Annotated in this window: 53 protein-coding genes (2 of these 53 running past the window's edge); 44 read left to right on the top strand and 9 right to left on the bottom strand. The window is 46.3% G+C overall.

The genetic code is table 11. The annotated features are described in order from the left end of the window. On the bottom strand, positions 1 to 4 hold the beginning of the coding sequence (locus tag KJS52_RS21040; protein ID WP_213519228.1) for a hypothetical protein. The gene continues 140 nt to the left of window position 1, outside the view; 4 of the gene's 144 nt are visible here — the first part of the coding sequence; its start codon is at positions 2 to 4; the stop codon falls past the left edge of the window. 210 nt (positions 5 to 214) lie between these two features. On the opposite strand from KJS52_RS21040, the gene KJS52_RS21045 reads away from it, so the two are divergent. The 3 genes from KJS52_RS21045 to rlmD all read left to right on the top strand — a co-directional run bounded on the left by KJS52_RS21045 (position 215) and on the right by rlmD (position 3,742). Beyond that, complete coding sequence (locus KJS52_RS21045; RefSeq protein WP_213519230.1) at positions 215 to 670, top strand: MarR family winged helix-turn-helix transcriptional regulator; 456 nt, start codon at positions 215 to 217, stop codon at positions 668 to 670. A 78-nt stretch (positions 671 to 748) separates the two neighbouring features. After that, complete coding sequence (locus KJS52_RS21050) at positions 749 to 2,029, top strand: MFS transporter (protein ID WP_213519232.1); 1,281 nt, start codon at positions 749 to 751, stop codon at positions 2,027 to 2,029. 93 nt (positions 2,030 to 2,122) lie between these two features. Continuing rightward, complete coding sequence (gene rlmD / locus KJS52_RS21055) at positions 2,123 to 3,742, top strand: 23S rRNA (uracil(1939)-C(5))-methyltransferase RlmD (RefSeq protein WP_213519234.1); 1,620 nt, start codon at positions 2,123 to 2,125, stop codon at positions 3,740 to 3,742. A 434-nt stretch (positions 3,743 to 4,176) separates the two neighbouring features. Here rlmD and KJS52_RS21060 read toward each other — a convergent pair whose 3' ends face one another. Next, the gene (locus KJS52_RS21060) at positions 4,177 to 4,758 is read right to left on the bottom strand and encodes a TetR/AcrR family transcriptional regulator (protein WP_213519236.1); all 582 of its coding nucleotides are present in this window, start codon (positions 4,756 to 4,758) and stop codon (positions 4,177 to 4,179) included. A 173-nt stretch (positions 4,759 to 4,931) separates the two neighbouring features. Between KJS52_RS21060 and KJS52_RS21065 the strand changes: the two genes are divergently transcribed. Beyond that, positions 4,932 to 6,110, top strand: coding sequence for an MFS transporter (locus KJS52_RS21065; RefSeq protein WP_246563833.1), 1,179 nt, complete (start codon positions 4,932 to 4,934; stop codon positions 6,108 to 6,110). A 450-nt stretch (positions 6,111 to 6,560) separates the two neighbouring features. Beyond that, positions 6,561 to 7,565, top strand: a complete 1,005-nt coding sequence (locus tag KJS52_RS21070) for a carbohydrate-binding protein (RefSeq protein WP_213519240.1) — start codon at positions 6,561 to 6,563, stop codon at positions 7,563 to 7,565. A 506-nt stretch (positions 7,566 to 8,071) separates the two neighbouring features. Here KJS52_RS21070 and KJS52_RS27935 read toward each other — a convergent pair. Continuing rightward, entirely contained in the window at positions 8,072 to 8,152 is an 81-nt protein-coding gene (locus KJS52_RS27935; protein ID WP_373871379.1) for a putative holin-like toxin, read from the bottom strand. Between the two features lie 247 nt (positions 8,153 to 8,399). On the opposite strand from KJS52_RS27935, the gene KJS52_RS21075 reads away from it, so the two are divergent. Continuing rightward, complete coding sequence (locus KJS52_RS21075; protein WP_213519242.1) at positions 8,400 to 8,840, top strand: MarR family winged helix-turn-helix transcriptional regulator; 441 nt, start codon at positions 8,400 to 8,402, stop codon at positions 8,838 to 8,840. Between the two features lie 19 nt (positions 8,841 to 8,859). Beyond that, complete coding sequence (locus tag KJS52_RS21080; RefSeq protein WP_213519244.1) at positions 8,860 to 9,447, top strand: DEAD/DEAH box helicase family protein; 588 nt, start codon at positions 8,860 to 8,862, stop codon at positions 9,445 to 9,447. Positions 9,448 to 9,875: 428 nt separating this feature from the next. Here the strand turns inward: KJS52_RS21080 and KJS52_RS21085 are convergent, their stop codons facing one another. Next, the gene (locus KJS52_RS21085; protein ID WP_213519246.1) at positions 9,876 to 9,983 is read right to left on the bottom strand and encodes a putative holin-like toxin; all 108 of its coding nucleotides are present in this window, start codon (positions 9,981 to 9,983) and stop codon (positions 9,876 to 9,878) included. 137 nt (positions 9,984 to 10,120) lie between these two features. Continuing rightward, positions 10,121 to 10,981, bottom strand: coding sequence for an Hsp33 family molecular chaperone HslO (locus tag KJS52_RS21090; RefSeq protein ID WP_213519248.1), 861 nt, complete (start codon positions 10,979 to 10,981; stop codon positions 10,121 to 10,123). A gap of 98 nt (positions 10,982 to 11,079) precedes the next feature. Here KJS52_RS21090 and KJS52_RS21095 point away from each other — a divergent pair, with 98 nt between their 5' ends. The 23 genes from KJS52_RS21095 (at position 11,080) to KJS52_RS21205 (ending at position 39,630) form a co-directional block, all read left to right on the top strand. Further along, on the top strand, positions 11,080 to 11,826 hold the full coding sequence (locus KJS52_RS21095; RefSeq protein WP_213519250.1) for a MerR family transcriptional regulator: 747 nt from the start codon (positions 11,080 to 11,082) through the stop codon (positions 11,824 to 11,826). Positions 11,827 to 11,944: 118 nt separating this feature from the next. After that, on the top strand, positions 11,945 to 12,616 hold the full coding sequence (locus tag KJS52_RS21100; RefSeq protein WP_213519252.1) for a response regulator transcription factor: 672 nt from the start codon (positions 11,945 to 11,947) through the stop codon (positions 12,614 to 12,616). Continuing rightward, complete coding sequence (locus tag KJS52_RS21105; RefSeq protein WP_213519254.1) at positions 12,613 to 14,103, top strand: sensor histidine kinase; 1,491 nt, start codon at positions 12,613 to 12,615, stop codon at positions 14,101 to 14,103. The genes KJS52_RS21100 and KJS52_RS21105 overlap by 4 nt, the downstream gene beginning before the upstream one ends. A 128-nt stretch (positions 14,104 to 14,231) precedes the next feature. Next, positions 14,232 to 15,095 carry a carbohydrate ABC transporter permease gene (locus KJS52_RS21110; protein ID WP_213519256.1) on the top strand — a complete coding sequence of 288 codons (864 nt, stop codon included), beginning with the start codon at positions 14,232 to 14,234 and terminating at the stop codon, positions 15,093 to 15,095. A gap of 14 nt (positions 15,096 to 15,109) precedes the next feature. Then, on the top strand, positions 15,110 to 15,958 hold the full coding sequence (locus KJS52_RS21115; protein ID WP_213519264.1) for a carbohydrate ABC transporter permease: 849 nt from the start codon (positions 15,110 to 15,112) through the stop codon (positions 15,956 to 15,958). Positions 15,959 to 16,014: 56 nt separating this feature from the next. Then, positions 16,015 to 17,136 carry an efflux RND transporter periplasmic adaptor subunit gene (locus KJS52_RS21120; protein ID WP_213519265.1) on the top strand — a complete coding sequence of 374 codons (1,122 nt, stop codon included), beginning with the start codon at positions 16,015 to 16,017 and terminating at the stop codon, positions 17,134 to 17,136. A 28-nt stretch (positions 17,137 to 17,164) separates the two neighbouring features. Beyond that, a complete protein-coding gene (locus tag KJS52_RS21125; RefSeq protein ID WP_213519266.1) occupies positions 17,165 to 18,547 on the top strand; it encodes an ABC transporter substrate-binding protein in 1,383 nt (460 codons plus the stop codon). Positions 18,548 to 18,672: 125 nt separating this feature from the next. Further along, positions 18,673 to 21,414 (top strand): 3-keto-alpha-glucoside-1,2-lyase-like domain-containing protein, encoded by a 2,742-nt coding sequence (locus tag KJS52_RS21130; RefSeq protein WP_213519267.1) that lies wholly within the window; start codon positions 18,673 to 18,675, stop codon positions 21,412 to 21,414. A gap of 179 nt (positions 21,415 to 21,593) precedes the next feature. Further along, positions 21,594 to 23,357, top strand: coding sequence for a cache domain-containing sensor histidine kinase (locus KJS52_RS21135; protein WP_246563835.1), 1,764 nt, complete (start codon positions 21,594 to 21,596; stop codon positions 23,355 to 23,357). Further along, positions 23,344 to 24,969, top strand: coding sequence for a response regulator (locus tag KJS52_RS21140; protein WP_213519269.1), 1,626 nt, complete (start codon positions 23,344 to 23,346; stop codon positions 24,967 to 24,969). The genes KJS52_RS21135 and KJS52_RS21140 overlap by 14 nt, the downstream gene beginning before the upstream one ends. 147 nt (positions 24,970 to 25,116) lie before the next feature. Further along, the gene (locus tag KJS52_RS21145; protein WP_213519270.1) at positions 25,117 to 26,526 is read left to right on the top strand and encodes an ABC transporter substrate-binding protein; all 1,410 of its coding nucleotides are present in this window, start codon (positions 25,117 to 25,119) and stop codon (positions 26,524 to 26,526) included. A gap of 69 nt (positions 26,527 to 26,595) precedes the next feature. Next, positions 26,596 to 27,495: a carbohydrate ABC transporter permease gene (locus KJS52_RS21150; protein ID WP_213519271.1), complete on the top strand. Its 900-nt coding sequence runs from the start codon at positions 26,596 to 26,598 to the stop codon at positions 27,493 to 27,495. 20 nt (positions 27,496 to 27,515) lie between these two features. Beyond that, positions 27,516 to 28,409, top strand: coding sequence for a carbohydrate ABC transporter permease (locus tag KJS52_RS21155; protein ID WP_213519272.1), 894 nt, complete (start codon positions 27,516 to 27,518; stop codon positions 28,407 to 28,409). A gap of 33 nt (positions 28,410 to 28,442) precedes the next feature. After that, positions 28,443 to 29,453, top strand: a complete 1,011-nt coding sequence (locus KJS52_RS21160; RefSeq protein ID WP_213519273.1) for a glycoside hydrolase family 130 protein — start codon at positions 28,443 to 28,445, stop codon at positions 29,451 to 29,453. 45 nt (positions 29,454 to 29,498) lie between these two features. Next, positions 29,499 to 30,875, top strand: coding sequence for an FAD-dependent oxidoreductase (locus tag KJS52_RS21165; protein WP_213519274.1), 1,377 nt, complete (start codon positions 29,499 to 29,501; stop codon positions 30,873 to 30,875). Further along, complete coding sequence (locus tag KJS52_RS21170; RefSeq protein WP_213519275.1) at positions 30,872 to 31,876, top strand: SGNH/GDSL hydrolase family protein; 1,005 nt, start codon at positions 30,872 to 30,874, stop codon at positions 31,874 to 31,876. Before KJS52_RS21165 ends, KJS52_RS21170 begins: the two co-directional genes overlap by 4 nt. A gap of 346 nt (positions 31,877 to 32,222) precedes the next feature. Next, positions 32,223 to 33,002: a class I SAM-dependent methyltransferase gene (locus KJS52_RS21175; protein ID WP_213519276.1), complete on the top strand. Its 780-nt coding sequence runs from the start codon at positions 32,223 to 32,225 to the stop codon at positions 33,000 to 33,002. 26 nt (positions 33,003 to 33,028) lie between these two features. Then, positions 33,029 to 34,264: a cytochrome P450 gene (locus tag KJS52_RS21180; RefSeq protein ID WP_213519277.1), complete on the top strand. Its 1,236-nt coding sequence runs from the start codon at positions 33,029 to 33,031 to the stop codon at positions 34,262 to 34,264. A 56-nt stretch (positions 34,265 to 34,320) separates the two neighbouring features. Then, a complete protein-coding gene (locus KJS52_RS21185) occupies positions 34,321 to 35,556 on the top strand; it encodes a cytochrome P450 (RefSeq protein ID WP_213519278.1) in 1,236 nt (411 codons plus the stop codon). A gap of 50 nt (positions 35,557 to 35,606) precedes the next feature. Beyond that, positions 35,607 to 36,656 carry a thiamine pyrophosphate-dependent dehydrogenase E1 component subunit alpha gene (locus tag KJS52_RS21190; protein WP_213519318.1) on the top strand — a complete coding sequence of 350 codons (1,050 nt, stop codon included), beginning with the start codon at positions 35,607 to 35,609 and terminating at the stop codon, positions 36,654 to 36,656. Beyond that, on the top strand, positions 36,634 to 37,617 hold the full coding sequence (locus tag KJS52_RS21195; RefSeq protein ID WP_213519279.1) for an alpha-ketoacid dehydrogenase subunit beta: 984 nt from the start codon (positions 36,634 to 36,636) through the stop codon (positions 37,615 to 37,617). The genes KJS52_RS21190 and KJS52_RS21195 overlap by 23 nt, the downstream gene beginning before the upstream one ends. A gap of 93 nt (positions 37,618 to 37,710) precedes the next feature. After that, positions 37,711 to 38,511 (top strand): hypothetical protein, encoded by an 801-nt coding sequence (locus KJS52_RS21200; RefSeq protein ID WP_213519280.1) that lies wholly within the window; start codon positions 37,711 to 37,713, stop codon positions 38,509 to 38,511. Between the two features lie 6 nt (positions 38,512 to 38,517). Then, entirely contained in the window at positions 38,518 to 39,630 is a 1,113-nt protein-coding gene (locus tag KJS52_RS21205) for a dihydrolipoamide acetyltransferase family protein (RefSeq protein WP_213519281.1), read from the top strand. A 141-nt stretch (positions 39,631 to 39,771) separates the two neighbouring features. On the opposite strand, the gene KJS52_RS21210 is transcribed toward KJS52_RS21205, so the two are convergent. Continuing rightward, positions 39,772 to 40,767, bottom strand: coding sequence for a poly(ethylene terephthalate) hydrolase family protein (locus KJS52_RS21210; RefSeq protein ID WP_246563837.1), 996 nt, complete (start codon positions 40,765 to 40,767; stop codon positions 39,772 to 39,774). Beyond that, the gene (locus KJS52_RS21215; RefSeq protein ID WP_246563839.1) at positions 40,721 to 41,170 is read right to left on the bottom strand and encodes a YfbM family protein; all 450 of its coding nucleotides are present in this window, start codon (positions 41,168 to 41,170) and stop codon (positions 40,721 to 40,723) included. Before KJS52_RS21215 ends, KJS52_RS21210 begins: the two co-directional genes overlap by 47 nt. 253 nt (positions 41,171 to 41,423) lie before the next feature. On the opposite strand from KJS52_RS21215, the gene KJS52_RS21220 reads away from it, so the two are divergent. The 4 genes from KJS52_RS21220 to KJS52_RS21235 all read left to right on the top strand — a co-directional run bounded on the left by KJS52_RS21220 (position 41,424) and on the right by KJS52_RS21235 (position 43,646). Beyond that, a complete protein-coding gene (locus KJS52_RS21220) occupies positions 41,424 to 42,212 on the top strand; it encodes a TIM barrel protein (protein WP_246563841.1) in 789 nt (262 codons plus the stop codon). A gap of 28 nt (positions 42,213 to 42,240) precedes the next feature. Further along, complete coding sequence (locus KJS52_RS21225) at positions 42,241 to 42,810, top strand: SF0329 family protein (protein ID WP_213519284.1); 570 nt, start codon at positions 42,241 to 42,243, stop codon at positions 42,808 to 42,810. Positions 42,811 to 42,988: 178 nt separating this feature from the next. Next, the gene (locus tag KJS52_RS21230) at positions 42,989 to 43,204 is read left to right on the top strand and encodes a helix-turn-helix transcriptional regulator (protein ID WP_213519285.1); all 216 of its coding nucleotides are present in this window, start codon (positions 42,989 to 42,991) and stop codon (positions 43,202 to 43,204) included. Continuing rightward, positions 43,191 to 43,646 (top strand): hypothetical protein, encoded by a 456-nt coding sequence (locus KJS52_RS21235; RefSeq protein WP_213519286.1) that lies wholly within the window; start codon positions 43,191 to 43,193, stop codon positions 43,644 to 43,646. The genes KJS52_RS21230 and KJS52_RS21235 overlap by 14 nt, the downstream gene beginning before the upstream one ends. Positions 43,647 to 43,650: 4 nt before the next feature. Here KJS52_RS21235 and KJS52_RS21240 read toward each other — a convergent pair whose 3' ends face one another. Together KJS52_RS21240 and KJS52_RS21245 are read right to left on the bottom strand one after the other, a co-directional pair. After that, entirely contained in the window at positions 43,651 to 44,631 is a 981-nt protein-coding gene (locus KJS52_RS21240; RefSeq protein WP_213519287.1) for a BtrH N-terminal domain-containing protein, read from the bottom strand. Continuing rightward, complete coding sequence (locus KJS52_RS21245) at positions 44,619 to 45,185, bottom strand: PadR family transcriptional regulator (RefSeq protein WP_213519288.1); 567 nt, start codon at positions 45,183 to 45,185, stop codon at positions 44,619 to 44,621. The genes KJS52_RS21240 and KJS52_RS21245 overlap by 13 nt, the downstream gene beginning before the upstream one ends. Before the next feature lie 247 nt (positions 45,186 to 45,432). Here KJS52_RS21245 and KJS52_RS21250 point away from each other — a divergent pair, with 247 nt between their 5' ends. From KJS52_RS21250 to KJS52_RS21295, 10 genes are all read left to right on the top strand, one after another. Continuing rightward, entirely contained in the window at positions 45,433 to 46,158 is a 726-nt protein-coding gene (locus tag KJS52_RS21250; RefSeq protein WP_213519289.1) for a response regulator transcription factor, read from the top strand. Continuing rightward, the gene (locus tag KJS52_RS21255; RefSeq protein ID WP_213519290.1) at positions 46,155 to 47,234 is read left to right on the top strand and encodes a sensor histidine kinase; all 1,080 of its coding nucleotides are present in this window, start codon (positions 46,155 to 46,157) and stop codon (positions 47,232 to 47,234) included. The genes KJS52_RS21250 and KJS52_RS21255 overlap by 4 nt, the downstream gene beginning before the upstream one ends. A 149-nt stretch (positions 47,235 to 47,383) precedes the next feature. Then, complete coding sequence (locus KJS52_RS21260) at positions 47,384 to 48,160, top strand: ABC transporter ATP-binding protein (RefSeq protein WP_213519291.1); 777 nt, start codon at positions 47,384 to 47,386, stop codon at positions 48,158 to 48,160. Further along, positions 48,135 to 49,478 carry an FtsX-like permease family protein gene (locus tag KJS52_RS21265; RefSeq protein ID WP_213519292.1) on the top strand — a complete coding sequence of 448 codons (1,344 nt, stop codon included), beginning with the start codon at positions 48,135 to 48,137 and terminating at the stop codon, positions 49,476 to 49,478. The genes KJS52_RS21260 and KJS52_RS21265 overlap by 26 nt, the downstream gene beginning before the upstream one ends. Beyond that, positions 49,475 to 50,977: a serine hydrolase domain-containing protein gene (locus KJS52_RS21270; RefSeq protein WP_213519293.1), complete on the top strand. Its 1,503-nt coding sequence runs from the start codon at positions 49,475 to 49,477 to the stop codon at positions 50,975 to 50,977. Before KJS52_RS21265 ends, KJS52_RS21270 begins: the two co-directional genes overlap by 4 nt. A gap of 101 nt (positions 50,978 to 51,078) precedes the next feature. Next, the gene (gene ligD / locus KJS52_RS21275) at positions 51,079 to 53,508 is read left to right on the top strand and encodes a DNA ligase D (protein WP_213519294.1); all 2,430 of its coding nucleotides are present in this window, start codon (positions 51,079 to 51,081) and stop codon (positions 53,506 to 53,508) included. A 187-nt stretch (positions 53,509 to 53,695) separates the two neighbouring features. Beyond that, entirely contained in the window at positions 53,696 to 54,601 is a 906-nt protein-coding gene (locus tag KJS52_RS21280; protein WP_246563843.1) for a carbohydrate ABC transporter permease, read from the top strand. A gap of 11 nt (positions 54,602 to 54,612) precedes the next feature. Next, the gene (locus KJS52_RS21285) at positions 54,613 to 55,488 is read left to right on the top strand and encodes a carbohydrate ABC transporter permease (protein ID WP_213519295.1); all 876 of its coding nucleotides are present in this window, start codon (positions 54,613 to 54,615) and stop codon (positions 55,486 to 55,488) included. A 50-nt stretch (positions 55,489 to 55,538) separates the two neighbouring features. Continuing rightward, a complete protein-coding gene (locus tag KJS52_RS21290; protein ID WP_213519296.1) occupies positions 55,539 to 56,699 on the top strand; it encodes an efflux RND transporter periplasmic adaptor subunit in 1,161 nt (386 codons plus the stop codon). A gap of 40 nt (positions 56,700 to 56,739) precedes the next feature. Then, on the top strand, positions 56,740 to 57,671 hold the 5' portion of the coding sequence (locus KJS52_RS21295) for an ABC transporter substrate-binding protein (RefSeq protein ID WP_213519297.1). 358 nt of this gene lie beyond the right edge of the window; the window shows 932 of its 1,290 coding nt (coding positions 1-932); it begins with the start codon at positions 56,740 to 56,742; its stop codon lies off the right edge, out of view.

Below are 57,671 nucleotides of genomic sequence, written 5' to 3' on the forward strand. Positions count from 1 at the left end.
TCACCTACCTTCACCTCCTCCAATAATCATTTCTATAATCGTAGCATATTTGGAAAACGCCGACAAGTGCCATCATGAAGCAAGTCGGCAGCTAAGTGGAGGTTATGTGGAAGTTAAGTGGCAGCTGATTGCAGCTAAATTGAAAATTCCAATTGCTTTACATTAGTTTAAAGGTATATAATTGTCATGACAACTAATTTAGGAGCGATATATAATGAAGGAAAAACGCCAGCTGCTATCGGCAGGATTTTTACTAGGTGTGACACATCGCCGAGCGGTTGCATTATTGCAGCATCGGCTGCGCGATTACGACATAACACCTGAGCAGTGGTCTGTTCTATACCATGTCACCAATGAGGAAGGCATGATTCAAAAAAGCATTGCTGAGCAAACCTTCAAGGATAAACCGACGGTGACTCGCATTTTGCATCAGCTTGAGCAGAAAGGCTATATCGTGCGCAAGGCTGACCAGATCGATCGCCGCTCATTGCGCATTTACAGTACGGAACGGGGAAGAAGCTTGATTACCGAAACTGAGTCGATAGAAGAAAGCATTTCGCAGGAGGTCATTAACTGCTTGGGCGAGCAGGGACATGAGCAGCTTGTACAAAGCTTGAACCTGCTGAACAGCTACTTAAGCAAGGTGAAGCTGGCAGAGGAGGAAGAATAGCTGTATCGCTCAAGGGCGGCGGATTGAATAGATGAATTTCGATAAATATAGATAGATCAACAGGAGTGAGAGAACAACATGAGTGAACCAACATCAATACAAGAATCGGCTCGGCAAAAGCCAGCTCTTTGGACGAAGCAGTTTGTTACATTAACACTGGCTTCGTTTCTTTTATTTTTGAATTTGCAAATGCTGCTGTCCACGTTTTCCATGCACATAAAAAGCAATTTGCATGGCGGAGATATGCAGGTAAGCTTGGCAACAAGCGTGTTTGCAGTAACGGCCATTGTTGCCAGACTGCTGACGAGCAGCTGGATTAAACGGTGGTCGAAGGATGCGGTGCTTACGGCTGGCTTAATTATAGCCGCTGCATCAACTGCTCTGGCCGCACTGCCGGAGTCCGTTGCACCGTTGCTCGTTATGCGCGCCATCTATGGTTTGGGCTTCGGCATTGGCAGTACCGTCATTCCAACGCTCGTATCGCAAATTATCCCGCCGCAGCGCATGGGCGAGGGGATCGGTTACTTTGGCTTGTCCACTAGCCTGGCAATGTCAATTGGTCCAGCCACAGGCATGAGCATTATGAAGGAATATGGCTTTACAACGCTGGCGATCATCGGAGTAGGCGCGGTGCTGTGCATGTTTCCAATGCTGCTGCTGTCTGGCGCCTATAAGCTGGGCGGTAAACGAAAGGAAGCAGCGGCTTCTCAACAGGCTCAGCGGATGGAGCAAGCGGATATGGCAAAGCAGGCAAGTGCAGGTGCTGTACGATCACGTTCTATTTGGCGCTTTACGATTCTTTTTCCGGCGTTGCTCAATATGCTGATCTCCATCACATATAGCGGAATTTTAAGCTTTATCGCGGTATATGGCGAGGAGCTGCAGCTTGCTCAGGTCGGGTTGTTCTTTATGTTCAATGCGCTAACGATTTTATTAGTTCGACCAATTGCCGGGAAAATTTTTGATCGCAAAGGCCCGCTTGTCGTACTGCTGCCAGCGGCAGCTTTTGTTATCGTGAGCATGATTGTGCTTTCCTATACGACCAATATGCTGACGCTAATTGTTTCTGCGCTATTGTACGGGGCAGGCTTTGGCTCGATTCAACCTACGCTGCAGGCGTGGATGCTGCGCTCTGCCAGCAAGGAGCAGTATGGTGTAGTAAACGGCATATTCTACAATGCAACTGATTTGGGTGTGTCGATTGGCGCGATTGTACTCGGCGTTATCGTTACTTTCAGCTCCTATAGCATGATGTATCGCTTGTCCTCTCTATTTATGGTCATATTCCTGCTGGCAATAGCCGGCTTTGCCTGGAAGCAAAAAAGCAAAGCGCAGGACGGACAATCGGCAGTACAGTAAAAGGCAGTGCTTGCTATTATACTTTTTGAACTTCCTCTATTAGGATATAATAAACGAAGATAACAGTAAGATCGGATGAAAGAGGACTATAAAATGACAAAGCAATCGCAACATCGTTCGGCAGCAAAGGATAAACCGCAGCAGGCAGCGCAAGCAAGGAAGAGTGTGAATAAGCAGCAGCAGGCAGAGGGCACAAAAGCTGGCAAGCAGTCTGTTCGAGCAGGTGGCAGACCGACAGCAGCGGCTCGTGAACATGCCAGTACGCACGGAGGCAACCGGAAAAGCTCAGGGGCAAGACGAGATCAGCAGCATAAAGGCGCTCGCCGCAATCAACGCGCTGCTGACTCCACAGCTGAGGAAGCAGCAGTTGGTGATCGCATTGTCGTGACAATTAAACGAATTGGCATCAATGGCGAAGGCGTCGGCTATTACAAGCGCAAAGCGGTATTCATCGACGGAGCCATTACCGATGAAGTCGTAAAAGCAAAAATTACAAAGGTGGAGCGCGCCTATTTGCAGGCGGAGCTTGTCGAGATTGAAAAGCGCTCGCCTGATCGCCAGAAGCCGCCATGCCCGGTTTATGAGCTATGTGGCGGGTGTCAGCTGCAGCATATGACGTACGAGGCGCAGCTGAAAGCGAAGGAAGAAATCGTACGCGAGGCGTTCAGCCGTTATGCCGATCGGCGCGAGCTGCCGCTGCGTCCAATTTACGGGATGGAGGAGCCGTGGCATTATCGCAACAAAGCCCAGCTGCAGCTAGGCTGGCAGCAGGACAAGCTTGTAGCGGGCCTATATGCTGCGAATTCTCATAAGCTGATTGATATTAGCGAGTGCACCGTGCAGGAGCAGCCGATCAATGAAGCGTACAAAGCTTTAAAGCAGCTGATGCGGGAGCTTGATATTGAGCCTTATGACGAGCGAACGCGCAGCGGTTCAGTTAAAACCATCGTTGTTCGCGTTGCCAAAGCAAGCGGCAAGCTGCAGGTAACCTTTGTGACAGCTACCGATCGTTTGCCGCAGCAGCGGCAGCTGGTGGAACAGATAAGAACTCATTTGCCACAGGTCGTAACGATTGCCCACAACATTCACAAGGAGCGCAGCTCCGTTATATTTGGTGCGAAAACAGTTATTTTATGGGGAGAGGAGCGCTTGCCTGAAACGCTGGGCAGTGTCCAGTTTGCATTGTCGCCGCGCGCGTTTTTCCAGCTTAACCCTACGCAAACGGTCAAGCTTTACGATGCAGTAAAGGAAGCGGCTGCGCTTAGCGGACATGAGCTGGTTGTCGATGCATATTGCGGCACCGGCACAATCAGTCTGTGGCTGGCCGAGAAAGCGCGAGAGGTGCGTGGAGTCGAGCTGATTGCGGAAGCGGTGCAGGATGCAAGAAGCAATGCGCAATTTAGCGGCATCGACAACGCCTTGTTCTATGAAGGAAAAGCCGAGGAGCTCATTCCACGCTGGGTACAGCAAGGCACAAGACCCGATGTCATCGTCGTCGACCCGCCGCGCACAGGGCTCGACGCTGCGCTAATTCAGGCGGTATTGCAAGCCAAGCCGAAGCGTTTTGTCTATGTGTCCTGCAACCCTTCGACGCTGGCAAAGGATTGCAGGGAGCTGCTTGCTGAGGGCTACGAGCTCGAATGGGTGCAGCCGGTGGATATGTTTCCGCAGACGGCGCATGTGGAAGCAGTAATATTGATGGTTCGAAAATGAGATGTGTCAGTATCGCTCAAATGTAATGTTAACTCAACTGGGAGCACGGTGTGACCGATTACAAGAAAATAATATGCGGGGCGTTAGTTCAGTAGAAGAATGTTTCGCTGGTAACGATAGGTTAGGGTCCTATCCCCTTGGCTCCACCAAAACGAACATATAAGACACGCCGATTCAGGCGTGTTTTTGCGTTTTGTGAAGTATTGAAGGGGGTCGGACCCCCAAGGGTTCGTTCCGAGCGGACGGAGCGAAGCGAAGGAACAGCACTTTACAATGCATCGTTAATACCGCAAGGGCTGCGCTTGAGTAGGAACCCTGAGAACTGTAAGGTCGCTAGAACTACCGGATAATCAGATGATCTCGATGGACAAACTAATGTTACATTACTTTTGTTTGAGACATGCATTCGACCAGTCCATTGAAAAATTTGTATTTTATTTGAGCAATATAAGTATTGACTCTACACAATTCTGGATAAATGATCGCTCGGGACGTGATTTCATCATTACGGTAAGTCCGATTAAAGAAACAACGAATGTCTGCGCTAAAGCTTTCGGGCTCATACTGATGGTAAGCTCCCCTGATCGTATGCCCCGTTCAATCGTTTCCTGAAAGAGAGCCGAAAGGTACATTTGGTGTTCCCTTGTTAGGATTTCGAATTTTTCGTCATGAGGCGCAAGTTCCACCATCGTATTGATGCAAAAGCATCCTCTCTTGTGATTTTCTCCATAAGCCTCTTCAACTAAACCTTCGAAAAAAGCTCGGAATGCTTCTTTTATAGACGGTTTATTTTGAAGTGTGGTTCGGACATGGATGGCGTGAAATTGCGTGTATTTACGCAATGCGGTTTCAAACAGTGTTTTCTTATCTCCGAAGGCTGAATAAAGACTAGGCTTTTGAATACCCATTTTTGACGTCAAATCGCTTAAAGATGTAGCTTCGTAACCCTTTTCCCAAAAAAGCTTCATCGCTGCATTTAACGCTTGATCCTCATCGAATTCGCGCGGCCGAACCATATATAACCTCTCTCTTTTACATACTGGTAAGTATATTATGATTTTATCAAATGATATATATTTGTCAAACACTTGACAACAAATTGAGTTATTTGTTATTGTTTTTGCAGAATCATTATGTACCGAACGGTATGTTATAAGTGTTGCTGAATAATTCAAAGGAGATGTAATCATTGCATACTAGATCCATTCCCGTCACTTCCGTATCTCGCAAGTTGGCACTATTGTTTGCAGTTGCATGCGGGATGTCGGTTGCCAACATCTACTATGCGCATCCGCTTCTTGACGAACTGTCGAGAGAGTTCGGTATTGCACATTCCATGATTGGTATCATCATGACTGCAACTCAGATTTGTTACGCATTGGGATTGTTTCTATTAGTGCCGCTCGGTGATTTGCTGAATAGACGTCTTTTAATCGTCTGTCAAATGCTCTTATCTGTTGTGGCTTTAGTTGTCGTTGGCACTGCCTCCACAAGTACGGTACTCATCGCAGGTATTTCTGTAGTTGGACTACTCGCCGTAATTGTACAGACGCTTGTAGCATACGCTGCAACGTTAGCTGCCCCATCTGAACGTGGACGTGTAATTGGCATGGTAACAAGCGGCGTCGTAATTGGTATTCTGCTTGCGCGAACCGTTGCGGGCATATTGACGGATCTTGCCGGTTGGCGTTCGGTCTACCTCGTGTCTGCTGCATTAATGTTCCTTATGGCTGGCACGTTATTTCGGGCATTACCGAAAGCTGAGCGCGAAAAATCGGATCTGTCTTACTCTAAATTGCTTCGTTCGGTAATTTTATTGTTTGTACAAGAAAGGAATTTACGAATCCGTGGTGTACTGTGTATGTTGATTTTTACCGTATTCAGTATTCTGTGGAGTTCCCTTTCATTGCCCCTAAGCGCACCGCCACTATCTCTCTCGCATAGCACGATCGGGGCGTTTGGTCTTGCTGGGGTTGCCGGAGCTTTAGCGGCGGCTAAGGCAGGACGTCTCGCGGACCGAGGTTTGGGGCAGCGGACAACCGGGATTTCGCTGGTCCTGCTGCTAGTATCATGGTTGCCGCTCGGCTTTACCGAATATACATTGTTGGGATTGATAATTGGAATTATTATTCTCGACTTTGCGGTGCAGGCCGTGCACGTAACGAACCAGAGCATGATATTAAGCGTGCGCCCTGAATCGAGCAGCCGTCTCACTGCAAGCTATATGATCTTTTATTCCATCGGCAGTGCAAGCGGTTCAATCGCTTCGACCGTAACCTACGCCTACGCAGGCTGGATCGGTGTGTGCGTACTAGGTGCCTCTGTGAGTGCCATTGCCATTCTCTTTTGGGCATTGACTCGCCGTTGACTTCTTTGATATCGTCAGAAATGTCGTTTTTTTGTATACAAGTATCATCAACATGTGGAGTGCTGTGTGGCGCTTGGGGTAGTTCCATGTCTCTGTTACTTGAGAATAATTGGAATTATTTGGTTAAATATAGGCAATAGAAGAAAGTAAAGAGGAAGAGCTACCTATTCTTCTATTGCACTCGTTGAGGATTGAGGGATTCCGGAGAAATATAGATACGGATAAATTGGTAAGCCGCCTTCGCATATGCAAGGCGGCTTTTTTATATCATCGTGAGGACTGATTAGGTGAACAATCGGAACCATCTGTTTCACGGGACATTAAAACGAGGATACTCAACATGATTGCGATTTCATAAATGGCGCTTACTTACATACATTTAAACTATACAGTTAAAACCTGTGGCTCGTCCCATGGGTGAGCTGTAGATAAATACAAGGAGGTTTGATAATGACAAATAAAAAGTTTTCTTTTAAAGCCCTTTCGCTTATGGTAGTTTTAGCAGTATTCATATCCACATTTTTTGCAGTCAAACCGGTGAATGCAGCCGCTAGAGGAGCATGGACTCCAAATACTGCATATGCAGTAAATGATACAGTAACCTATAGCGGAAGTACGTATACCTGTCTTCAGGCACATACTTCTCTCGTAGGTTGGGAACCATCCAATGCTCCTGCTTTATGGCAGAAAGGCGGCAGCGGCGGAACCACACCACCACCGACAACAAACGGAGTAACATTCTATGCAGATATAAACTATGGCGGAAAAGCAGTAACACTTGGAATAGGCAATTATACGCTGTCTCAGTTGAACGCAAAAGGAATTCCGAATGACTGGATGTCCTCTCTCAAGGTTCCTAGCGGCTGGACTGTTGAAGTATATGAGCATGATAATTTTGGAGGAACAAAATGGACCTATACTTCAAATTCTTCCTGGGTCGGCAACGCGGTCAATGATAAAATGTCATCGGTAAAGATTTATACGGGATCGCCATCTCCTTCTGTAACAAAGCCTGCCGAAGTTCCAAGCCACATATGGACATACGTAATGAATGTGGACAATAGATTTGGGAAAGGCGGAGATTTTGCTTTATTGCTGAGTGCTGTTATCAAAAAGGAAAGCAGCTTTGGAGCAGGCCTATCAGGCAGTCCATCAGCCGGCGACGGATTGATGCAGGTAGAACCAAACACACGCAATGCTTATTTATCTCAATTCAGCTCGAGATTTGGCCGTACTTATAATCACAGCAGCGAACAGGATCAGGTAAGCATGGGCGCAATGATTTTAGATGAAAAGATTATTAAGTTCGGTAACATATATAACGGCTTATTACACTATAATGGAGGAGATTACTGGTATCCGGGAGCTACAGATTCTTATGGCCGTCCAATTCTGGCGAATCTATATGCAGACGAAGTTTATGCAACATATAAGAGATATGGTGGTAAGCATTAGAATGCATTTTTGACGCAAAACGAACTTATCGAATCCGAAAGAGCTCACGTTATCTCAGCGTGAGCTTTTTCTTATAAACAAGCTCAGTTCGTAAGGATCACAGCAGATCCGGTGGTTGTTCATCTTACAGGTTAGATTTTTTTTCGTACGCAGTCTGCACATGTGGAGTGTGTGTGGTGGATATAGTGAAGGAGTAGTACAGAACTTATATCCCCTTTTACATAAGGGTTTTGGAGTTTTTACAGGTTTGTATTTCCTTGAACCTGGTGAAAGAATTTAAGAAAATTTGAAAAAGGCATGAAGTTATTGTAAGCATAGGGCTAGACATGGTATCATAGGTATACATACATGTAAATTAATATATGTTTAATTCTTTGGGTATACTGCATCAAGGAGCCGTGCGGTCAACACAGCTCCTTGATGCAATAGCAATAGCCGCTTTAAGGGCGGTAGGCTTCAACAAATAGGGTAATGATCAAATAGACCGATACCTTTGTCCAGGCGGTCTATTTGCGTTTAAATGACAGTATAGCTACAATCAATAAACCGAAAGTAAGCATCAGCATAAGTGATTCGAATACTGTCATAAGGCGTCATCCTCCTGTCTGTGGAGGAGTAGCCGACCGCGCCTATACGCCTATTCTATTGCTTCGTAGATTATAACATGTCCGCATTGATATTGAATAGAGTTAGCTCAAGAAGTAAGGAACTGGCCGTCCATCCGATTCCCTTCACAACAGTTTGGGTCCTGAGCGGGTTATCTTAATACAACTTGACCATAGTGCAGCAGTATATTTATAATGTTAGGTAGGCTAACTAACAACTGGAGGTAATATGAACATATTTCAAAGTTTAGATGCATGCTATAAATACTTTAATCGCAACTTAAGTGCTATGTTTCAGAAAGAAGGGTATGGAGAGATAACGTTTAATAGCTATCAATACATCATTGCTATTTATAAGTTGCACAAAGAAGGCGATCTGGCGACTATAACAGAAATTGCAAATAGATTAGGGATAAAAAAATCTTCCGTTGCGCAAATGGTTAATACCTTGTTAGAGGGCAACTATCTGATAAAAAAGGAAAGTTCAGTAGACAAAAGAAGTTTTACTCTGGAATTGAGCGATAAAGGCTACAAAATGATGAGGCTAGAGGCTGTTTTTTCCGAGAACTTTTTGAAGCACTTTTATAATCCGTTAAATGAGCAAGAAATCAAGACGTTTGAAGAGACAATGGAGAAAATAGCTACAAACCTGTTGCGAGGAATGGATTAGTAGAGAAGAGGTGTGAAAAATGATCATTTGGATAAATGGAGCATTTGGCGCAGGGAAAACAACTTGCTCTTATGAATTAACTAAAAGATTGCCAAATTCGTTTGTTTACGATCCTGAAAATATCGGTTATTTTATACGGAAAAATATACCTAAAGAACTGCATGAAGCGGATTTTCAAAACCATGAACAGTGGCGGTTATTCAATTATAAAATGTTAAAATATTTAGCTGATTCTTATGATGGTATTATTATCGCACCTATGACATTGGTTAACCGTCAATATTACGATGAAATAATTGGTCGACTTATTAAAGAAGATATTGAGGTAAAGCATTACATACTTTATGCAGAGAAGAAAACGATAGAAAAACGCCTTAACAAACGATTGGAACGGGGTAATACTTGGGCAAAATCACAAATTGACCGATGTATTTATGCGTTTAATCACGATATAACCGAACAAAAAATTATAACTGACGACAAAACGGTTGACAGTATTGTGGAGGAAATAGCCGAAAAAAGTGGTGTAGCTTTGCTAAATGACAAAAGAAGCCGCTTCAAGAAATTGCTTGATAGATCGGTTACACTTATAAAGCATATACGGTAACTTCAAGTTCACCTCTAATGAATAATGCATCAAAAAGAATTGATACCGCATCAAGAAACATTAAAGCATCACCGCAAGCGGTCTATCGGGCACCGCAGGTACTTGTTACCTGGCTTCCGCCACAAGGAATGGAAGGTCAGCCAATCTTGCAGAGTTCCTCGCATAAGTCTTAGTTTACCGAGTAGATTTGAGATAAGGTTATATATTTTGAAAAGGAATGAAGGTATTGTAAGCATAGGGCAAAGCATGCTATCATATGTATACATACATTAGATTAATATATAATTACTTCTTTGGGTATACTGCAAAAAGGAGCCGTGCGGTAAACACAGCCCCTTGATGCAATAGCAATAGCCGCTTTTAAGGGCGGTAGGCTTACCAATCAATAGGATTATGGAATGGATCGCAACCTTTGAGCGGGGGGCGATCTATTTCTTTTTGGTCATGTATATCAAAAGCGTAATGAACAACGTCATTAGCGCCACAATCCAGATTCCAAATTGAATCATAACGGAAAGTGCTTCATACACTGACATAAGGCATCATCCTCCTTTCTGTGGAGGAATAGCCGACCGCCCATAAAGCCTAGAATATTCTATTGCTGCGTAGATTATAACATGTCCACATTGATATTGAATAGAGCCAGGTCAAGCTGAACTGCTGCGGAGCATATCTAGAGAAGATTTTTCAGTTCTTCTGGATGAAACATATATTTACTACCACACACATTGCATGCAAATTCAATCGTACTGCCGCTAATGCATGCGTTCAATATCTCCTCCTGACCTAGGGCATACAGCATGGAATAGAACATCTCTTTTGAGCATCCACAGTATAGTTGCATTGGTTTGGTCTCAAGAAATTCTGCATCGTCAAATATAGTAAAAGGCAGTTCTTTCATGGTATCTTTGTCCGTTGCATTTAAGAAAATCGGTTTACTGTCAGTTATTATTTTTCTTATTTGCTGCAGCAACGTAAGTGGAGAACCTGGCAGCAACTGAACGAGAACTGCTCTGCTAAGTGCAATCTGATCTTGCTCATTAAAAATAATGTAGGTCGAAATCCATGTAGGAGTCTGTTCGCTTTGCGAATAATAATAAGAAATATCATCGACAATATTTCTGTAAGGCATATCGGTTATCCCAGTAATGATGCTGTTCATTCCGATATCGTTCGTCATCTGAATACAACCTCTATCACCAATAAATTGTTCGACCGTGAATGGACTAATTTCCTCATTAAGAGCGTTTAGCAGATCATCACCGATAAATCCTCGCACGTTTCCTTCAGCATCAACATCTGCATATACTTTATAGTTTCTTTTGCTGGCACTGACCTTTAGACTAATACGATGATTTTCCTTTAACAATCCAGTTAACAAACTTGCACAACTAACCGTTCTAGCCAGCAATGTTTTCAAAAGCTTATTCGTGTTTTGATTGGAGCATATCTTACGGATTAAATCCGTATTTTCTGTAAAAAGTATGCGAGCCTGCTTGTTTGAAGCAAGTATTTTAGTCATATAATTATTCATAACAATTCTAATCCCTTCATGTCGGTGTTTGCTTCAACTTTTATGTTAAAATTGATTATAAATCATGACGTAACGTTAGGTTCAAGGGAGTGCAAAATTTGGTTAAGAAAACATTAAAAATAGGAGTAGTTGCGAAGAAAACAGGACTTACTGTTCGAACCTTGCATCACTATGATCAAATTGGGTTGTTAAAGCCATCAGATGAAACAGAATCAGGTCACCGTCTTTATACAGATTCTGATATCGTACGGCTACATCAAATTGTAACGCTCAAGCAGTTGGGTTTTACTCTTGAAGAAATAAAAGACATGATGAATAACTCTGATTATAATCCGAAGGAAATGCTGAATTTACAGCTATCCCGATTAAACGAGCATATAAACCAGCTGGTTGAGCTTCGAAACAGGCTGCAAGACATTATTGGACTACTTGATGTAGGGGGAGCTGTATCGAGTGAACGTTTCCTCATGACAATCCAAATGATGAAAATGATTGAAAGCCCTTATTTTTCGGAAAAGCACAAGGCGGAGATGTTAAACAAGTATAAGACGATGACTGCGAATGAATTGAGGCAAAATAACGAAGCAGGCAAGAATTTGCTTTCCGAGTTCCGTGCAATGATGGAAAGTGGGAAATTGCCTAGCGATTCCGAGGTTGCGCCACTCGCCAAACGATGGATACTTGAAATAGAATCAGTTGCTCCTGAGGGATTTATTCAATCCGCCGAACAATATTATAGTGAAAATTCGGATGAATCGATTGCTTATGGCATGGATAGTGAGCTTTATTTTTTCATCAAAGAAGCAGTCTCACACATTCACAACCTTTATGAATCACAGCTATAAAATTTCAAGCGAAGTGTTAAGCCCATTACAGGTCCCAACCAGTTAGGTCTTTTTCATATGAAATTCATAAAAACATAGTATGATCATCTGAGCAAAGAGTAATGAAGGTAGGTGCGTTATGGCAGAAGAAATTCTTGTCATCGAAGATGACCAATATATCCAGGAATTAATTGCGGAGTACCTCAAAGCGCAAGGGTACAAGGTGGAGACGGCCAGCAATGGGGCAGAGGGGTACCAAATGTTTAAAACCGGAAATTTTAACCTTGTGCTGCTCGATGTTATGCTGCCAAACATGGATGGCTATTCTGTATGCAAAATGATTCGTCAGCATTCCACGACTCCGATTATTATATTGACTGCTTTAAGTGAAGAAAAGGATCAGCTTCATGCATTTGAATTGGAAGCGGACGATTATCTTGCAAAGCCGTTTTCATTTAATGTGCTGGTGAAACGGGTTGAGGCTGTTCTTCGCAGAACCAAGCTGGATATGAAACCGAAGGATTTAAGTTATGAGCGTCTTCGTTTGGATTGCGAAAGCTACAAAGCTTATCTCGATGATGTGCCGATCGAAATGACGGTGAGGGAGTTTACGATTCTTGCCTATTTGATCGAAAATGCAGGGCGAACGATTACTCGCGAAATGATTTTGGATCGCGTGTGGGGCTATGATTTTTTTGGAGATAGCCGCTTAGTCGATGCGCATATTAAAAATATACGCAAAAAAATCGGAGTGCCGTATATCCAAACGATTAAAGGCGTGGGCTATCTTATTGAGGGCAAAGCACGATGAGAAGACATAAAAGCGTTGCCTTCAAAATATTTGCCGTCACAAGCTCTGTGCTGATCGTATTTGCTTGTATTTTATATTTTACGCTTTACTTTATATTGCCTTCCTTTTATTTGCAGCACAAGAAAGCCGATTTGGCTAATGGAATTGCCGAATTGCTGGAAAATTATCCACAAGGAAATTGGGAAGAAGGGATTAAGCAGGTCAGAGATTTTTCGATTGCCTACAACGCTGCCGTCATTGTAAAAGATGGGAACGACAACATTAAATTTCCTACGATTACGTTAGCACCTGCGGTTTCACTGGAGCGAGATGAGATGGAAGGTTTGGCAAGCTCTGATTGGGTGAAAATATCGACAGAACTGGAAGAAACCAATAATGGGAAATTGCCTGTAAGCAATTATGAGCAAACGGTGATCATGACTGACTTGAGCTTGCCTGGGCATGAGCAGGAGGGAGGCTATACGATGTCAGTCCTCGCTTCTTTGCAGCCGATTGATGAAGCCGCTAGTATGCTGCTAAAGCTGGCTCCTTATATGCTGCTGATCATTTTTGTCATTTCCGTCGGAGGGGCTTATATTTACTCTCATTTCTTCGCGCGGCCGTTGGTTGGTATGAGCAAGGTAGCCAAGAGGATGGCGCAATTGGATTTTTCAGAGCGTTCGCACTACGCATCTGATGATGAGATTGGTGAAATTTCGCAATCTTTAAACAGGCTGGCTATCAATTTGCAGCATTCGATGCAAGAATTGACAGAAGCCAATGCCAAATTAAAAAGCGATATTCAGCTCAAAGAAGAAATGGAAGCGAGGCGACGTGAGTTTGTTGCAACAATTTCCCATGAGTTGAAAACGCCGCTTACGGCTATATCAGGACAGTTGGAGGCGATGATTCATCAAGTCGGGCCCTATCGCGACCGCGATAAGTATTTGGTGCAGTCGCATCGGATTGTCAAGCAGATGGAAAAGCTGGTTTATGAAATTCTTGAGGTTTCCAAGCTGGAAGGTGACAGCTTTCAGCCACAGAGAGCGGAAGTGAATCTGTCCAGGTTGATTGGTGAAATGATAGAACCGATTCGTTACTATTGCGAGCTGCACGGCATTGCGCTTCAAGCGGATATTTCCGAGCCTGTAACGGTAATAGGCGATGAGCGGCTGCTTGCGAAGGCGATTTCCAATATTGTCGGCAATGCCGCCTATTATACTAGAAAAGGAGAGCGCATCATTATCCGGCTGTCTTCGGATTGCCAGTATGCCGGGCTGAGTGTGCTGAATACAGGCGCTCATCTGGATGAGCATGAAATTCCCGACTTATTCAAGGCGTTCTATCGAACGGACAAGTCAAGAAGCCGCCAAACGGGCGGCAGCGGCTTGGGCTTATATATTGTTAAAAAAATATTGGATGTTCATGATGCGATTTACAGCTTGTCCAATCATACCAACGGAGTTGAATTTGTACTCCAATTGCCGAAGAGCGAGCCACTGACGTAAAGGTCAGAGCTCGCTTTTTTATTGTGTCTTCCCCTCATATTTTTCAAATGGCGTTCATTCACTTTTCATGCCAACTTCATACCGGGCACGTATCCTATGGTTTGTAGGAGAAAGGGGTGACTGAAGAAATGAAACGAAAATGGCTGCGCTCCAAATTCCCCATTGCCCTGCTATTTTTAGCCCCGAGCCTAATCGGCTTCACGATTTTTTATCTCGTGCCTTTCATTGTGGGATTCTATTATTCGCTGATGGACAGCCCTACGAACGGATCATTTGTCGGTTTGGATAATTACAGGCAGCTGCTGCAAAGCGCATCTTTTCGCAAAGCCGCCTCTAATACTGCGATTTTTACGCTTACGGGCGTGCCTTTGGTTATGGCCATATCGCTGGGACTTGCGCTGATGCTGAACCGGACGTTGCCTTTGCGGAATTGGCTTCGTGCAGCTTATGTAATGCCGCTCGTTGTTCCCGTCGCCTCGATCATCGTTGTGTGGCAATTATGGTTTGATATGCAGGGGGCAATCAATGCGATTTGGACTTCGTGGGGGAACACACCGATTGACTGGATGAATACATCATGGGCAAGAGCCGTTGTCATGCTGATCTATCTATGGAAGACGATCGGCTACAATATGATCTTATTTTTGGCCGGATTGCAAAATATTCCGGATGAGTACTATGAAGCGGCGAGTTTGGATGGAGCGGGGCCAATCCGCAAATTTATTTCGATTACGCTTGTCTGTCTGACGCCAACCAATTTCTTCGTGTTGATTATGTCTATTATTAGTTCGTTTAAGGTGTTCCGGGAAACATACCTGATTGCAGGCGATTATCCGCATGAAAGCATCTATATGCTGCAGCATTACATGAACAACATGTTTCAGGCGTTAGATTATCAAAAGCTGACGGCGGCTTCCTTTTTAATGGCGTCGGCGATCGTCATCATTGTGACGATATTATTCCGATTTGAACGAAAATTCCACATGAACTAAGGAGGGAAGGGCCGATGAGAATCTTGTTATCAACTACTGTATTGACTGTGATGTTGTTTGTGATGGCTATCATCATGCTCATTCCACTCTATTTTACGATAAGCAATTCATTCATGACCGAAGCGGAAATCCAATTTAATTACAGTACGGAAGGTACAGCAGATGAATACCTTCACTTGAAGTGGATTCCAGATTGGGTCAGCCTGGAGCAATATAAGACATTGCTCTTTGATCGCATGCAATTTCTGATCATGTTCTGGAATTCCGTCCTGCTCGTCGTTCCCATTGTTTTCGGACAAGCCGCAGTTGCTGTCATGGCTGCATTTGCATTGTCCCAGTTTTCTTTTGTTGGCAGAGACAGCTTGTTTTTTCTTTATATCATCACGATGCTGATGCCTTTTCAAGTCACATTGGTTCCGAATTACTTGGCGATGGACTGGCTCGGATTGCTGGACAGCAGGTTGGCGATTATTCTTCCCGGTATCTTTTCGGCTTTCGGCGTATTTCTGGTTCGCCAATTTATGATCGGCATTCCTCGTGCTTATTTGGAGGCCGCCCAAATGGATGGAGCGGGATATTGGACAATCTTTACGCGCATTATGATACCGATGTCCAGGCCGGGAATAGCTGCGCTTACGATTCTAGTATTTATTGATTATTGGAATATGGTAGAACAGCCGCTGATTTTTTTGCATGATGCATACTTGCGTCCTTTGTCTATCTATTTGGCTCAAATTAATGAAGGGGAGTTTGGTCTTGCTTTCGCGGCTGCTGTGCTATATATGCTGCCGATGCTGTTCGTCTTTTTGTACGCAGAGAATGACCTGATTGAGGGGATTCAATTATCGGGGGTAAAGGGCTAAGACCCCTCAACTAGGAAGGAGAGGCTGATGGTATGGAAGTCGTGGAACATTCCCAAATGAAACGAAAAAGAACAGTAAAGGTGGCCGCGGCGATCTTTTTCGGGCTGCTGCTGGTTGTCACTTTTTTTTCTAACACGTTTCAGCAAATTACATTGCCTAAAGTTAAAACAGTTACACCAAGCTTTCAAGAGTTGACCTTCATAATTGAAGGAGAGGGCACGCTGCTTCATCAGAACATTGTGCCGGTATATGATGCATCTGGCTGGAAAGTGGAACAAATCGATGTGGAGGTTGGCGATTATGTTGAAAAAGGCCAAGTGTTGATTAAACTTGATGCCTCCACAGCCCATAACGCTTTGCTTGATGAAAAAAGCCGCTTAAAACAGCAGCAGCTTCGTCTTGAACAATTGCAAGAAAACTATAAACTGACGGCTCAAACCGGGGACGAATCAACCTTGCGCAATGCCCAAATAGAAATGGAAAGCCTTAAGCTGGATATTGAGATACAAGAACGAAAGATCCGTACGATGCAAGAAAAAAATGAGTCACAAGCAACCGTTGCAGCACCGATTGATGGGGTGGTTACTGAAGTGAATGCGACATTGGGCACGTCGTCCAATCCCGGTCAGCCGGCCGTGCAAATGGCTGATTTGAGTCAAGGATTGATGTGGGAGTTGACAGTCGATGCGGAACTTGCAAGCAATCTGGAGATCGGTGAGGAAGTGTCGTTGTACATCAATGGAAATACAGGACAAACCGTTCAGGCTACCTTGGAAAAGATAGAGGATGCCGGCAACATGAATTCAGAGTCAGGCGGATCGGCAGGCGGGGAGGCGGCCAATTCTCCTGTTTCAGGCAAGCAACTGACTTTTGCTGTCTATGAATCCGACTTAAAAGGAGGTGAACGTGTAGGGATTAAGTGGGAGAAAAAATCCGGCCGAGCCAACCTGACGATTCCAAAGGATGTGGTGCATACCGATAACCAGGGGAAATATGTCTACGTAGTGGAAGAAAAGAAAGGACCGCTGGGCAATCAATTTACGGTACAAAAACGATATGTGACGCTGGGAAAAACAGATGCGTCGAAGCAAGTGATACAAAATGGCTTGCTGGGAGAGGAGCAGGTCGTTACGGAAAGCAGCGAGCCGTTAAATGAAGGGGAACGCGTCAGATGGTAAACGTTGAAAATGAGAGGAGTTATCGACAATGAAAAAATGGTTTATAGCAATGGTGGCGCTAATCTTAAGCGTCTCTCTGACAGCATGCAGTAGTTCTGGTGGTAGTGAAGTTGGTAGTAATGGAAGTGAAAATAAGAGTACGTCCACGTCGACAGATGGGAAAACGGTCGTGACGATTTCCGTGATACAAAAAGATCCTATCGGTTGGCTCGATCAAGCCGCTCAGTCTTACGAACAGGCCAATCCAGATATCGATATCGTGATTAAGGAACATACGACTACTCCGGAAAGCTCATCCCAGCAAGCGATTAGTCTTAGAGGCGATGTCGACCCTGCGGAATTGGAAGCTTACAGAAATACGGTGAATACGGAGTTAATGTCGGGCAAAGGACCCGATCTGATTTCAGTGAATAACTTGAATTACGGCCAGTATGCAGAAAAACAACTGCTAGCAGACATTGGCGAATTTATAAATAACGATCAACAATTTTTGGATAAAGATTATTTCTCCAATGTGCTTGATGCGGCAAAGCATGAAGGAAAGCTGGTTGCGATGCCGGTACAATTTTGGATTCATACGCTATCAAGTGGATTTGACTCCTCTGATTTACAAATAGATGAAGCAGCTTGGACGTGGAACGACCTGCTTAACAAGGGCAAGGAGATGGTAGAAAAGGATAGCACATTCGAGGTTATGGGAGCCGTGGCGCCATCCGATCTTCTTTCCAAGATGGTGCTGAGCGAATTTAATCAATATGTAGATCAAACGGCCAAACAAGCAAAGTTTGATTCTCCTTCGTTTATCCAGCTCTTAAATACTGTGCGTGATATGTACAAAAATGGACTTTTATCAGAAGGTCACAATGCGATAATTGAAGATCGAGATGTATTTCGAGATGAAACGTTTTTTGCGCCTATACTGTTGTATCAAACGATGCAAGCCGAGCGCCAAATCTGGAACCTGCCTGCTAACGGCAATGAAAACGGTATGGTATTTTCATCAAATCTGATGTTGGCGATCAATGATAAGTCGGCTGTTAAACAAGAAGCGTGGGAGTTCTTAAAGTATTTGATCTCTGAAGAAATGCAATCTCACCCAGCTATGTTTATGGCATTTCCTATCCATAAAGCGGCGTTGAGCAGTCAGTTGCAAAGTGCTAGCTTGGCTCAAGCTAAATCTATGGGCGGGGATAATAAAAGTGAGCAAAATACAGAGAATTCTGGCGTAAGTAGTGAAAGTGTACAGGAAATTGTGCAATTTGCTGAACAACAAGGACGGTTTTTGCACAGCGATCCACGCTTAATGAGTATTATAGCGGAAGAATCAAGCACTTTTTTTGCAGGCGAGAAATCAGCTGAGGAAGTGGCTGCGACAATTCAAAATCGCGTACAAATTTATTTGAATGAATAATGAACAGTTAAAATGTATCCCTGGAGAGTGGGCTTGCCCCACTCTTTTCTTTTTGTGCAGCAATTATAATGAATGTGGACAGTCGATTATTGATGGGCAGATGAATAATTTTGAGGAGGTATTTTATGCATGCAATTATGAGAAACGCAGTTAATCTATTGGTCGTGCTTGCCGTTATGATTACAGCATTTTTACCCGGAACGGCTAATGCATCCGAGATTGAGAGCTATTCTATTTCTTCAGCAGATGTAACTGATGCCGCTGATCCGTCAGCTTCGGCCGAAATCGCCGTTGCTCCAGCCACAATTCAAAATTACCCGATGCCATCCATTTATACTGCATCCAGTGTATTTTCATTAAAAGCAGATAACGAAGCAATTCCTGTAATCAGCTATTTGCCTGATTATGATTACGCTCATTTTTCGTTTTCCGGCACCGTTCGCATCGAAGTTACCAACAATGTGCCGATCACATCTTATTCCATCAGCCCACAGGCTAAAAACATCGAGGGTACAGTCAACGGGAACAAGCTGACGTTCTCGCTTTCATCTTCAACCTATGTGATTGTAAAAATCAACGACCAGAGGAAGAAAATTGTCATTGCCGCCGATCCTTTGGAGACAGATATTCCTTCGTCTACTGGCCCCGGGATTTACAATGTGACAGAGGCGCCCTACAACGCAGATAATACGGGGACATTGATGGCATCGAACGCGATTCAACGGGCGATTGATGACGCCCATCAAGCGGGCGGCGGCGTTGTATTTGTTCCTGCGGGTGTCTATAAAAGCGGGAATCTCACCTTAAAAAGCAATGTAACCTTTTACCTTGCCGGAGGCGCCGTCATTGTCGGCACGGGCAAGGGCGAAGACTATGCCAATGATTTTCGCAAGGATTCGTTGAATAGAGATGGAACGTACTTTATCCGTACAGCGATAGACTCCAGTAATATTACGATACGGGGAAGGGGAACGATTGATGGAAAAGGCATAGAAATGCGAGAACGCAAGATGCCGGCTCCGAATAAAAATGAAGGGTTTCTGAATAATCTGCTGGTGCCGATCGCCACCTCAAATTTTACTTTTGATGGCTTAATATTGAGAGATAGCGGATTTTGGTCGTTTATGGTTGTTCGTTCCGACAATGTGACGATAAAAAATCTTAAGGGATTCCAGGATTTATATAAACTCGAAAATGACGTTATCGATATAAATGAGAGTCAGAATGTGCTTGTTCAACACGCGATTGCTATATCGGATGACGACACGTATTCCACTAAAACCTGGCTGCAAACGGGGATGTCCAAAGGCTGGCCAGGTCAGCTTGAGCATTTGGAAAATGTAGTTTTTGATGATGCTTTAGCATGGACAAGATGCGCGGCTTTCAAGATTGGCATGGGAGTTGCCCAGCCGCAGATTGGCGTAACGATCCGCAATTCATATGTTTTCCAAAGCGCCCGGGCATTGCTTGTTGACCATGGCTACCAATATAATACACTTCCGGAGGAAGGCTACGCTCAAAATATTACGTTTGAAAATATTGATATTGAACGAGTTGGCATTAATCAATTCGGAAACTATTGGCTTGGGGTTTCTACCAGCACTTCTGGCGATATAAGCAATGTTATCGTCAAGAACATCAATGTTCGTGAGACGGGATCTCAGAAATCCAGACTTTCCGGGAATGCCACCAAAGGCGGAATGGTTAGCGGCGTCACATTTTCAGATATTTATGTGGAAGGCAAGCTTGCAACAAATCTGAACGACTTGAATATTAACGTTAATAACAATGTAAAGGGGATCATTTTTGCCAATTCCAGTTCGCCGATGTTCAGCGATAATTTCGAAGCTGGAAATATAGCGGGATGGACGTCTGTTGCAGGTGGATGGAATGTCCCAACCGTTGGCACAAATAAGGTGCTGTCCAGTGGGAATCAGACAACTACATCTTTGATTACCGCCAATTCCGGCAGTTTATGGACGGACTACACATATGAGGCAGGAGTGAGAATGCCGATCACCGATGCCAATGCAGGCATTATTTTCAGGGTGCAGGATGCCAATCATTATTATTTGTATCGAATCAATTCATCGAATCAAAGGCTGGAATTGTACAAATCCATTAATGGACAACTGACTTCCCTGGCCAGTACTCCGTTCACAGCTGCAGAAAAGCAATGGTATAAGCTTAAGGTTGTTATACAAGGGAATACGATCAAAGGGTATGTGGATGGGGAGTTGAAAATGGAGTGGACCAATCCTGTAACAGAATTAACAACAGGAGGAATCGGATTCCGCACCACTTCGGCAGGCGTACATTTTGACGATGTCATTGTTTCCCCGATTATTCGCTTCAGCGACAATTTTGAAGATGGTAATATGGCCGGGTGGACGTCATCATCAGGTTCCTGGAGTGTGGCAACCGATGACTCGAAAGTGTTGATCCAAAATAATTCAGCCCCGGCGCTTATTGTCGCCGGTGATTCATGGACGGATTATACGTATGAAGCTAGAGTGAAGATGCCAATTAGTAATGCCAATGCAGGCATTGTGTTCAGGGTACAGGATTCCGGCAATTATTATATGTATCGAATCAATTCAGCAGTCCAAAAGCTGGAGCTGTACAAATCGGTGAACAATGTTATGACCCTTGTATCCAGCACTCCTTTCACAGCCAAGGCGAAGCAGTGGTATACGATTAAGGCTGCGATCCAGGGGAATACCATCAAAGGCTATGTAGATGGACAATTGCAAGTGGAATGGACGAATCCTGTAACGGAATTGACAGCGGGTAAAATCGGATTCCGGACTACTTCAGCAGGTGTAGCTTTTGATGACGCTGTGGTTCTGGCTCCTGCTTCTATTTAGCCAGATCAGCTTTCCATACTGGCAAAAAAGAGCTGAGCTGCAGGTCGATCGCACAAATAGGATCTTGTGAAGCTGTCCTGAAGCCATGAATTGGCTGCTCGGGACAGCTTCGTTTTTTAACATTGTCGAACAATGGCTGCAGTGACATAATCAAAGAATAGAGACTTTAAACGGAAGGTGTGAAAAGCTTGAATTACCCCCGCAAGCAATCGTTCCGTCACAAACTCAAGGTCGCTTTTCTAGCTGTCATTGTACTTTCTGTCTTGATGACCGGCGGGCTGTCTTATTATATTTCGGCTGTCACGCTGGAAAAGAATGCGCTAAAGCTCACGCAGGATACAGTTGTTCGTTCTGCACAGATCGTGGATGAGAAGCTGAACAAACTGATGCTGATTATGATGACGTTTATGATCAGCCAGCCTTTTTACGACATGCTGAGAGATGTCGTCTCCGGGGATGCCAGCAGATATTATACGCATCTCAACGATCTTGACAACGTTTTCTCGCAAGCGCGGATTGCTGAGCCGTTAATTCAGTCGATTTACGTATCTACGCCGATTGGTGAATTTTATCCTTCGTCGATGAATCGCAATCGGCTCATCGCATTTGAGGATACATTTTTGTATGAGCGCATCGAGCAAGAAAAAAAGAACCTTTGGGTTGAAGGCCATGAGGATATGCTCTTCTCGGGCAAGGATCGCGTCATCTCGCTCATTCTGCAACCGATCTTCGACACTCCGGTTAGCGGTGTTTATATTGTCGTGAACATTCGTGAAGATGGCTTCCGCAAGCTGGTGCAGGGGGACAACGGGGAAGAAGCGTCCAGCTTCTTGCTGAATGCTGAGGGAGAGACAGTCTATCCCGTGAAGGAGCAGTTGGTCCGACAGGCAGTGGATACAGGAAATCTGAGCGGCATGATGAACAGCTCGGAAGGCAGTCAATCCTTTGAATTGGATGGACAAACCTATTTGCTCAACTATGCCCGTCTCGGCATTGCGGATTGGACGATGACTACCATTCGTTCCCGGGCCGATGTGTTGAAGGATATGGTGTATGTCAAATGGCTGATTGCCGGGGTTGCTCTGGCTGTTTTTACTGTCACGACACTGATCTCGGGCGCATTTGCACGCTATTTGCTGAAGCCGCTGCAAGGGTTGCTGAAGGTGATAAAACGGGTGGAGAACAATGATCTGACCGCTCGTTTTGAGAGTAGCAGCGGGGATGAACTGGGGCAGGTAGGGTTCCGCTTCAACCGGATGCTGGAGCAGATTGTGGTGTTGATTGACGAGGTCACAGAGGCACAGACGCATAAGCGAACTGCAGAGATCAAGGCGTTATCGGCGCAGATGGACCCTCATTTTCTGTATAATACATTGAACACTATTTACTGGAAATTGAAGTTGAAGCAGGTTGAGCCGTCGCAGCAAATGGTTATGTCCCTTTCTCGCCTATTCCAGCTCGGGCTGAACAATGGTCAGGAAATTACGACATTGTCGAAAGAGCTGGAGCATGTGCGCCAGTATCTGGAGCTGCAGTTATACTGCTATGAAGGGTTGTTCTCCTACAAGATTGATGTGGGTGAACCGGAGCTTTCCGCGCTTTTCATTCCACGCATCGTGTTGCAGCCGCTGGTGGAGAACAGTATTTTGCACGGTTTTCGCGACCTGAAGCACGGCGGTCGAATTGAGATTGACATTACTGGAGATGAGGAGCGCTGGACGATTGCTGTGCGTGATAATGGCAATGGTATGGATGAAGATCAAGTGAAAGCGCTCTTTTGGATCGAATCGAAGAAAGGGTACGCGGTGTCCAATCTGATTCGGCGGCTCCGGCTCTATTATGGGGATGGTGCGGAATTTCATGTGGACAGTGCGCCGGAGCGCGGAACTGAAATACGGATTTCTTTGCCTAAGAAAGGAGAGCATTTGGATGAGCAATCCTGAGGAGATCAGTCTTTGTATTATCGATGATATTAAAAGCGTGGTCGATGGGCTGTCCGCGATGAACTGGGAAGAACAGGGGATTCGGGTCGCAGGTGTGTCGAGCAATGGCGAGGAGGGGCTTGAGCTGATCGACAAGCTGCGGCCGGATCTGGTCATCACTGATATTCGGATGCCGCGAATGGACGGGCTGAGCATGCTGCGCGCAATTTTGGAAGAAAACCGCAGATGCAAGGTTATTTTGATCAGCGGCTATGCCGACTTTGAATACGCGCAGCAGGCGGTGCAACTGGGGGCGTTTGATTTTGTAGTAAAGCCCTTTTCAGAAGAAGATATTATGTCCGCGGTGCTGCGAGCAAAAGCGGAGGTGATGGATGAGAGAGCCAGACTGCTCAATTTGCAAAAGATGGAGAATAAGCTCCGTGAGAGCATGCCGGTGCTGCGGCAGGAATACTTTGCGCTGCTCACAAGCCACCGCACTTCATGGGAAGAAGCCTCGGAACGGTGGGAGTTTTTGAATATTGAGCTGGAGCCAAGGGGCTTCGTAGTGATGCTAATTGAAATTGACCGTTTTCTGGAGCAGGTTGCCGAGCAGCCTGTGCGGGAGATGGAGCTGATCCGTTTTTCTTTGCTGAATATTATGCAGGAGACGCTTGCCGACTATGCGCGGTGTGTCGTTTTCCGCACTAGTCATGATCGGCATCTGGCCGTACTAAACGATACAGTAGCAGCCAGTCCAATCGAAATTGCCGAACAAATCTGCCGAAATATTGAACGCTATACGAAGTTTACGGTTTCGATCGGAGTCGGCAGCAGAGTGGAGGAGATCAGCGAGCTGCCGGATTCCTGCCGCGAGGCTCATCGAGCGCTCTCCTATCATCTGTTCACTGAGGGCAATGCGGCTATTAGGTATGATGATATTCATCAGAGCGGCAGTCAGGAGCCGCTGACTCTGGAGCATAAGGATGAGCTGTTGCTGGCTCTTCGCTCCGGGAATGTTGACCGAACGAACGAGATTTTGTCTGTCATTTCGAAGACACTGCGGCAACGTTTTGCCCAGCAAAATCCGGATTATCTCCTCAGCCTGTACAATGAGCTGGCGGCTTCCGCCATCCGCACCTTTTATGAAATGATTCCGTATTCAGACATTCAGCCGCTGATTCAAAGATTCCAAGCAGTACAAGGGATAGCGGGAGTGCCACTATCCTCTTTGCAGCGTCAATTGCTTGCCTTATGTACAGAGGGAGCCGATTTGGTGCGGCGCAACAGCTTATCCGAAGGACAGAGGATAATTTATCAAGCTATTGATTATATACAGGGCCGCTTGTCCGAGGATATTAGCGTTGGCGAATGCGCCGCCCATGTCCATCTCAGCGCCAGCTACTTTTCCAGCTTGTTCAAGCGCGTGACCGGGATGACGGTTACACAGTATATGACCTGGGAACGGATCCAGAAAGCGAAGCAGCTTTTAGTGGAGGGAGCGCAGGTGCAGGAGGTGGCTGCGTCTGTAGGCTATGAGGAGCGCAGATATTTCAGCGAGATGTTCAAGAAGGTGACCGGACAGACGCCATCGGAGTACAGGGCGAGCTATCATCCAGAGCGGCCGGAGGCATAAGTATGCATGAGGATGGCCGGGAGCATACTGCACAGACCATAGAATTCTGTCCCTTGAGAGTGAATCTGCCTCACTCCTTTTCTGGGAAACAGAGCCTATAATAAAAACGAGCTCACAATACAAATGTCAATTAAAGGGGTGGAATGTATGCGAAAAAAATGGTCAAGTCTCGTCTTGTGCCTTCTATTGATTGCCGCAATCGCAGCAGGCTGCAGCGGGAACGGCAATAACAATGGCAATGGCGCTGCGGCGAATGGAAATTCTGAAGGCAGTACAGCAACGTCCTCAACGGAGACGGGCACACCTGTACAGTTGAAGTACTGGACTGACGACCGTCACGACCAGGAGTATATCAAGGAATTGATCAACAAGTTCAATGAGACAAACGAAGACAATATTCAAGTGGAATTGACAGTCATGTCCGAGAATTACACGCAAAGTGTCGACATTGCATTTTCCAGCAATCAGGCGCCGGATGTGCTGCGACTAAAGAGCGCCAACACTGCCGGATTTGTTAAAAAAGGCTATCTCGCGCCCATTGACGAGTATCTTACCGATGACTTGAAAGCAAAGTTTGGCAACCTGCTGATCGACGATGTTAATCGTTTTGAAGGCAAGGTATATTCGCTCGCCAACACCGGTCTCACCTTGCGCCTGGTCTACAACAAGGACCTTTTTGCCAAAGCGGGCATCGAGAATCCGCCGGTATCGCTGCAGGAAATGGTGGACGCCGCCAAGCAGATTACCGAGGTTGGCAAAGCTGAGGGCATCTATGGCTTTGCACTAAACTTCAAAAATCCGAAGCAGGCATTTGATCGTTCGATCCGAGAGATTCTTTCCTTGAGCGGTTATCAAGGGCTTGGCTTTGATCTGAAAACAGGACAATTTGATTTCGCGCCTTATTCGCAGGTCGTTGAATACTTCAAGCAAATGTATAATGACGGAAGTATTCTGCCTGGCGCAGAAGCGCTGGACATCGATCCGCTGCGCGCTCAATTCGCCGCCGGTAAAATTGGCATGTATCTTTCCTTCTCGACGGAACCGGGCGTGTATCAGGATCAATTTCCGACTGAAATCAATTGGGGCGGAGCTTTGGCTCCAACACTGGACGGGCAGATCAAGGGAACTTCCGAAATTGTATCTGCTGGAACGTGGCTTGGCATCAGTGCTCAATCAGCCAATAAGGAAGCGGCTTGGAAATTTATGCAGTATATGTACGGTGACGAGGTTCTGAAGACTTATCATGAAAAAGGCTTCGGGATTGCGATTGTGCCAAGCATTGTGGAACAGGCCAAAGATCCGGAGATCGGCGGCATGGAAGGGTTCCTGGTTGGGGAGCACGATTCGCTCTGGCCGGCTTCGCCAAACGTTACTCCTGAGGGTTCCACCTATGCGGACGCTTTCTTCAAATATATCCTTGAAGGTGGAGATGTGAAAGCGATTACGGACGATTTGAACACCAGATACAACGCCGCATTGTCCAAAGCGGTGGAGAAGGGCGAGGTTACTGTAACGCCGAACCCTGCCTTTGATCCTGCCAAACCGCAGGGAGAATAACAGTAATGGATGGGGCTGTCACGCATTTTGGCGGATGCCCCTTTTCTTTCCCCAAAGGAGGAACAAATCATGCATTTCAAGTGGAAACGACTGGGGGAGAATGCGCTGTTTCTGTCGCCGAGCATCATTTTAACAGCTGCCTTAGGCATCTATCCCCTGCTCTGGATGCTTCGTTATATGTTTTATGACTATGCCGGCTACGGCGATCCGCTGTTCGTTGGCCTGGACAATTTCCGTTTGCTGATGCGCGACGGGCTGTTCTGGGAATCGGTTGGCAATACCTTTATCTATGCCGGAGGCAAGCTGCTGCTGACGCTGCCATTGTCCTTGTTGCTGGCGGTCATCCTGAACAGCAAGCTGCGCGGCGGAAATTTGCTGCGCGGGATTTATTTTATGCCGACGATCATCAGCACCGCAGTTATATCTGTTGTATTTTACAATATTTTTAATTCCTACAATGGGATGGTTAACACTGTTTTGATGAAGCTGCATCTGATTTCGCAGCCGATTGACTGGCTTGGACCGAAGTATGCGATGCTTACGGTTATTATTGTGGCGGTATGGGGAGCGGTCGGCAATTATATGCTGCTGTTTCTGGCCGGACTGCAGAGCATTCCGCAGGATTTGTACGAGAGTGCGGCCATTGACGGTGCGAACGCCGCTAGACGGTTCTGGAGCATTACGCTTCCGATGCTGGCTCCAGTTGCCCAGATGGTTATTATGCTGGCGATTATTGCATCATTGAAAGGTTATGAGAGCATTATGCTCATCACGGAAGGCGGACCGATTGGTAAAACCGAGGTTATGTATCTTTATTTGTACAAACTGTTATTCCCGGTATCCACGGGTTCGCCTGTGGAGCAGCAGCTTGGATATGGCAGCGCCGTAGGCTTCGCAACCGCTGTTATTGTTGGAGCGATTACAGGCTTGTATTTTTTATTGAGCCGTAAAATGAACAAGTTGTATTAGCTTACAGGAGGTTCAGTGCAATGAACAAACAGTTGTTAATCCAACAGCCGGGCGGACGCGGCAAAAGTACTGCCCGCCCGTTTTCCGGCCGCACAGTGGGCCGTGCGGTTATGTGGCTGTTTTTATTGATAACGGCGATACTGACATTATTTCCCTTGCTGATGACTTTGTCTGGCTCGCTTAAGACTGGCGCCGAAATGATGACCGGCGGCAGCTTGCTGCCGGCCAAGCCGCAATTCGTCAACTATGTGGAAGCTTGGAAGCAAGCCAATTTTGCCCGCTATACCTGGAACAGTGCTTTTGTCAGCGTTATGGCTACAGCAGGCACCTTGCTGGTCGCTGCGATGGCGGCTTATGTGGTGGATCGGCGTCATTTTCCCGGCAAATCACTATACGTGACGACTCAAGCCTCGATGATGTTTATATCTGTTGGCGCTATTGTGCTGCGTCCGCAATTTGATTTGATGGTCGCATTGAATCTGAATACGACGCTATGGGGAGTAATCCTGATTCTGATCAGCGCTCATTCCAGCACGTTTTTTATGCTGATTGGTTTCTTCAAAGCGATCCCCCGCGAGCTTGATGAAGCGGCAATGGTCGATGGTTCCGGGTTTATTCGAACCTTCTTCCGGGTGATTCTGCCACTTTTAACGCCAGGGCTTGGTGTAGCTGGACTATTTGCTTTTCGTCATGCCTGGAACGAATACATTTTGCCGCTGGTGTTTACGATGACGAATCCGCAATTGCAGACACTTACCGTTGGGCTGGCGAATCTTCGTTATGGTTCTTCTGCGGCGATGCAGATTCATTTGATGATGGCAGGAGCATGTCTGTCTATTCTGCCGATGCTGCTCGCTTATATTGTGGCGAACAAGTCGTTTATTCAAGTGACGGCTGGTTCAGTCAAAGGTTAATTTCAAATTCCATGTACAAGGAGCAAAATGCATATGAGTGATTCTACAGTAGGAGCTTTGTTTTCCAGTCCAGTCATTACCCGGCATTCTGCGAATCCGGTTTTATCTTCGAGTGATGTGCCTTATGGCCCGGCGCTGGTCTTTAATGCTGGGGTTGCCAAGTATAAAGGTAAATATGTAATGGTTTTTCGCAATGACTACGGCGATGAACATAAAGGAGTTGTTGCTCCTCATCATACAACTAATCTTGGACTGGCCTTTAGCGATGATGGCGTAAAGTGGGATGTGCAGCCAGCACCGTGTTGGTCCTGGCATGATGAGGAGGTTATCCGTGTATATGATCCGCGTCTGACGGTAATCGACGAACGGTGCTACCTATGTTTTGCGGTCGATACCAGGCATGGGCTGCGCGGCGGTATCGCCGTAACGGAGGATTTCAACTCCTTCGAGGTGTTAAGTCTATCGCTGCCGGACAACCGCAACATGGTATTGTTCCCGGAACGGATCGGGGGCAAGTACGTGCGGCTGGAGCGTCCAATGCCTGTATATAGCCGGGGCGGAACGGATCGATTTGACATGTGGATCAGCGACTCGCCTGATCTGAAATATTGGGGCAACTCCAAGCTGCTGTTGGCCGTTGAGGATGTCGCCTATGCCAATGACAAAGTAGGTCCCGGCGCTCCGCCTGTCAAAACGGACAAAGGCTGGCTGACCCTGTTCCATGCCGTGGATATCGACCATAGCCGGGGCAAGAACGGTTGGGAAGACAGCTGGAAGAAACGCTATACAACCGGCATTATGCTGCTCGACCTTGCTGATCCCAGCCGTGTCATCGGCAGGGCAGAGGCACCGCTGCTTGCGCCAGAAGCTGCCTATGAAACTAGTGGGGGCTTTCGCAATGATGTGATTTTTCCAGGGGGAATGATTTTGGAAGATTCCGGTGAGGTCAAAATTTACTACGGTGCAGCCGACACCGTAGAATGCCTGGCAACTGCGCATGTCGATGATTTGCTGCGTCTTTGTCTGGACGGCATAGTCAAATAAGCAATTATGAAAATGATCAAACCTGTACAGAATGGGGAGGTTTCTATGAACGGACATATTACGCTGCCATCTGCCAGCATTCCGGTTGCTCACGAGGTAGATGTGCTGGTCATCGGCGGAGGCGCTTCCGGAATCGCCGCGGCGATTGCTGCTGCGAGAGCGGGGGCACAAACGATGCTGGTGGAGCAAAGAGGGTTTCTTGGCGGCATGGGCACGGTTGCGCTCGTCCCGGCTTTCTGTCCCTTTACAGATAAACAGAAGCCGATTATTCGTGGTCTCGGTCTTCAATTGATGGAACGAATGAAGCAGGCATGTGGTCCTAAGTACCTTGAGCAATATCAAGAAATACTGGATTGGGTGCCGATTGATCCCGAGGTGTTGAAGCGGGTTTATGATGATGCCATTCTGGAAAGCGGCGTAATGCCGCTGTATCACACCTTTGTTTATGATATTGTACTGTCCAAGGATCGCAGGACGGTCCAAGGTGTTGTTGTCGTTAATAAAACGGGACGTTCCTTCATTTCCTGCCGATATATTATTGATTGTTCAGGAGATGGCGATATTGCTGCTCTTGCGGGAGTTCCTTTTCAGAAGGGAGGGGAAGCAGGTGAACTTCAACCTGGCAGCATGTGCTATTTGCTTGCAAATGTGAACCGTTCGAAGTTCAAACGGTTTCTCGAGGAAAGTGGAGATACGGGCCAATTGCATAAGACGGTGGAGCAAGCGATCGAGGAGGGTGCATTGCCAGAGGGCCGCAAGTCGATCTCCGGTCTTGCCTGGATCAGTGACTATCTGGTAGGCGTCAACTTTGGCCATGTATTCGATATTGACGGTACCCTTGCTGAGGATTTGACGCGGGGGGCGATTGAAGGACGACGCACGGCGGAGCGCCAGCTGCAATTTTTCCGCCGCTATGTGCCGGGCTTTGAGCACGCCCATATGGTGGCGAGCGGGGAGCAGCTCGGCATCCGGGAGACACGGCGGATCGAAGGGGACTACATCCTGACGGTCGATGATTTCCTTGCTGCGCGTTCCTTCCCGGATGATATTGCCCGCAACGCATACTACATCGATATTCATCTCGCCAACAGCAAAAGCGAAATGACCTTCAACCACTTGCCGCCTGGAGTTTCACACGGTGTGCCGTATCGGATCATGCTGCCGCTAGGCATCGACAACCTTTGGGTTGCCGGACGCTGTGTGTCTTCAGATCGAGCGGTGCAAGGCTCCTTGCGGGTAATGCCGAACTGCTTCTCCATGGGCCAAGCCGCAGGAACGGCGGCTGCGTTAGCGCTGCGGGACGGCACTGACTCGCGCGGCATTTCGGTAGCTGAGCTTCAGCAGAGGCTGCTGGAACAGGATGTATGGCTAGGAGAGGATTTTAGAGCGGCTGCGGAGCAGAAGGAAGGGAACACGCTGTGAAACAGCTTCCTTTAACGGATAAGTGGTTTCACGGCGCCGTATCGCTACAACATCAGACGGATGGAATCAAGCCATGGCGTATTCCTTACATGGACTACGCACTGTATCCGCCTGATGGAATTGGGGGCAAAGCCGAGATTTGCGCCGGTGTGCGCCTGCGGCTGCGCACGGACTCCACAGAGGTTGCAGTATCCTTCGCGCCTTTGGCGGCTGCCGCCTCTCTCGATTGTGTAACAGACAGAGAATTGTGCCAGACAATCAGTTTGCCTGCAGGAGCGACAACAGCCTTGTTTAGCGGACTTGAGCGTGGCATCAAGGATCTGGAAATTTGGCTCCCGCAAAATATAGGAATGACCGTCACCGGGCTGCAGATTAGCTCGCAAGCTGTCGGGGTTCCGCTGCCGGACACCCGGCCTCGCTGGATTACTTACGGCAGCTCTATTACCCAGTGCGTCGCGGCCTCCAGCCCCTCGCGCGCTTGGCCTGCTATTGCTGCCGCGGACTGCGGCTTCAACCTGACCAATCTCGGCTTCTCCGGCAATTGTCACATGGAGCCGATGATCGGGCGGTTAATTCGCGACTTGCCGGCTGATTTTATCTCTATATGTGTGGGCGTGAACATCTATGGCGCAAGCACCTTAAGCCCGCGCATGTTCAAGCCGCTGCTGATTGGGCTGTTGCAGACGATACGCGACAAACATAAAGAGACTCCGCTGCTGGTCATTTCTCCGATTTATGGCACTGTCCGTGAAACGGAGCTCAATTCGCTCGGCTTTACCTTGCCTATGATGCGTGAAGCTATTGAGGATGTCGTGGAATTGCTCAAGGAGCGCGGGGATCGTCAGCTGTATTATCAGGATGGTCTGAACTGGCTTGGGCCGGAGGATGCAGCGTTTTTGACCGACGGTTTGCACCCTGGAGCCGAGGGATATGAACTGCTAGGCCGCCGTTTCTGCGATCTGCATAAGTTTGTGTTTCAAACGGTACAAAAGCTGTCTTGAATATAACTTATTCTCGGCAAGCTCGATAGCTGGTACTGCAATTATTTCATCAGCAAGGAGCCGGGTGATCACTCGGCTCCTTGCACTTACAACACTTGGCTGGGTTTTTAAGATTGATCGCAAGATCGGTCTAATGAACTATCGATTTTAATCTGGAGACATGTTAAATTTGGATTGTAATATAATGTAATTTATTTGAAATTCCTGTTTATTCATCGGTATCAGCGCTGCGAAATGAGGAGGTGATCTGAATGACGCAAAAGCTTTAATTCCTCAAGTGGATGAAGTGTCCCTGGAGAGTAGTAACATTATTTTTGATGTGTACTGGAGGAGAATTATGGCTTACATGCTGGAGCATAAAGAGGAGTTTAATCGTCTGGAGAAGCAATCCAATTCACCCGGATACGACTATCGACAGGAGTTGCAGGACATTGTAGTGCAAGACGGTGCCTGCATCTTGGATGCAGGGTGTGGAACGGGGATCGTCAGCCGCTACCTGGCGGAAAGGTTTCCTTCTACTCGGGTGGTTGCCTGCGACTTTACTCTATCCCTTCTCGAGCAAGCCCGGGAGGCCGCTAAAGACATTCCAAATCTTATCTTCGAAGAGCAGGATTTAACACAGCTGACTTTCACAAGCGAACAATTCGATCTCATCATTTCTCGCTTTGTTATTCATCATCAAAACACGGAAAACAGAAGCAAGCTTATTGCAGAGCTGGTGCGCGTATTAAAGCCTGGCGGCACCCTCGTCATAATCGATATCGATGGTGCCACTATGAACTTGTATCCTCAAACTCCCGCAGTAGCAGAGGGATTGAGAAAATGGGCGGCATATCCTGAGCATGATTGCTTTGTAGGACGAAAGCTTCCTTCCTTGTTGCTAGAGGCTGGTCTAATGTCCGTTTCCTGGAGGATAGAAACGGTTGCGTGGTCAGGTACAGACAACCAGGAGCAATGGGAGATGATGCGCATGATATTGCAAAATGCATCGGCTGTTCATGAAAAAGTGCTTGGAGGTAAAGAAAAGCAGGAGAGGTTTGCGATAGAGTACCTGGAATGCATGAAGCTGCCACAGTCAGTCTACTTTTTCAACAAATTTATTGTTAGCGCCATAAAACCGGAGTAAAACTAGTGCGTAGGGAGGTTTTTCATTTGGTTCAGCAAAGCTATGTATTTGATCCGTTGTCGTCACAATTCCAACAAGACCGGTATACTGTTTTCAGAGAGGTGCACACTCATTGCCCGATCTATAAAGAGCCTCAGGTCGATAGTAGTGGACGAGCCTTTACTTCCTGGCACTTTACGACTTACGAGGACGTCCAGTTTGTCAATCGGGACAAGCGGTTTGTCATGCAGCTGAAAAATGCGCTTCCGGCCGCTCAACTCCCCCCAGTCCCTGAAGAAATACGGGTTCTTGATCATCTTATGCAAAATATAGTCGTCTTCCAAGATCCGCCTGACCATACCCGCACTCGTTTACTGCTCAGCAAAGCCTTTACCCCACGTCTTGCTGAGCAATTAGAGCCAACCATCCGCGATATTACACACTATCTTCTCCAAGAATTTGAACCAGGTACGACGTTTGACCTAGTACGCGATTACGCCACCCAGCTGCCCATTTTCGTGATGGCTGAGTTAATGGGTGTTTCGGTAGAGGACCGTGATTTGATGAAGAAGTGGTCGACTGAATTGACACGAGCTTCGGATCACAAGCCAACGAAGGAGATGCTGGCAACTGCCAACCAAGCGATGATTGAGTTTCGTGATTATTTCCGTGACCTCGTTCATGATCGATCCCGTAATGAGCGAGACGATCTGATGAGCGGATTGATTCGAGCCACCTACGAGGAAGGGCGCATGTCCGAGGATGAACTTCTGGGCAATAGCGTTAATCTCGTTATTGCAGGTCACGAATCCACGGCCAGCATGATAGCCAGCTCTGTTTATCTCATGATTCAGCATCAAAGTCAGCAGGAGTTGCTCCGCGCACAGCCGGAATGGATGGGATCAGCTATTGAAGAGGTGCTGCGTTTTGAGACACCTATACAACTGAGACATCGAAAGGTAGCAGAAGACATGGAGTACAAGGGACATTTTTTAAAGCAGGGAGATTCCGTGACCGGATGGTTTGCGGCTGCAAACCGGGACCCTAACGTCTTTGCTAATCCCGATCAATTTGACATCACCCGCAAAAAAAATCCACATCTGGCATTCGGTTATGCTACTCATTTTTGTTTGGGTGCGCCATTGGCACGGAAAGAGGGGGCAATTGCTTTGCAAACCCTCTTTGATAAGTATGCTCATCTGGGTCTGGTAGATGAGCGAGTAGAATGGGCGCCGTTCCCGTCAAGGCGGGTATTGAAAGAGCTCAACATCCGCGTGTCGTGAGTAGGCATTTGGCAACGTTTTGGTCGAAATGAAAAATATGCGTGGGAGGGACTCATTTGGCTCAGCAAACCTATGAATTCAATCCGTTGTCGTTAGAATTCCAACAAGACAGATACGCCGTTTTCAAAAAAGTACACACTTATTGTCCGATTTATAAAGAACCGCAAACTGATCGAAATGGACGTGTCTTTACTTTATGGCATTTTACCACTTATGAGGACGTCCAGTTTGCATTTCGGGACAAGCGGTTCGTCATTCAGTTAAAAAATGCACTTCCGGCGGATCAACTTCCCCCAACTCCCCCAGAAATCCGAGTTCTGGAAGATCATCTAAAACAATTGCTCGTTTTACAGGATCGACCTGATCATACCCGCCTTCGTTCGCTAATCAACAAAGCCTTTACTCCACGTCTTGCTGAACAGCTGGAGCCGCGAATTCAAGACATTTCACGCTATCTTCTCCAAGAATTTGAACCAGGATCAACTATTGATCTAGTACGCGATTATGCCAACCAGCTACCTATTTTTGTAATCACAGAATTGATGGGTGTTCCCGTGGAAGACCGTTATTTGATCAAAAAGTGGTCGACGCAAGTTATCCGTTCAACGGACCACAAGCCAACGAAGGAAATGCTTATGAATGCCAATCAAGCCATGATTGAGTTTCAACATTATTTTCGTGAGCTTGTACATGACCGTTCTCGCAATCTTCGAGATGATTTGATAAGCAAATTGGTCCGCGCAACCTACGAAGAGGGGCATATGTCTGAGGATGAGCTGCTGGCTAATTGTATTGGCCTTGTTCTCGGCGGCCACGAAACTACGGCCAGCATGATAGCCAGCTCCATTTATCTGATGATCCGGTATCAGGAGCAACAAAATTTGCTGCGAGCACAACCGGAATGGATGGAGTCCGCTATAGAAGAAGTACTGCGTTTTGAGACGCCTCTTCAACTAAGACACCGCAAGGTCGGAGAAGACATGGAATATAAAGGTCATGCTTTGAAGCGGGGAGATTCAGTGACCGGGTGGATTGCGGCTGCGAACCGGGACCCTGACGTATTCGTTAATCCCGACCAATTTGACATCACTCGCAAAAAAAATCCGCATTTGGCGTTCGGATATGCTGCCCATTTTTGTTTAGGCGCGCCGCTAGCACGGAAAGAGGGAGCGATTGCTTTACAGACCCTTTTTGACAAGTATGCTCATCTGAAGCTGGTGAACGAGCAAGTGGAATGGATGCCGTTCCCGTCAACCCGGACCTTGAAAAGTCTTAACGTTCTCGTCTACTAAGGCAAGCATTGGTCAGACGTTTGTAGTCTAGAATGGAGGGATTCATGATGATGGGGGATAATTTGGACCTTAAGACGGAAATCAAACATCGGCTGCTGGGTTTATCGGATCAACAGGTTTTAGACATATATCGAGCGATGGTTCTGGCGCGTAAAGTCGATGAACGGATGTGGCTGCTCAACCGAGCCGGGAAGATTCCGTTTCTGGTCTCCTGTCAAGGCCATGAAGCCGCACAGGTAGGAGCTGCCTATGCGCTGAATCAGTCGAACGATTTTCTATGTCCATATTATCGGGACATGGGGATGGCGATTGTGTTTGGGATGACGGCCAAGGAATTGATGCTGGCTGCTTTCGCTAAAGCTGAGGATCCGAACAGCGGTGGACGTCAAATGCCGTGCCATTACGGAAGCAAACAAAATCGTATTTTGTCAACATCCAGCGTTGTTGCAAGCCAAGTGCCGCATGCGGTTGGGATTGCTTTGTCCGGCAGCATAATGGGAGAGGCATTCGTTGTGTTGACCTCCTTCGGTGATGGTGCAAGCAGCCAAGGCGAGTTTCACGAGGCAGCCAATTTTGCCGGGATACACAGGCTTCCGGTTATTTTCTTGTGCGAAAACAATAAGTATGCGATTTCGGTTCCTTATAACAAGCAGGTTGCCAGTGAGAGCATCGCGGCTCGGGCGAGCGGGTATGGCTTTCCCGGCGTTGTTGTCGACGGCAACAACCCGCTCGACGTTTACGAGGCTGTGAAAGAGGCAGCAGACCGGGCTCGAAGAGGAGGGGGCCCTACATTGATCGAGGCTGTCGTCGACCGCCCGGTTCCTCATTCGAGCGACGACGATGACCGGACATATCGCACTAGCGAGGAAATAGAGGAAGCGAAAAAGAACGATCCCATCCTCTCGTTCAGCCGCTATTTGAAGGAAGCCGGACTTCTCGATGAACGAACGGAGCTGGATATGCATGAGCGAATCGAGCATGAAGTCGACGAAGCAACGGAATACGCGGAGCGTGCCGAGGATGCAGCACCGGAGGATGCTCTGAAGCATGTTTATGCCCTGGCAGGAGGTGAGTCTGGTGACCGTCATCTCATTTATTGAGGCTGTTTCGCAGGCTTTGCGAGAGGAAATGCAGCGTGATCGGCGAGTATTTGTCCTTGGGGAAGACGTCGGAGTGCGCGGCGGTGTATTTCGGGCAACCAAGGGCATGCTTGAGGAATTTGGCGAGAAGCGAGTCATAGATACGCCGCTGTCGGAGGCAGCCATTGCAGGCATAGCCGTAGGTGCATCTGCTTTTGGATTGAGACCAGTGGCCGAAATCCAATTCGCTGATTATATGATGACTGCCGTCAATCAGATCGTGAATGAAGCAGCTAAAATGAGATACCGCTCAAACGGGGATTGGCACTGTCCGATGGTTATTCGAGCGCCTTTCGGCGGAGGTGTCCATGGTTCGCTTTATCACTCGCAGAGCGTCGAAGCGATGTTCTGCAATATACCCGGTCTGAAGGTGGTTGTCCCATCTACCCCTTACGATGCCAAAGGGCTGCTAAAAGCGGCGATTCGGGACGAGGACCCTGTTCTATTTTTTGAACATAAGCGATGCTACCGATTAATCAAGGGAGAAGTACCGGATTCGGATTACATTGTTCCGATCGGGAAGTCATCTATTCGAAGGGAAGGAAAGCATATTACGGTTATCTCGTATGGGCTTTCCCTGCACTTTGTGCTGGAAGCGGCGACTCGGCTCGAAGAGGACGGGTATTCCGCACACATCGTAGACTTGCGTACGCTTTATCCGTTGGATAAGGAAACGATCGTTACGGCTGCTCGAAAAACTGGAAAAGTGCTGATCGTTCACGAGGACAACAAAGAAGGCGGCGTCGGAGGCGAAGTGGCTGCCGTCATTGCGGAGGAATGCTTTTACGAGCTGGACGCTCCCATCAGACGCCTGTGCGGCCCGGATGTTCCGGCGATGCCGTACAACCCGGTCATGGAGCAATTTTTTATGCTGAATCCGGACAAAGTGTATCAGGCGATGCTTGACCTGGCCGAGCTTTAGGGCGATGGAGCGAAGCGAAATTGGATGGCTGCCTGGATTAAAGCGTTCATGCTTGAACAGATTCTACTAAGTCATTGTTAGGGGGAAGATGCCATGCATCCTTTTCTTTCATCGTGCCATATCGTTCAATTAATCAACCCATACGAGCAATGGAGTGATCCGCTCGTGCGCGAGTTGTTTGAAAAAACGACGACGCTCAAATTTGAAGGTTACGGAAGAAAATATGCAAAGGGGCCCATACCTGTAGATGCGGTTAGTTGGTTTTGCGATCACTTGCTTGTATGCCAGGAGCGTGCAGGCGGCGAGCTGCAGCCGATTTTGGGCTTTCAACATGCGACGATGAAGCGGTACCGCGAGCATTACCGGCCGTTTTCTCCATTGGCGATGTGCGAGAGCGACGACGATCACCGACATGTGACCGCGATGAAGGAGCTAGTTGCTCAATTTGACAGCAAGCCGCAGCTGCTTTCCTACACCGGCTGCTTCGCGGTTGCTCCCGAGCTTCGAACGGATAGGCAGTTGGTTGATGAGCTTGTTCATTTTATGGTGGTCCTGCACTATTTCTTTCATCAGGAAGCGGAGAAGGGGCATGAAATCATTACTGGCCCGACGATTCGTTTTAGACTTGATACGCTCTTGAACGGCTATGGTTTTTTTCCGTTGGTGGAGTCGGAGGGCGAGCACGATAAAGCGGCTTTGCCGGTAGGTGCCTTTGCTGGAGAAGAAGTCAGAATGATGAGGTGTCGGGAGTTCAACCGGGATTTGGTCCAGCTTGCTGAGCGCTACATGCCAATGTGGGAAAATCGCAAGGTGCTTCGCAACGGGGCGAACGCGAGCCCTGAAAGTACGATGTCGCCATTCGCGGTCACTGCTGAATCTGATAGAGGAGCATGATAATGTATGGCTGAATCCATTACAATGCCTCAGCTGGGTGAAAGTGTAACCGAGGGAACTATCATTCGCTGGCTCGTCCAAATCGGTGATAAGGTGAAGCAGTATGATCCGCTATGCGAAGTGACAACCGATAAGGTGACTGTAGAGGTTCCCTCGGTTACGAGCGGAGTTATAACCGAAATTGTTGTTTCTGAAGGAGATACCGTGCAGGTGGGAGCTGTTATTTGCCGCATAGAGACGGCAGAATTTTCACCGGCGGTATGGAAGCTGATTCAGGAGCATGGACTGGATTCGTCACAGCTGAAAGGGACTGGACGCTTCGGACGAATTACTCGAAACGACGTTATGGAATTTCTCGAGAAGCGGGGAGCGTTGGTCGAAGATATGGGCTCTCCCTCGGAGCAAGGAGAACTAGAGGAAAAAGTTCCTGTCACAGCTGTTCGCAAGGCAATTGCTAGAAGAATGTCTCAAAGCAAGCAAGAGATCCCTCACGCGTGGACGATGATCGAATGTGACGTGACGAGCTTGGTGCAATTTCGCAATGAGATCAAGGAGCAATTCCAAAGAACGGAAGGCGTCGCCTTAACCTATTTCCCGTTTTTTATGAAGGCCGTCACCGAAGCGTTGAAGGAATTTCCAATTCTTAATTCGCAATGGGCTGGCGAACATATTATCTTGAAAAAAGAAATTAACCTATCGTTTGCCGTGGCTGCTGATCGGGCGCTGTATACTCCCGTCATTCGAAATGCAGATCGAATGGATATAGCTGGTCTTGCCAGAACGGTGCATCAGTTAGCAAGGAAGGCCCGTGCAGGCAGCTTAACGATTGAGGATGTGAGCGGGGGGACCTTTACCGTTAACAATACAGGTTCCTTCGGCTCAGTTCTTTCGGCTCCGATCATCAATTACCCGCAAGCGGCCATGCTAACCTTCGAAGCGATCGTGAAGCGTCCAGCGTTGGTTGATGGCATGCTGGTTGAAATCGACAAGGTAAACATGTGTCTATCGATGGATCACCGTGTTTTGGATGGATGGGTTTGTGGTCAATTTTTGCAAAGGATCAGAAACAGGCTGGAAAGCTTCGGAACAGGGACCGACCTTTACAGCTATAGTGTTTAAAAGCGCAAAGAGGGGTGGATAACCCCTCTTTGTTTGTAGTACAGTATCCTAGTCCTTACAGTGTACTTAGATACAGTGTACTTGGATACAGTGTACTTGGATACGTGCTCTTGGAGGCCACTGACTATGCCGATGCTGCGGCTATTGTACGTTCATATTGGCCTGGATAACGTCGACCCAATTGGAATTATCCATCATCTCGGGAGAACTCCCGTAGAATGCTTTCATCGCCTCCTGATCATCAAGCAGCTGATATCTCATCCAAGCTGTCAGGTACCCTCTATGATTGCCTCCATTGCCTTCGATTGCCGTATGAGCCGCCCCTTTTGCCATCCCCATCATAACAGGAGTGCCTGTTTTGGTCGTATAGAAGGCTAATTGATTCGCAGAAAGCGGTGAGATGAGAAAATCTCGTGTACCGCCCATAATAAGGAAAGGCACGGTAATACGTGCTGTATCATATACATCTTCAGGATCACAATACTTCAAATCCGGGAGAGCGATGGAAACAACCGTCTTTATTAACGATCCCTTTGTATAGTTGGTATGAGCATTAATGACTCCAGTCGACCCTTGGGAATGTCCGGCTACACCAATATTTTCTGTATTTATTTTTTGATAAAACAAGCTGCTTGCCCGTTCGTTTTCATTGATTAAATACTCAATAGCCTCCACAATTTCTTTACCTGTTCCTGTTGTTTTGCTATAGGAATCTATTACAATGAAGCCCCAGCTGGCAAGATGAGTCAAGAGTTCATCATAACGATCTGGCGTGGCGTCTGTTCCATTTCCCCAGGAAATAACAGGATAGGACTCACCTTTCTGAAATGCAGGGTAGTATATTCTGAATAAAGCCGCGTCTAACGTATTTTTTACCTCTTCTACCTTTACCTGATAGCTGCCTTGCTCTGCATAACGCTGCTCGATGCTGCCTTCAGCAGGCTCTGGCACATTGGAATGAAGAATGATTTGTATGAAAATGGAAACCGCAGCTGCAACGATCAAAACTACAGCTGACAACGATAAAATCCACTTTCGTTTTTTCAAAACCGGCATATACATGACCTCAATAATAGAATAGTCTTTAGAATCAAAAAATATAGAAGATAAGCCCTTTGCCCGCAGCTGAAGTTTCACTATAGAAACGCCGGATTTCGTTAAAATGCTGTAGAATGAAGGCAAAGAACTCTTCTCCATCCTCATCCGAAACAGCTCCTGGTTCGAGAGGATATACCTCGTTCTGAACCATAGTTGGGAAATCATACCACAAACGAAGCTGTGCTTCATCCAGCTTGGATATGGCTTGAAGCGCTTCTGTAACCTGCTGAGCGCGCAAGAAGAACGCTCCGAATGAGCCAAAATCAATACCCCAGTCTGATGTCAGTGGAACAACATAGCCAAGTGGAGGCTCTCCATCGGAAATAGCTCCACAAAGTAAGAAGTGAATCGCCTCCCAGGACCTATCAATATCCAGTCCGGGATAATCATCTACTTTTAAATTGTTTAACGCAATATCGCCAGCAGCGATTTGCTGCACCATTTTGTCATCAATAGCAAAGTAATATCCGTACATCCCCATATTCCGGACCTTCTTTCCATTTTTAGTAGTGATTAGACTGCACTCTCCAAATGTAACATCATGGAACTGTGGATTTCAAGGCTGAATGTACAAACGCTGCGGGATTGGAGTTCCACCATATGGTATAATGATGCAAATGAGAAAAGAACGATTTCATATATAATGAAAGGAACATATAATGGCACATCAAATCGGCGTTTCAGGAAGCACTATAATGTCAGACCCTGAATTGTTTCAAGACTTATTTTGGGAAGGGATTCATCATGTAGAAATTGGGGAGTTCCCTGATGAAGCTGCATTTCAACATTTTCTTGAAATAAATAAGGACAAGCAAGTCTCCTACGGTGTACATTCGCCTTTATTTCGTAGTGGGAGTAAATACGATTTACTTCAAAAGGTGCAAATAGAGCCTGCTGCCGCCTGGGAACAACTTGAGCTTGAAGCGGAAAGATTGTCGGCTTTAGGTGCTGCATATATTCTGGTTCATTTTCCATACTTCAAAAAAGAAGCAGAAGAAAACGTGACTGAAATCATTGAGGATGGATTAAAAAAATTAAGCCGCTTACAAGACAAATACAAAATCCCTTTTATCTGTGAACCAAAGCTGGGATTGGAGCGTTCTCCTGTCGGCATACAATATTTGCATGATTTCCCGATTGAAATTTGGAATAAATATGGATTAAAGCTTTGCATCGATATTGGTGATTACTTAATCGCAACAGGAGATGACATTCTTGCCTATTTAGATAAATGGAGAGCACATATTAAAGCTGTTCACCTGCATAATGTTTTGTACGAAGGTGATAAGTACATCTGGATTCCGGTTCATCCGTCCCATGAATTTGGGGATTTTTATAAAGTGGAGCATATTATTCGTTTTCTTGCTCAATGTGAGGATGTAATGTTTATATTCGAACATACTCCGCATAGTAATCCAAGTAAACAATTGGTAGAAGAAGGTTATCGCTGGATTAGAGAGATAATTGAGTTAAAATCCTGCTAAAGGATCATTTCGAACATAGGAGGAACACATGTCCTGGAGTAAATTGAAGCAGCAGCTTGAAAGTTTTCTCTGTCCTGCATTAGAGGGAAGGGTCGAATATCGTGCAACCGGTTATCGTTATTTGCCTGATAAAGCAGGGCTTTGTTATATTGCGGTAGATAAAAAGAACGTACTAAATATGAGAGATGCAACTACTTTGATCAAATGGTATCAGACGGAGCTGGAAATTAAAAATGATCCGGCAATCGAAATTCCTATCAGCAGTGAAGAAATTGAAGCGATCAGAAAAGAGGGCAAGGGAGCCATCCCAGAGGAACGTCTAAAAATAATTGTCAGAGGTAGAAAAATATCAGAACATGCAAAAGAGATTTTCTTAGCACAGTCATCATTAAGTAAATCAAACTTTACTGTCGCAGCTAATAAGTTTTTATCCATTCCAATAGAAGAGAGCATAGAGAGCAGCGATATTTTATTGAATATTCTAGCATTAATGGACAGGCGAGTTGGGAAGAAACGAATTTTAAACATGTCCGAGAAAGTAAAGCTAAAGCATCCAAGCGTGCAGTATTTTTATGAACTGCGGCGCAGTACATTGTAACAAGAAGAAGATTATGTTCAAGGTATAGGTAGGCTCGGTGACGGCTAATTAAGCCGTCTTTTTTTATGACGTAAACCATTATAGAATTTAATATAGTCATATAAAAATTATTTTTTGTAATATATATATGACAAAATGAGTGTTTTATGTTACTCTATCTTATAGAGAGGTGGTAGGTATGGGTAAAAACTTGCGGATAAAAGCAGCACGAGCTGCAAAGGACATGTCCCAAAAAGACCTTGCGGAGGCTGTCGGAGTAGCTCGTCAAACAATGAATGCGATTGAAAAGGGCGATTACAATCCGTCAATAAAGCTTTGTATTGCAATCTGCAAAGCGCTTGGAAAAACGTTGGATGAACTATTTTGGGAGGAAGATGAAAATGAAGAACAATAAAAACAGTCTAGACGAAATGCAAAGAGAAAAGCGCAACAGTATTGGCAATCAAATGTTCATGCTAATGTTTTATGCGCTTTTAATCGACATAGGGCTTTACGGATACGGAGTGCGCTGGCTGAGTTATCCAACTAACGTTATGGTGATCATTATAGTCTGTATGAGTATCTACCTTGTCAGGATAATCGCAGTTAATGCGTACCTCCCACCAAAAGCTCAAAATAGAAGAAACGGTGTGATTTTAATGATTACGATTGTGTTTTCTATTGTGCTTGCAATAACGGGAATACTTTTATTAGGCGAATCGCCTGCGGAAACTGTAGCAACCACCAAAGACAATTCCGCGATCATTCTTGCAATTGTATCTGTTGTCGGTTTGCTTATGGCTTTAATCGTGATGGTCATAACGAAAGTAAACAACAAAGATGAAAAAGAAGATTGAACTGTTACAATAATAGCCCCATCGCTGCGCGTTCTTTGTCGGCAATCTCGAGCAAAAGCTGTGAAGCTTGATCGAGCTCTTTGAAGTCGCCTGTTCTGCCTGCTCGGTCAATCGAAGCTGAGACATTGACCCACAATGAGGCTATTTCTACAAACAGGCGGTGAGCCTGTATGATCTTCGGATCGTCCAACTGTTCAGCGCATTCCTGCAAATAGTCTCTATACAGGTTGCGAAACAAAGCACCGCCGGTTCCAGCTCGTTCCATGAGCAGCGCAGTGAGACATAAGTCATGTTCGATATTGCTGCTGCGGGAAGGCCACTTCTTCATTTCAGCGCTCATTTTCAGAATACCTTTATAGCCAACATTACGAATCGGCGGGTTCAAATAATCGTGCGCATTTTTAGTCAATGATTCACGGATAGCCGGAATGATCGGCGGTAATTCGCTGATTGGCGTTAGTATAATCGAGCGATTCCTGGAGCTCATAGGTCCTTTAGCGTTTCTGGCTGCGGCCAGGCTTGTCAACCGTGTTTTCAGTTGACCCCCCTGCTGCTTAGTGTCGGCCATATAAGCATATTCATCGCTGAAGCCGTAAATGACCGCGTAGTGAGCAGCAAAATGCACGTTGCTCGTAAAATAGTCCAAGTAATAGGAATCTAATTTCAGTCCGACTGGAACCCCCTGTTCGATGGAATTTCGCACGTTTTGCCAAGCCTTGTCGATAGACGAGGTTTCTTGGATTTTAAAGGGCAGTTGGAGTCGTTCAGCGAGGTTGGCGGTTAATGTATCAGGCTTTATTCTTCCACCGATAAAAGGAAAGTCCATATTCTTTGAGTCCCAATAAATGAATCCAAGCCCTTGTCCAAGTCCAAATAGCATCGATTCAGACAATTGAATTCCCGCATGCTGCAGCAGGTTGCCTATCGTGGTTGTCTCGCAGTGCTCGCCTTGATAAGGAATAAAGCCTTCAATTATTGCTTCCAAATTTCGCTCTCCTCCAATAATTCGTTGATTAGACGTGCTACAAATGCTTGTTCACTCTCAATTAAGCTTAACGGATGCAAAAACAGCGCTCTTACATGCAGTGGCAAATGAGCACTGCCTTGTGCTTCGTATTTCTGTCTGACTTTAACCGAGGCTTGCTCAAGGAAATCGAGTCTTGTCCGCAAAGCCGAGATGGCTTCATCTTTCCCAATATGAGCCATGGCAGCCAAGCCGAGATCGAAGCGGCTGTCGCGTTCCCGGGTAGCGGACAGACTGCTGATCGTTTCCGCTTTTAACTTGGCCAGACCAGCATCCGTAAGAGAAAAACAGACCGGTAAGGGACCCTTGCCAGATTTTCTATGGGGTTCCTCGGAGACGATCCATCCCTTATCACCCAATTTCTTCAGTCCGGCATAGATTGAGGTCGTACCAATATTTGTCCACTCTCTATAGCCCCGTTGATCGACTAATTTCTTAATATCATACCCGGAAGCCTGACCACATTCCGCAATCAATTGCAGAAGCATAAATTCAACATTCGAAATGATGCCCATTGAGCTCTCCTTTGTCTATATATTTCATACATGTAATATACCACTAGTGAAATAAAAGGGCAATTAGTATCAAAAAAACGCTTCTAAGGTAATTTCAGAGAAAGATATTAAGTCGCTTTGCTGTGATATAATCAAAGCAAATGATAGAAGGATTATTTTAAGTATTGAGTTTCGCTAAGTTCGAGCTATTTCGGGTTATAATGTTGTGTTAAATTAGGCGGGTGGCTTGAGGAGGAATAGGAAGCAGATGTACCGGATCTTTATTGTAGAGGACGACCGCAAAATTAGCGCGGTCTTAAAGCGGAATATGGAAAAGTACGGATTTGACGCGTTATGTGTGACAGAATTCCGCGACATTATGCCGGAGCTGACAGATTATGAGCCGCATTTGATCCTGCTCGATATTAATTTGCCATACTTTGATGGATATTACTGGTGTAGACAAATTCGCAAGTCCTCCAATATGCCGATCATTTTCATATCCGCTCGGGAAGGCGAAATGGATCAAGTGATGGCGATTGAAAACGGCGGCGACGATTATATTACGAAGCCTATTCATTTGGATCTTTTAATAGCAAAGGTGAAGGGCATGCTGAGACGCGTTTATGGGGATTATTCAAGCTCAGCAGGCCTTGCTCCATCGCCCGACAGCGAATTGAACATTCAAGGCTTGAGACTGAATGTAAGCCGCAATGAGCTGATTTGGCAAAATCGCAAAGCTCAGCTCTCGAAGAATGAACAGCTGCTGGCCGAGTGCTTTATGCAGCAGTACGGCAAGACGATTGCGCGCGATCAGCTTCTCGGCACCTTATGGGACAATGCACAGTTTGTGGATGACAATACGCTGACAGTCAATGTAGCGAGATTGCGGAAAAAGCTTGAGGAGCTGGGGCTGCCAAATGCGATTGCCACAGTACGCGGCATGGGCTATAAGCTGATTATTGATGCAAATGAAGGGGAGATAAGCCAATGAGTATGCGATCTGCAGTAGTGTTTCTCCGCGATCGGCTCCTATATGTATTAATTGTTCTCATTATTATTAGCATTGGCGTTGGCCTAATGCTGCTTGAAAATATGCGCTATCCCGGATTAGTGGAGACGGGCACAATATCCTATTTTGCAGCTGCGGCTGCATTTTTTTTGCTGCTTGGACTCGCTGTTGCCTACATTCGGCAGCAGGCATATTACAAGCAGCTAATTTATGCGCTTGAAGGCTCGGATGAGCTGCAGGTGGAAGCAATTATGCAGACTGCGGTAACGAAGGAGCAACAGCTCGTTGCTCGTCTATTGGAGAAGCAAATGAGCGCTCAGCTCAATAAGCTCGGTGTGCATCGTCGTCAGCAGGAGCTGCACAATCATTTCGTACTGCAGTGGGTGCATCATATGAAAACGCCTTTGTCTGTGATCGATCTGCTTTTGCAGGAGTCGGCGAAGCAGATGCCGCTAACAGAGGAGGAGCAAAGCGAGCTCACTCAAAGTTTGCATGAGGAAGCAGATCGTATGGCTAGAGGGCTGGAAATGATGCTCCATACCGCACGCCTTGAGAGATTTGAAATGGATCTTCAGCTTAGAAGAATACCGCTGCATCATGTAGTGCGTGACGTGTTAATTGCTCATAAGCGTCTTTGCATTCGTCATAACGTAGTACCGCTTATTCAAGGTGAAGCATGGACAGAAACAGATGAGAAATGGATTACGATTGTCCTCAATCAGCTTCTTAGCAATGCGATTAAGTACAGCAAGGACAAGGCTGGTGGAAAGAAGCTTGTTTTTTGCTTGGAGCAGGCTGCCGATGGCAGCAGCAAGCTTCACATAACGGACGAAGGAAGCGGGATTGCACCGCATGATTTGCCGCGCATATTTGATCCGTTTTTCACTGGGGAGAATGGGCGAGCTGCTGGAGAATCGACGGGAATGGGCTTGTATTTGGCAAAGCAGGTATGCAGCAGGCTCGGCCACGAGCTGTCGGTAGCGTCGCAGCTTGGTGTAGGCACCACATTTACAATTGTATTTCACCCGCATGGCATTCACCTTCTTGGCGAGCAATAAGGGGCAGGACATATGTATGCTTTGTGACAACGATGTCACATTTGCAGTATGAAATTTGTTAGCTAAATCGATGGAGAGGCAATTTATATCCCGCTATACTAAACGCTGAAGAGAGCTTCAAGCTGAAGTGAGAGGAGGACATTTACAACATGAGCGTGCTTAACGTGCAGCAACTCCACAAAACGTACATCTCCAAAGGAAATATCGTATGCAGAGCGTTGAACGATATTGATCTGCAGGTGGAGCAAGGCGAATTTGTTGGCATTATGGGGCCGTCGGGCAGCGGGAAAACGACGCTGCTCAATCTGCTTGCAGCGACAGATCGCCCAACATCCGGTCATATCGAAATTAATGGGATAGATCCGAGTAAGCTTAGCGATAAGCAATTAGCGCTGTTCAGAAGACGCGAGCTTGGCTTCATCTTTCAAAATTTTAACCTGCTCGATTCCTTGACGATTAAGGAAAATATTGTTTTGCCACTCGTACTTGAAGGGACCGCACCTAAATTGATCGAGGCAAAGCTAAAGCCGCTTGTGGAGTGGCTGCAAATTGCTGATTTGTTAAGCAAGCGCACCTATGCAGTATCGGGCGGACAGAAGCAGCGTGCGGCGATTGCTCGCGCCCTCATTCATGAGCCGTCGATATTGCTCGCTGATGAGCTGACAGGCAGCTTGGATTCAGGGGCGGCGAAGGATGTGATGGAGCTGCTAAAAGAGCTGAACGAAAGGCAGCAAGCAACGATTTTCATCGTAACGCATGACCCATTTACAGCAAGCTATTGTCAGCGCATTGTGTTTATTAAAGACGGGGCAATCTTCTCTGAAATTCGGCGCGGCTCGAATCGCCAGGCGTTCTTTCAACAAATATTAGACGTGCTTAGTGTGCTGGGAGGGAACTTTAATGACACTCCGTTCGCTCGCATTTAGCAATATTCGCGGGAACTGGCGGTCCTACGGCGCATTTTTTATGAGCAGCGTATTCTCGGTCATGATCTTCTATATGTATGCGGCCTTTGTTGCACATCCGGACCTTGCAAGTGAAGCTTCAAAGGTAAGGGTGGGCATGGTGCTTTGTCAGTTCGTAATCGTCATGTTCTCGTTTTGGTTCGTGCTGTACGCCAATTCTGCTTTTTTAAGATCAAGGCGCAAGGAGTTTGGCCTTTTCTTTATGTTTGGCATGACACGCATGCAGCTTCGCAGGCTGATTGTGTATGAAGGTATTCTGATTGCCCTGGCGGCTATTGCGGCTGGTATTGGACTCGGCATATTTTTTAGCAAGCCGTTCCTTATGACACTTGCTGTCCTGCTTGGAATGAAGGATTCTATTGCGGTTGCAGTACCGCTTGACGCGCTTTGGATGACCGCCGGGGGATTCTTCATATTGTTCATCTCGATCTCGATTGTGAAAGCTTTGCAGCTTGCACGATTGGAAATTACTGAATTGCTTCAGTTAACAGACGAGGAGGAGGAAAGAACCCCTCATTCTCCATCGCTTGCTTGGCTTGCCATTGCTGCTCTGGCAGCTTCCTACGGCATGGCCTTAGTATTAAATGCAGCAAACTTCAACCGCCTTGCGCCGATTATTTTGCTGCTGGCGATAGCAGGGACTTATTTGCTGTTTACAAGGTTTAGTGAGCAGCTACTGCGATTCATTATAGGCAGCAGCAGCATTTATTATTATCGAACAAATATGATCGTATTGGCCCAGCTGGGGCTTAAGCTTAAAAAGAATGCGCGCATGCTGTTTGCAGTGTCAATTTTAAGTGCCATTATAGTAACGGCATCCGGAACGGTGTATATGCTAGGTCTTGCTGTTCAGCTGGACAATGTGCAGACGCAATATGAGGACCCTCAAGGGATCATTTCGCTTACGATGTTTATTGGCGCATTTATCAGCTTTCTGTTTTTTATCGCTTCGGGAAGCATGATTTACTTCAAATTGTTTACGGATTTACAGGAGGATCAATCGGAGTACAAGGCGCTGACGTTGGTCGGCATTACGCCGGCAGAGCTTAGGACGATCATCTCTATGCAAGTCGGCATGCTTTTTTTCGCGCCATGCCTTGTCGGCATAATCCATGCGCTTTTCGCGCTTAAAGCTTTGGACAACCTGCTTATGGTATCGAATTGGCTGTACTCGTTTGTTATTATCGGTATTTATATTGGCCTGCAAACCATTTACTTTCTCGTGGCCTGCCACAGCTATATGAAAAGCATTAGTTTAACTAAGGGGAGTTTGAAATGAAATATTTCGTTAAAATGAGCTTGCTTATGATAGCAGCGCTTATGTTTTTGTACAGCTTTGCTCCGCATCTTGCAAATGCGGAATCTAGTGCAGCTATAGGAAAGATTGAGGAGTTTGTTGCACAGCAGCAAGAGCTAAGCCATATTCCAGGCTTAGCGGTCGTTATCGTAGAGAAGGGAGAAACGGTGTACCAGAAAGGGTTCGGCTATGCTAATCCAGAAACGAAAGCACCAGTAACCGCCGATACCTTATTCGAAATCGGCTCGGCAACGAAAGCTTTTACCGGACTTGCCATTTTGCAATTGGAGAAGGAAGGGCTGCTTAAACGGTCGGACGATGTTCGAACATATATCCCGTGGCTGGAGTTAACGTATAACGGGCAGCCGCAAACGATCACGTTAAGTCAGCTGCTGCATCATACGAGCGGCATCCCTTCTAACTCGATAACTCAAATTCCGGAGAGCAACGCGGAAAATGCGCTTGAATTAACGGTCAAAACATTGCTTGGTCAGCAGTTGAATCGTGAGCCGGGAAGTTCCTTTGAATATGCAACGATCAATTACGACGTTCTGGGACTAGTTATTGAAACTGTAACAAAGCAGCCTTATGACCAATATATGAAGCAGCATCTGTTGGAGCCTATCGGCATGGAGAACACATTTGTCGGCTTGCATCAGGTACAATCCAGCGAAATGGCAGCTGGACATAAATTAGGCTTTCGAAAAGCGCAGCCGTATACCCCGCCTATTTATCGCGGAAATATTCCGGCAGGCTATATTGTCAGCAACGCTAATGATATTGCCAAATGGATGAACCTGCAGCTGGGGAGCGATTCAAGCATTGCGTTTGACAGAGAGCTTATTCAACAATCGCATGCCCCTGATCAATCTGTCGATCCATTCGATAAGGATACCTATTATGCCAGCGGATGGGGGATTACTGAAAAAAACAATAAGCGCTATTGGTTTCATGCCGGTGAAAATCCGACCTTTACTTCGTATATTATGATGCAGCCGGATCAGCAATTGGGGGTAGCCGTTCTATCCAATTTGAACACGACCTTTACAACGGCAATTGCTCAAGGGGTATTGGAGCTGTGGGAAGGGCATGACATAACGCGAGCACATACAGACAGCTATCAACAAATAGATCAGATTGTGAGCATGTTATGGATCGTCGTCGTCAGCCTTGGTGCTTTGTTCCTTCTGTTTTCCCTGCTGATTATAAGGAAGCTTGTGAAAAAGCAGCGCATACGGGCTAAACTGAATGTAAAGCGCAGCATGCTGTTCATTGCACATACATTGCTTGTAGCAGCTGCAATAACAGTCACAGTAATGTTTCCCAAAATTATGCTTGGCGGACTGCCTTGGGCTTTTATAAAGGTATGGGCTCCAACATCAATTACAGTCTTTCTTTATAGTGTTATTGCAGTAAGCATAATTTTTTACGCGCTTGGCATACTGCATATATTCACAAAGAAAACGAAAACAATTAACTGAATATTTAGACAATTAACAAGTCTGGTACGCCGCATACTGCCTGTTTAGTTGGAAATAATATCTTTGAAGGTATTATATCTCGAAACGGCGTGATTTTATTTATGACTGCGAAACTAAGCGAGTACAATCAAAAAAGAAACTTCGAAAGAACGTTGGAGCCTGAGGGAAGCATAGAAGCTTCAGAAGAAGGGCTAAGATTTGTCATTCAGCATCATATGGCGCGAAGAGAGCATTATGATTTGCGACTGGAGTGGGAAGGTGTGCTTTTGAGCTGGGCAGTTCCCAAGGGCCCCTCCTACGATACGCATGATAAAAGGCTTGCCGTAATGGTCGAGGACCATCCATTGGAATATCGTAACTTTGAAGGAACAATTCCTAAGGGGCAATACGGCGGCGGCGTCGTGATGCTGTGGGATGAAGGCTTCTGGGAGCCGTATGGCAATGTGGAGCAAGGGCTGCTTAAAGGCGAGCTGAAGTTTGTGCTAAGAGGAAGACGGCTTAAAGGAAAATGGGCATTAATTCGCTTAAAGCCGAAGGAAGGCGAGGATAAGGACAACTGGCTTTTACTGAAGGAAAGAGATGAGTACGTCCAGCCGAATAGCGGAATTAGCGAATTTACCACCAGTGTTAGAACCGGACGCACAATGGATGAAATCGAAAGAGGAGAAGACGAAAAAGTAATAAGAAATCCCTTTAACAAAATCGAGGTGCAGCTTGCCAAATTAGTTCATGCGATTCCCGAGCGTGAGGACTGGCTCTACGAGCTAAAATACGATGGCTATAGAATTGTGGCGTTTGTGGAAGGAAACAACGTCCAGCTCATGACAAGAAACGGCAATGATTATACTGCGCGGTTTCATACGATCGCATCCTCGCTAATCGACCTTGCTGCGGGAAGAGCGATGATTCTGGACGGCGAGGTTGCCATTACAGATGCAACAGGGAAAACGGATTTTCAAGCGTTGCAAAACTATATGAAAAATCCTAAGGGCCACAATTTGACCTATATTGTCTTCGACCTCCTCGCATTGGATGGTGCAGATCTTCGCAAGCGCCGCTTGCTTGAACGAAAGGAAATGCTTGAAGGCTTGCTGGAGAACGCTCCAAGCAATCTCTACTACAGCCGTCACATTAAGGGAAGTGGGAAGGAAAGCTTCGCTGCCGCCTGTCAAGCGGGGATGGAGGGGATCATAGGCAAAAAGGCCGATTCCCACTATAGCGGCTTAAGAAACGGTGACTGGATCAAACTAAAATGCGATAAGAGGCAGGAATTTGTAATCGGAGGCTACTCCCTTACGGACAAAAAATCAAGCGGTGTCAGCTCGCTTATTCTTGGCGTCTATGAAGGAGAAGAGTTGGTCTATGCCGGACGCGCCGGAACTGGCATGAGCGAGGCTGAGATGAATAGGCTGGAGAAAAAATTTGAGAGTCTGAAGAGACAGGACTCGCCCTTCAAGCTTGCGCCAAAGCCTCGATCGAATGAAAGACTTACATGGCTTGAACCGGAGCTGGTAGCAGAAATCAAATTTGCCGAATGGACCGAGGATAATTTACTAAGGCAGGCCAGCTATAAAGGCTTAAGAAGCGATAAGGACCCGAGGGAAATAAAAAGAGAAAAGGCGGCGGAAGCTGAATTAGAGCCTCCATCCTCTATGAAAGAAGCGGGGAGATCAATGAGAGCAAAGGCAACGATGACGATCCAAGGAATAAATATTACTAACCCTGACAAGGTTGTCTTCGGCGATCCTGAAATTACTAAGGAAGAGATCGTCCGCTATTATGAGAAGGTAGCCAAGCATATGCTGCCTTACGTGAGCAACAGAATTCTTACTGTTGTTCGCTGCCCTAGAGGCGTATCGCAAACCTGCTTCTATAAGAAGCATCCCGGTGCGGAAAGCAAAGGAATCGTCACAATGCCGATTACGACCGGCAGTGGCAATACGGAGGATTACTTCTATATTGACAGCATATCCGGGCTAATATCGGAAGCGCAAATGGGCACGCTGGAGTTTCATACTTGGGGCAGCCGCGTCGACAAGCTTGAAATGCCGGACATTATGGTATTTGATTTAGACCCGGATGAAGGGATGGAGCTAAGCAGAATTCGCCAGGGGGCAAGAGATGTGAGAAGCATACTTGCCGAGCTTTCGTTGAACTCCTATCTCAAAACAAGCGGCGGCAAAGGATACCATGTCGTAGTCCCATTCACACAGGAAATGAGCTGGGATTTGTTTCATGATTTCGCCAAGCGCGTTGCCCAAGTGATGGAGCAGAAATGGCCTGACCGCTACACCAGCAATGTCAGAAAAGCTAGCCGAGCCGGCAAAATATTTATCGACTGGATTCGAAACGGCAGAGGAGCTACAAGTATTGCACCCTATTCGATCAGAGCAAGAGAAGGGGCCAAGGTTTCCATGCCCATTGCGTGGGATGAGCTTGATATCGTGGCTCCGGACGGTATCAATATAACAGATGCGCTTTCGAGGATCGGCGGCAATGATGATCCGTGGAAGGATTTTTTTAGGCGTTAGACAGCCTGCCTGAAGTATAGCTTATAGGTAAGAAAAGAGGGGCTATGTTCAATAGCCCCTCTTATTTTATTTTGATTAGATGGGAGATTTTTAATCCGTTCTTTAATAAAAACTTTAGTTTTACCCTACTAAATTTTTAAACAGCTCTTTCTATTCTATAGGTATAAATGGTTGGAGGGAGCTGGGAATGAAGCAATGGTTCTTTAGGCAAGGTGCTGCCATGAAGATTATGAAATGGATGCGCAGGGATGCGGCGGCGGTCTGGATATTTCTTGCACCAAGCGCAGCCGGATTCGCGCTGTTCTACCTGATTCCATTTATGATGGGAGTGTTTTATTCATTTGTAGACAGCCCTGTTGATCTTCACTTTGCGGGTCTGGAAAATTATCGCGAATTGCTTGCGAGCGGGTCCTTCCGTAAGGCGGCATTTAATACGTTTTATTTTAGCGCGTTTAGCGTTCCGCTTATTCTCGCGCTCTCGTTAGGTTTGGCGTTGCTGCTGAATTCCAAGCTATATTTCCGAAAATGGTTGCGGACTGCCTATGTGCTGCCGCTTGTCGTTCCTGTTGCCTCGATTGTGCTCGTTTGGCAAATACTGTTCGATTGGAACGGCTCCGTGAATGCCTGGCTGAGCGGCCTCGGAGTTGATCGTATGGATTGGATGAACAGCGAAGTGGCCCGATATGTCATCATGGTCGTTTATTTATGGAAGAATATCGGCTATAACGTCATTTTATTTCTGGCGGGATTGCAGCAAATCCCGAAGGACTATTATGAAACCGCCTATGTGGAAGGAGCGGGGCGTTTACGGCAGTTTAGCGGTATCACCCTTGTTTATCTCACGCCTACGATGTTCTTTGTCGTCATTTTATCGATTATGAACTCGTTTAAAGTATTTCGGGAAACATATTTGATCGCAGGCGATTATCCGCATGACAGTATATACATGATGCAGCATTATATGAACAATATGTTCACGTCGTTGGACATTCAGAAGCTGACTGCGGCAGCGAACTTGATGGTCGGCTGTATTCTTTTGATCGTCATGGGATTGTTTGCGGTTGAACGCCGATATCGGCAGTTCATGGAATGAGGTGGGAAATTATGCGAGTTTTCAAAGTAATACATAAAGCTTCACTCACGCTCGTTATGGCTGCAATTGCAGCTCTATTCTTATTTCCCATTGTGATTACGTTTACTAATTCGTTTATGACGGCGCAAGAAATTGATTTCAATTATGGGCCCATCGGGCAGATAAATGAAGCGACTGAAAAAGGAAAAAAACTATTCGGAAATTTAAAATGGCTGCCGGATCAAGTGTCTATGGAGCAGTATGGCAAAGTATTGGTGGGCAGTTCTAACTATTTGAAGATGTTCTGGAATTCGGTCTTTTTAGTGGCGCCGATTATCGCAGGACAAATCTTAGTAGCGGCATTTGCCGCGTACGCCTTCTCCAAGCTGCAGTTTCGCGGCCGGGATCGTTGGTTTCTCGTCTATGTCATGACGATGCTCATGCCGTTTCAGGTGACACTTGTGCCGAATTATATTATGGCGGATAAACTTGGGCTGCTGAATAGCCCGTATGCCATCATATGGCCCGGCATTTTTGCAGCTTTCGGTGTATTTATGCTTCGACAGTTTATGCTGCATATTCCGTATGCCTACATTGAAGCAGCGAAGATGGACGGCGCCGGTCATTTGCGTATTTTTTTCACGATCATTGTTCCCATGGTGAAACCGGGTCTTGCAGCGCTTGTTGTTCTTTTATTTGTCGATTATTGGAACATGGTAGAGCAGCCGCTTATTTTTTTGGAAGACCCGTTCAGGCAGCCGTTATCCGTCTACTTGTCCAGGATCAATGACGAGCCAGGGATTGCTTTCGCGGCATCTGTGCTCTATATGACGCCCATGGTGCTGTTATTTCTGTATGCGGAAACCTATTTCATTAAAGGCATTCAATTATCCGGCATCAAGGGATAATAGAAGCAAGTTTTCCAACAGAAAGTTTGTTAGGAGGAGAAAGTCGGGATATGGAGTTAGCAAATGAACAAGTTGATCGCAGACGCAAACGAACCATTCAAATCGTCTTCATTGTTTTTATAGGATTGTTGCTGCTGCTTACGTTTTTCGGCAATACGCTCCAATCATTAACTTTGCCGAAAGTAAGAACGGAACCGCTGGCTGCCGGAAGCTTAATATTTGCGTTTGAGGGAAGCGGCATGTTGCAGCCTTTCACAGAAGCGCAATTAACGAATCCTGCCGGCTGGAAGGTCCAAAAGATACTCGTAAAGGAAGGCGAACGAGTGAAGAAAGGGCAGAAGCTGATCGAATATGACAGCAAAACCGCCGAACGTGAATTGGATAATGAAATCGCCAGCTTGAAGAAGATGAATATTGAGCTGCAAAATCTTCAGGACCAGTTCATCCAATCCTCAAGGGAAGATGACGAACTCGCCATTCGAAGCGCAAGCCGTGCAATCGAAACACGAAAGCTTGATCTGGATACGCAAGAACGAATAATTGACGAGCTGCGAGATCGTTTGGCAAGCGGACGGGAGCTTAAAGCTCCTTTCGATGGCATCGTCACAACATTGAATGCAGTCGAGGGGTTGGCATCGGGCGAACCGGATGTAGTGATCACAAATGACAGCCACGGTTACAGAGTAGATATTCCCGCCGATTTTGCGTTGTTAACCCGATTGGAGATAGCGTTAGGATCGAAGGTCGAGGTCGAGGTGCAAAACGTTCAGGAACAACAGACCCGAATCCTCGAAGGAACGATTGTTGAAATAGCGGATGCCGAACCGAAAAACGAACCATTCGAATCTGGAGGTGAGGCGGGCCAGACTCGAACGATTGCTCAGAAGGTGGTTCGCATCAAGGTTGAAGATCCCGAACTGAAAGGAGGCGAGCAAGCATGGATCAACATCGAGAAACGCTCTCGCCAGGAAGGACTAGTTGTTATGAACGAGGCGATTCATAAGGAGCGTGACGGAATGTTTGTGTATAAAGTCGACGAGCAGAGAGGGGCATTGGGCAATGTGTTCGTAGTTAGTAAAGTGCCTGTTCAGCCCACTGAAAGGAATGATCATGAAACGTTAATTCAGTCCGATAGTCTTTATGAAGGTGATCTGTTGATTCTGGAGAGCAGCGAGCCTTTGCAAGATGGAGAACGTATTCGCCTGCAATAAGTAAACATGAAAGAGATAAATGATGGGAGGAATTTATTCAATGAAAAAGTGGAAAAGTATGGTGGTTGTGAGTATACTAGTCCTATTAATGAGTGCATGCGCTTCTGAGGGCAGTGAACAAGCGAATAGATCTGACGATTTGATCAGTTCAGAGGGGAAAACTGTCGTTACATTATCTGTCCAACAAGCGAGCTCATTTTATGAGACAGCAAAGAAAAAGTTTGAGGACAAGTATCCGGACATCGAGTTGCAAATCCAGGTTACAGAAGATTATGAACAATATCAAAAAACGACGAATACAGCAATACTAGCAGGCAAAGGGCCGGATATTTTCGAAGTAAGCAGTCTGCCTATCAAAGATTATGTGAACAAAAACCTTCTCATAGATATGGGAAAGCTTATGGAGCAAGACGATACGCTAAATCATAGCGATTTGCAAATGAATATTTTGGATGCGATAAAGTCAAATGGTGGTCTTTATGCCATGCCTTTCGGATTTAACCTGCGGGCGTTTGTAGGTGATGGGGATCTTCTTGAAAACGTGCAGATCGACGACCAGAATTGGACCTGGAAGGAATTCGAAGAGATTGCAAAGGAACTGGGAGCGAGCGGTGCGGAACGTCGCTATGCTATGGCGGGGGAAGCGCCAGATTTTCGCATGCAAGAAATGATTGTAGACAGGTATGCTGAGTTTGTTGATCCTGCAGCGAAAAAGGCCATGTTTGACTCGTCTTTATTCATAGATGCGATGAAGCAAATTAAAGATATGTACGATAATAAAGTGATGACTTCAGAACCGGCGGATGCTGGAATGCAAATGTTTTATTCTACCGTATTGAGCTCGCCGGCAGACTTTATCAATAATCTGCAAACATACTTCTCCAATCCGAAGCTGCTGCAAAAACCAGAACAAAAAGATGGGACGAGAATTGTTCTTACATCCCAGTTTGCCATTCAAGCCAAATCTCCTGT

Origin of the sequence: Paenibacillus montaniterrae (genome assembly GCF_018403185.1) — a bacterium.
Taxonomy (GTDB): Bacteria; Bacillota; Bacilli; order Paenibacillales; family Paenibacillaceae; genus Pristimantibacillus; species Pristimantibacillus montaniterrae.

Excerpts from the sequence above, each read along its gene's own strand:
- KJS52_RS21045 (WP_213519230.1), top strand. The coding sequence starts at position 215 with ATGAAGGAAAAACGCCAGCTGCTATCGGCAGGATTTTTACTAGGTGTG.
- KJS52_RS21050 (WP_213519232.1), top strand. The coding sequence starts at position 749 with ATGAGTGAACCAACATCAATACAAGAATCGGCTCGGCAAAAGCCAGCT.
- rlmD (WP_213519234.1), top strand. The coding sequence starts at position 2,123 with ATGACAAAGCAATCGCAACATCGTTCGGCAGCAAAGGATAAACCGCAG.
- KJS52_RS21060 (WP_213519236.1), bottom strand. The coding sequence starts at position 4,758 with ATGGTTCGGCCGCGCGAATTCGATGAGGATCAAGCGTTAAATGCAGCG.
- KJS52_RS21070 (WP_213519240.1), top strand. The coding sequence starts at position 6,561 with ATGACAAATAAAAAGTTTTCTTTTAAAGCCCTTTCGCTTATGGTAGTT.
- KJS52_RS27935 (WP_373871379.1), bottom strand. The coding sequence starts at position 8,152 with ATGACAGTATTCGAATCACTTATGCTGATGCTTACTTTCGGTTTATTG.
- KJS52_RS21075 (WP_213519242.1), top strand. The coding sequence starts at position 8,400 with ATGAACATATTTCAAAGTTTAGATGCATGCTATAAATACTTTAATCGC.
- KJS52_RS21080 (WP_213519244.1), top strand. The coding sequence starts at position 8,860 with ATGATCATTTGGATAAATGGAGCATTTGGCGCAGGGAAAACAACTTGC.
- KJS52_RS21085 (WP_213519246.1), bottom strand. The coding sequence starts at position 9,983 with ATGTCAGTGTATGAAGCACTTTCCGTTATGATTCAATTTGGAATCTGG.
- KJS52_RS21090 (WP_213519248.1), bottom strand. The coding sequence starts at position 10,981 with ATGAATAATTATATGACTAAAATACTTGCTTCAAACAAGCAGGCTCGC.
- KJS52_RS21100 (WP_213519252.1), top strand. The coding sequence starts at position 11,945 with ATGGCAGAAGAAATTCTTGTCATCGAAGATGACCAATATATCCAGGAA.
- KJS52_RS21105 (WP_213519254.1), top strand. The coding sequence starts at position 12,613 with ATGAGAAGACATAAAAGCGTTGCCTTCAAAATATTTGCCGTCACAAGC.
- KJS52_RS21110 (WP_213519256.1), top strand. The coding sequence starts at position 14,232 with ATGAAACGAAAATGGCTGCGCTCCAAATTCCCCATTGCCCTGCTATTT.
- KJS52_RS21115 (WP_213519264.1), top strand. The coding sequence starts at position 15,110 with ATGAGAATCTTGTTATCAACTACTGTATTGACTGTGATGTTGTTTGTG.
- KJS52_RS21120 (WP_213519265.1), top strand. The coding sequence starts at position 16,015 with ATGAAACGAAAAAGAACAGTAAAGGTGGCCGCGGCGATCTTTTTCGGG.
- KJS52_RS21125 (WP_213519266.1), top strand. The coding sequence starts at position 17,165 with ATGAAAAAATGGTTTATAGCAATGGTGGCGCTAATCTTAAGCGTCTCT.
- KJS52_RS21130 (WP_213519267.1), top strand. The coding sequence starts at position 18,673 with ATGCATGCAATTATGAGAAACGCAGTTAATCTATTGGTCGTGCTTGCC.
- KJS52_RS21140 (WP_213519269.1), top strand. The coding sequence starts at position 23,344 with ATGAGCAATCCTGAGGAGATCAGTCTTTGTATTATCGATGATATTAAA.
- KJS52_RS21145 (WP_213519270.1), top strand. The coding sequence starts at position 25,117 with ATGCGAAAAAAATGGTCAAGTCTCGTCTTGTGCCTTCTATTGATTGCC.
- KJS52_RS21150 (WP_213519271.1), top strand. The coding sequence starts at position 26,596 with ATGCATTTCAAGTGGAAACGACTGGGGGAGAATGCGCTGTTTCTGTCG.
- KJS52_RS21155 (WP_213519272.1), top strand. The coding sequence starts at position 27,516 with ATGAACAAACAGTTGTTAATCCAACAGCCGGGCGGACGCGGCAAAAGT.
- KJS52_RS21160 (WP_213519273.1), top strand. The coding sequence starts at position 28,443 with ATGAGTGATTCTACAGTAGGAGCTTTGTTTTCCAGTCCAGTCATTACC.
- KJS52_RS21165 (WP_213519274.1), top strand. The coding sequence starts at position 29,499 with ATGAACGGACATATTACGCTGCCATCTGCCAGCATTCCGGTTGCTCAC.
- KJS52_RS21175 (WP_213519276.1), top strand. The coding sequence starts at position 32,223 with ATGCTGGAGCATAAAGAGGAGTTTAATCGTCTGGAGAAGCAATCCAAT.
- KJS52_RS21190 (WP_213519318.1), top strand. The coding sequence starts at position 35,607 with ATGGGGGATAATTTGGACCTTAAGACGGAAATCAAACATCGGCTGCTG.
- KJS52_RS21200 (WP_213519280.1), top strand. The coding sequence starts at position 37,711 with ATGCATCCTTTTCTTTCATCGTGCCATATCGTTCAATTAATCAACCCA.
- KJS52_RS21205 (WP_213519281.1), top strand. The coding sequence starts at position 38,518 with ATGGCTGAATCCATTACAATGCCTCAGCTGGGTGAAAGTGTAACCGAG.
- KJS52_RS21215 (WP_246563839.1), bottom strand. The coding sequence starts at position 41,170 with ATGGTGCAGCAAATCGCTGCTGGCGATATTGCGTTAAACAATTTAAAA.
- KJS52_RS21220 (WP_246563841.1), top strand. The coding sequence starts at position 41,424 with ATGTCAGACCCTGAATTGTTTCAAGACTTATTTTGGGAAGGGATTCAT.
- KJS52_RS21225 (WP_213519284.1), top strand. The coding sequence starts at position 42,241 with ATGTCCTGGAGTAAATTGAAGCAGCAGCTTGAAAGTTTTCTCTGTCCT.
- KJS52_RS21230 (WP_213519285.1), top strand. The coding sequence starts at position 42,989 with ATGGGTAAAAACTTGCGGATAAAAGCAGCACGAGCTGCAAAGGACATG.
- KJS52_RS21235 (WP_213519286.1), top strand. The coding sequence starts at position 43,191 with ATGAAGAACAATAAAAACAGTCTAGACGAAATGCAAAGAGAAAAGCGC.
- KJS52_RS21245 (WP_213519288.1), bottom strand. The coding sequence starts at position 45,185 with ATGGGCATCATTTCGAATGTTGAATTTATGCTTCTGCAATTGATTGCG.
- KJS52_RS21250 (WP_213519289.1), top strand. The coding sequence starts at position 45,433 with ATGTACCGGATCTTTATTGTAGAGGACGACCGCAAAATTAGCGCGGTC.
- KJS52_RS21255 (WP_213519290.1), top strand. The coding sequence starts at position 46,155 with ATGAGTATGCGATCTGCAGTAGTGTTTCTCCGCGATCGGCTCCTATAT.
- KJS52_RS21260 (WP_213519291.1), top strand. The coding sequence starts at position 47,384 with ATGAGCGTGCTTAACGTGCAGCAACTCCACAAAACGTACATCTCCAAA.
- KJS52_RS21265 (WP_213519292.1), top strand. The coding sequence starts at position 48,135 with ATGACACTCCGTTCGCTCGCATTTAGCAATATTCGCGGGAACTGGCGG.
- KJS52_RS21270 (WP_213519293.1), top strand. The coding sequence starts at position 49,475 with ATGAAATATTTCGTTAAAATGAGCTTGCTTATGATAGCAGCGCTTATG.
- ligD (WP_213519294.1), top strand. The coding sequence starts at position 51,079 with ATGACTGCGAAACTAAGCGAGTACAATCAAAAAAGAAACTTCGAAAGA.
- KJS52_RS21280 (WP_246563843.1), top strand. The coding sequence starts at position 53,696 with ATGAAGCAATGGTTCTTTAGGCAAGGTGCTGCCATGAAGATTATGAAA.
- KJS52_RS21285 (WP_213519295.1), top strand. The coding sequence starts at position 54,613 with ATGCGAGTTTTCAAAGTAATACATAAAGCTTCACTCACGCTCGTTATG.
- KJS52_RS21290 (WP_213519296.1), top strand. The coding sequence starts at position 55,539 with ATGGAGTTAGCAAATGAACAAGTTGATCGCAGACGCAAACGAACCATT.